Source organism: Hymenobacter properus (genome assembly GCF_015694735.1).
GTDB lineage: Bacteria > Bacteroidota > Bacteroidia > Cytophagales > Hymenobacteraceae > Hymenobacter > Hymenobacter properus.
In genome coordinates this window covers 168,075-224,116 of record NZ_JADQDP010000001.1, presented here as the reverse complement: position 1 = coordinate 224,116, position 56,042 = coordinate 168,075, and the positions used below count along the sequence as shown (strand labels likewise).

Genomic DNA, 56,042 nt, shown 5'->3' with positions numbered 1-56,042 from the left:
GCAGTTTTTGAGGCTTTTTTGCGTTCAGGCCAATCAGGATTTACCAGCGCTAATACCTAGACTTACTAATGAATTTCTGTCGCGTACTTTCTATCTCTATCCAACCTTAACTGGGGTTGAGCATACTCAACCCTTCCAGGACTTGGGGAGTCTGACCTTACACCCCAAGTCCTGTTTATACCGCTTGTCCAAAAAAGTAGCAACTGCGACGTGTTGCATCGGGCCATGCGGTTGCCCATCTGTTGTAACTCAACCGAATTCAAAGAACACGGTCGTACCACCCGCTGCTTTGATGTAATTCAGGTGGCGTTTGAGGTTGCGAAGGTCCTGGCCGAAGTTGTTACCGATGTAACCATCGCCGGTATCAGTCAGAAAATTGCCGAAATAGGGTTCATAGTCGCCGGACGTAAAGCCTTCATTTTTGAGCAAGCTGGGCAGATTATCGACGGGGGCGAGTCGGTTGAGCAAACCCTCTACCGTCGCAAGTACTCGGTCCAGGTTGCCCGCTGCCCGGGCTTTATCTTCCGCGGCTTCCTCCAAGATGCTTTGCCTTTCCGCTTCGTCTTCCGCGATTCTCAGTTTAAATTCCAAGTGTTCCTCACTGGGGTAGGCAGTCATTTCATAAAACGGGCTGATATCTATCCCCGTCAGTCGGCCAATCTGGTTGAGCTCCGGGTCATCCATATCCTGGCGGCCAATCAGATTGCAAAACGTCCGGCTGAGGCTGTGCTGATAAAACAGGTCCTCATCGGTTGCCTCCGCCTCCTGAATAGCTTGGTTATCTGTACTCAAGTTAATGTCTAGGCCCATAAGATAGGTAGTTAATAAGATGTTGGGGAAGCCAACAAATAAAACAAAAAGCCCCGACTTACGCCGGGGCTTTTTCGTTCACTGGGCAGTAGGTTCGCAGGAGACGAATCTTCTTTACCTTCTTGGCGTCGGGGATGTCGGCGTCGGCTGGTGTCTTTACCAACTGTCGTAGTGTTTCTGCTTTTTTCGCTAGCGGAGCTGTTTGCGTTGCGCAGGATGTTTTACGGTCATGCAATGGCACCTACGCGCTATGCATAATCACATAGAGCGAGCCCACCGAGATAACCACCCACAGCACCACGCCCAACACAAACGGCCGCGCGCCCACGGCCCGCAACGCCGCCATCGAGAGGCCGGCGCCGATGAAAAAGAGCGTGACCGTGAGGCCGATTTTGGCCAGGTGCGTCATCAGCGGGGCCAGGGGCCGGATGGCGGGCACAAAGGCATTGAGCAGCATGGCTGCTATGAAGCCCAGGATGAAATAAGGAATTTTCACCTTCACGCCCGGCTGCTTGAACGCCAGAGCCGTGCCCAGCGACACCGGGATAATCCAAAGGGCGCGGGCCAGCTTCACAGTGGTGGCCACTTGCAGGGCCTGCGTGCCGTAGGCGGCCCCGGCGCCCACCACCGAGCTGGTGTCGTGGATGGCAATGGCGCACCACAGGCCGAACTGGTTTTGGCTGAGGGCCAGGGCGTGGCCGATGGGCGGGAAGGCAAACAGGGCCAGGGCGTTGAGCACGAACACCGTGCCCAGCGCCACCGACATTTCTTCGTCGCGGGCGCGCAGCACGGGTCCCACGGCCGCAATGGCCGAGCCCCCGCAGATGGCGGTGCCGCACGAAATGAGGTGCACCAGGTTGCGCCCCAATCCCAGCCACTTGCCCACCGCGTAGCCCAGCACCAGCGTGCCCAGCAGTGAGGCCACCGTGAACAAAATACCCTCCCGGCCGGCCTGCAGCGCCGCGTGCGCGTTCATGCCGAAGCCCAGCCCAATAACCGAGTATTGCAGCAGCTTGGGCGTGAGGCGCTTGGTTTGGGCGCCGAACGGATTGCCCACCGTTTGGGCCAGCGCCAAGCCCAGGGCCAACGCAAGCGGTGGCGACGCCCAGGGCGTGAGGCAAAACGCTAGCACCAGGGCAAACACCACCTGGCTCAGCCGGAATTCGCGTCCGAACGCCCGGCGCGGCGTGTGCAGACCCCGCCAAAAGCCGGCTGGGCCAGCGGCCGTAGCCGGGGCTTCGAATGCGACGTGAGTAGGCTGGGTAGTTGGTGCGGGGGTAGTGGTGGCTGGACGCATAAGGGCCGTAATAATTCCTATTCAAAGGTACGGCCAGGCCAAAGCCTGAGGTTATGCAGAATTGTTATACCAAATAACCGATGGTAATACTAGATACTTGATAGAACATCTCATGTACAGTCATGCCGAGCGCAGCCGAGGCATCTCGCGTGCACTAGTGACTCAATCGATTAAATTACTGCTGCACGCGAGATGCCTCGGCTGCACTCGGCATGACGTCCCTTATTAGATTCCCAAAGATTCCCCAAATACCAACTACCCTACCGCACTAGCATGGGCCTGCACGAACGACAGGAACCGCTGCGCCGCCCGCAGCAAGGGCTGCCCCTGTGCCCACACCGCATCGAAGTTGCGCGGGAGGTGCAGGCCCTCGATGGGCACGATTTCGAGGGTGCCAGACGCCAGCTCGCGGGCCAGCGCCCGGCGCGAGACGAAGCCCAGGGCCTCGGGTGCCGCCTCGAGGTAGGCTTTGATGGCTTCAGTGTTGTCGAAGTAGAAGGCCACGCGCAGGCTGCCCAGGTTCACTTTCAGCTCGCGCAGGGCGTATTCCAGCACTTCCAGCGTGCCGGAGCCGCGCTCGCGCAGCACCAACGGGTGGGCCAACGCTTCTGCCAGGGGCAGCGGCGCGGGGAGGGGGCCGTGGGCAGTGGCGCGGCGCACGGCCACCAGTTCGTCGGGGAGCAATAGCTCGTAGTGCAGGTCGCGAGAGCGGGACCGGCCTTCCACCATGCCCAGGTCGAGGTCGCCGCGCAGCAGGGCCTGGGCAATGTGCTCCGAGTTGGCATTGAGCAGGGTGAGCTGCACTTTGGGGTGAGCGGCTTGGAAGGCGGGCAGCAGGCCGGGCAGTACGTATTGGCTGAGGGTGGTGCTGGCGCCCAGGCGCAGGCGGCCGGCGGCTTCGTCGGGGTGGTGCAGGGCCTGCAACTGGTCGGAGAGCTGCTGGGCCGAAGCGGCTACGGTTTCGGCGTGGGCAAGCAGCAGGTGGCCGGCCTCGGTGAGGGCCACGCGGCTGCCGCGGCGCTCCAGCAGCCGCAGACCGTGGGTGCGCTCCAGCTCGTGGATGTGCTTGGTGACGGCCGGCTGGGTGACGAACAGCTCCTGGGCCGCTTTGGTGAAACTGAGGTGCCGGGCCACGGCCTGGAATACCCGCAGGCGAAAATCAGACATGGGCGCAAGGTAGCAGGCCGCTTTTGCATGCAACCGGGAGCCATGCCCGCAGCGCCACCAGGCAATTGCGCGTATGCATCGGCTGAGTCCGGCGGCTGCCATGATGGACGGGCCCAATGTTTTTGCACCTTTGCATCCACACCTTTCGCGCTGATGACCTTTTTCCCTTTGTTTCGTTCCACTGGGCTGGCCCTGGCGGCCGGCCTCGCTTCTCTTGCCATCCTTTCCGTTGCCGGCTGCGCAAAACCGGCCGCCAAAAGTATGAGCCGTGACTACCTCGTTTACTTCGGCACCAATGTGAGCGGCGAGCAGGAAAACTCGATTTTCCTCTACCGCCTCACCACCGCCACCGGCCTGCTCACGCCCGTGAGTGCCCACCGCGGCGGAGCCAGCCCCACCTACCTCACCATGCCCGCCGGACGGCGCAATCTGTACGCGGTGAGCGAGACGCAGACCTTTCAGGGTGCCAAGAGCGGGGGCGTGAGCGCCTTCGCCGTCGACCAGCACACCGGCGGCCTCACCCTGCTCAACCAGCAGCCGTCTACCGGCGCCTCGCCCTGCTACATTAGCCTCGACCGCTCCGAGAAAGCTGCCCTGGTGGCCAACTACGTGGGCGGCAACGTGGCTATGCTGCCCATTGCGCCCAACGGCCAACTCTCTGCCCCCAGCGCCACTGACCAGCACCAGGGCTCCGGCCCGCACAAAAACCAAACCACCGCCCACGCCCACTGCATCCTCCCCGACCCGGCCAACACCTTCGCCTTCGCCGTGGACCTGGGTACCGACCAGGTGGTGGCCTACCGCCTCGGCGCCGCCAAGGGCGAGCTGACCCGACTGCCCGAGCCCGCCTTCGTGGCCAAGCCCGGCGCCGGCCCACGCCACCTGGTTTTTCACCCCAACGGCCGGCAGGCCTATTTGATTAACGAGCTGAATTCGACCCTGACGGCGCTGGCCTACGACGCCTCGTCCGGTAAGTTCAAGGAACTGCAAACGGTATCGACGCTGCCAAAAGGCTTCACCGGCGAGAACTCCTGCGCCGACGTGCACGTGTCGCCCGACGGCTTGTTTCTCTACGCCTCCAACCGCGGCCACAACAGCATTGCCGCCTTTGCCATCGATACCAACAACGGCACACTGGCGCCCATACAGCACATGAGCACGCAAGGCAAAACGCCGCGCAACTTCGCCCTCACGCCCTCGGGCCGCCTGCTGCTGGTGGCCAACCAGAACTCCAACAACGTGGTGACCTTCCGCGTGGACGGGCAAAACGGCCTGCTTGCCCCCACCGGCCAAATCATTGAGGTACCCTCGCCGATGTTTGTGCAAATTGTAGAGGACTTTACTCGCTAGGACAGGCCCGTAAGCCCGTCATGCCGAGCGCAGCCGAGGCATCTCGCGTGCAATAGTAAATCAATCGATAGGTTTACTATAGCACGCGAGATGCCTCGGCTGCGCTCAGCATGACGGGCTTTTGACCACTCACCGCCGAGCTTACGCAGGCAACGCTCTGCGCGCAACATCGTAAGCGGGCCTGCCTGGCCCCTTCCCACCGCCCGGCCCCACGCCTCCCGCCATGCCCGACGCCCCCGAACCCGCCCGCGAGCTGCAGTTTCCGCTCTACGTGAAGGCCCCGCTGATACTGTTGGGCCTGGCCCTGGCCGTGTTCACCATTCACATTGCCAGCGAAATCATCTTTCCGCTGTTTTTCGCGGCCATCTTCGCCATCATGCTGCACCCGGTGGAGCAGTGGCTGCTGCGGCACCGGGTGCCTAAGCTGCTGGCCATCACCCTCACGGTGGTGCTGGGCGTGACGGCCCTGCTGGGTCTGCTCTACTTCATCTATCTGGAAGCTTCGCAGCTGTCCAGCCAGATGCCGCTGTTCAAGAAAAAGTTTGCCCAAACCACGGCCGAGGTGCACCAGTGGCTGCAGTCGCGCTTCGGCGTGAGCGATGAGAAGCTGCGCGGCTACCTGAGCGAGTTGGGCAACCGGGCATCGGCGCTGCTGGGCGGTACGCTCTCGGCGGTGTCGGGGCTGCTGGTGGTGGCCACGCTCATTCCGGTTTACATCTTTCTGCTGTTTCTGTACCAGCGGCGGCTGGTCGATTTTCTGACCCAAGTGTTCTCGAGCCGCCGGCAGGATACGCGGGTGAACGAGGTGCTGCATGAAAGCAAAGCCACCATTCAAAGCTACATGGTGGGTCTGCTCATCGAGGCTAGTATCGTGGCCACGCTCAACACCACCGGGCTGCTCATCATCGGGGTGCCCTATGCGCTGCTGCTGGGCGTGCTGGGCGCGCTACTCAACTTCATTCCCTATATCGGCGGGCTCATTGCCATTGCTTTGCCCATGCTCATGGCCTTCGTCACGAAGCCCGGCTACGGCCACGCCATCGCGGTGCTGGGGGCCTACATGGTGATTCAGTTCATCGACAACCACTACCTCATCCCGCGCATTGTGGCCTCCAAAATCAAGGTTAATGCCCTGGTGGCCATCGTGGGGGTGCTGGTGGGCAACGCCATTGGCGGCATTGCGGGCATGTTTCTGGCGCTACCGGTCATCGCCATTCTCAAAATCGTGTTCGACCGCATTCCATCCCTTAAGCCCTGGGGCATGCTGCTGGGCGACGAGGAAACCCCGCGCGGCCGCAAAGTCAACCCACCATCAAAAGCCACCGAAGCTTCGGAAAAGGTGTTGCCTTCGGCTGAGTAAGCCCTTCATATCTGTCATCCTGAGCGCAGCGAAGGACCTTCTCACGTTGGAAAATTTAGACGTGGGAAGGTCCTTCGCTGCGCTCAGGATGACAGATATGAAGGGCGCTTTGGTAGGCCTAAATTCCAGCTTATAGCACCACGCTTCGCAGCCAGCTTTCCGCATCCTCGACCGTGGAGAAACGCTGAAACACAAACCCGTTTGGCGCGGCCGACACCACCGATTGGGTGGAAAGACGGTGCAGCGGGTCGGCGCCTTCCACGATGGCGCAGTGGCGCGTGCGGGCCTGACTCATGGCTCGTGGAATCCAGGTTTCGGTGAGCCAGCTTTGGGCCGCGGCGGGAAGCGGGGCCCGCTGGCCGTGGTCGGAGAGGATTTTGCGGGCGCCGGAGGTCAGCAGCAAGGCCAGCACCTGCTCATAGAAAGCCTTGATGACGTCCAAGGCGGTGCGGTCGGGGCCCCAGGCGAGGCGCACGTAGCCAGAGGGGTGGTGAAACACCTTGCCGGCCGCATTTTGAAAAAAGAGTGATTCTTGAGCCCGAGGCAGCGAATTCATGTAAATAATTGGTAGAAAAGCCCAACAGGCGCTGCAGGAGCCAATAATATTATTGCCAAAATTACAACCAGTTAAGGAAATGTCGTTTTTTATTTTCAACCAATCCGAAGCAACTCCGTAAAGCACAACACTCAAGCCCTATACCTGGCAATTAGCGGCAGCAGGCTCATTATCTTATTTATTATCAATTATTTGTCTGCTATTTCATTAACAGATGCGCTTATATTTTGAAAACCCCGTCGGGCGCTTGCTCGAACACCCCGACGGCTATGCCTTGGTGCAGTATGCGCCGGGGGTGCGCGACCTTCCCACGTTTCAGGCCTTTCTCACCCACACCAGCCAGCTGCTGCGGCGCCACGGCTGGCACAAAATGCTGGCCGACCAGCGCCAGATGGCCCCCTTCACCGATGAAGAACGTAACTGGATTCGGGAATTCTGGCTGGCCCGCAGTGAAGACGAGGGTTACGAATTATTCGGGGCCATCCTCATCCCTTCCGATGTGTTTGCCCAGCTTTCGCTCAACCTAGTGATGAGCGACTCGCAGCAGTCGGCCCTCACCTACCGCATGTTCGACAACGAACCCGATGCCGTGGCCTGGCTGCAGCAGCAGGGCTAGCCTTTTTTCAATCAAGAGTTAATTCGACGACCACGGCGGTGCTCCCGCCCTGGTCGTCGTCGGTTACGAGCAGCAGCTCCCAGTGCCGTTGGCCCACGGACCGGCGCACCGCCAGGCCTTCCACTTTGCCGCGGTATGGGCGGCCGTCGGCCCAGGCCAGCCGCGAAAACGTGGCTTTTTGCGTTTGCAGATTAACCAATCCGACGAAGGAACCCAGCACCGCCCCGTCGAGCACGGCATCGGCGGTGTCTTCAACCGAAGCCGTCACGAATAGCAAGCTGTCCACAAATGTGGCGCCAGAGAAACCGGCCGGACGACCGTCGATTTCGGGCAAGGCAAACGTGGTGGTTTGCACGGCCGGCGCCGCGCCTTGCCCCTGCATGAAGGCCAGCGTGCCCGCCAGCGGCAGCCGGAATAGCAGCGCTGCATCGGCCCGGCCCACCGTGCGCTGAAACAGCAGCAACTCGGTTTCGGAGGTGGCGGCCGCTTCCAGGTTGAGGACGGCGCCGGTGGGCAAATGGAGCCGCAGCAGCTCGTAGAGCGGGGCTAAGTTCAGGGTTTCGGGCACGGGTGCGGCGGGCGCGGTGGGCACAAACCAGCCCCGGGCGCGGGTGGGCAGGCTGCCCGAGCCGAGCAGCAGCAGGCCGGGGCGGCCGTCGGGCCAGGTGAGGGCGGCCATGCATTCCAGGTCCGGCTTGTCGGCCTTGGGCAGGCGGCCGGTGCCGAAGGCAGTGGTTTCGAATAGCGGCACGCGTCCGGTGACGGCCAGCGTGTGGGCGTCGAGCTGGTAGAGCAGCGGCGCGTCGTCGCCGATGACATAGGCCGTGGGGCCAATGATTTCGACGCCCGAGGCCGATGGCAGGGCGGGCAGGGCAACTTCGGAAAGCAGGGTGGCAGTCATGCGGATGGGTGGATTCGTGGATGAGTGGTTTGGTGTATGCCACCCTCGTAATGCCGCGTTGGCCCCGGCGATATACGGAACAACGCTCCGGGACAAGTAACAACTCGCTGCGGCAACTATCTTGCTGCCGCGCTTCCCCGGCCCTTCTTGCTCATGCTTCCCTACTCTCCCGGTCTGCACATTCTGGCTACGTTTACCGCCCCGCCCCCGACCCTGCGCGATGCCGAAGCCTGCCGCGCCTTTTTCGATGACCAAATCCAAGCTTTCGCCCTCGAAAAAGTGGGCGAGGCCTACCACAGCTTTCCGGCCGACGAAAACGGGGCGGGTGGTTTCACGGCCGTGCTGGCCCTGACGGAGTCGCACCTGAGCATTCACACCTGGCCCGAACATGGGCTGGCCACGTTCGACGTGTTTTTGTCGAACTTCCGGCGCGACAACGCCGCTACGGTGCGCGGCATCTACGCGGCCACGCTGGCGTTTTTCGACGGCACCGAGCAACACAAAACCGAAGTCCGCCGATGAGCGAAACCGCTACTACCCGGCCCGCATCGGCCCAGTTGGACTGCCCCGCTTGCGGCAGCAGCATCACCTACTACGACGTGGAAGGCAGCGAATTCTACGTTTGCCCCACCTGCCACACCTACTTTCAGTGGACGGGCGAGGAAAAGCCGAAGCTGTTTGGCAAGTACGACCAGGCGCCGCGCTCCGGCACGGCGCCTCCCCTGGGGGCGGTGGGCACGCTCTTCGGGCGCACGTTCCGGGTGGTGGGCGTGGTGTCGCGCCGCGAGGCCAACCACGCACAATTCAGCTGGCGCGAGTATCAGCTGTTTGAAGCCGCCACCGGGCAGTATGCGCAACTGGCCGAGTTCGACGGGCACTGGACATTTATTTGGGCAGCCAACGCCCGCGACGCCGACCGCGACGAGTTCGTGCTGGCCGATTTCAAGGTATTCAACAAGTACCAGTCGCGCGTGAACTGGGCGCTGGGCGAGTTCGACTGGGACATTGAGCTCGACAGCAACCTCAACGTCACCGAGCACATCAAGCCGCCCTACCTGCTGGTGCAGGAGCGGCGCGGCACCAAAAGCGAATGGTACCGGGGCCGGCACGTGGCGCCTGCCGAGGTAGCCGCGGCCTTCGGCCTGAGCCGGAGCGCGCTGCCGTCGCAATCGGGCACGGGCATGGTGGAGCCGGGCCCGGGCAGCACCAGCGCGGCGGCCTTGTGGAGCCTGACGGGTGTTGTGCTGGCCGCGCTGCTGCTGGTACAGCTGGTGCTGGTGGCGCGCACCGGAAAGCCGCTCCTCAACCAAACCATTCAGGTGGAGGCCGACACCACGGCCTCGGCCCCGCCCGGCACGGGCCGGGTGCTGGTGTCGCCCTCGTTCACGCTCGACCACCAGACCGCCGTGGAGGTGGACCTCACCACCAGCCTCAGCAACCAGTGGCTGGAGTTGCCCGTGAGCCTGGTGAACGAGCAAACCGGTCAGGGCTTCGAGTTCACCAAAAACATCGAGTTTTATAGCGGCGTGGACGGCGGCGAAGGTTGGTCCGAAGGCAGCCGCGATGCCGACGCCGTGCTCTCGCGGGTGCCGGCCGGCCGCTACCACCTCAACTTCTACCCCTTCACCGAAAAGGGCATGACGCCCGAAATCAGGGTGCAGGTGTGGGCCGACCCGCCGCTGCCGTCGAACTTTTTCGTGGTGGCGGGGCTGGTACTGCTGCTGCCCATGCTGCAGGCGCTGCGCCAGCACTGGCACGAGCGCCGCCGCTGGGAAAACAGCGACTACAACCCCTACGCCACTGAATAACTGCCGCCCGTTATGCTTGCCAATCTATTCCGTTTCCTGCGTCCCGTGGCCTTCTACGCGGTGCTGCTCCTCCTGCCCCTGGGCTGGTTTGCCTGGGGCACGCTCACGGGCACGCGCCTGCTCGGCGACGACAACGAGAGCACCGAAACCCTCGGCGCCAGCGGCGGCGGGGGCGGCGGCCGCAGCAGCGTTGGTCACGCCCGCTTTTACCACAAGTAATTTTTCCTGCTCATGGAGTACCTCAACCCCAAGGCTTTCACGGCCTCCATCGTTTACTCACTGCTGGGCATCGCCATTCTGGTGCTTAGCTTCTACGTATTCAACAAGCTGACCCCGGGCACCTTGCGCAAGGAAATCATCGAGGACCACAACACCTCGCTGGCCATTCTGGGCGCGGCGTTTATGCTGGCCGTGGCCCTCATCATAAGCGCCGCCATTCATGGTTGAAACCAACGTGGAACCGGCGGTACCGCCCGTGGCCCGGCGGGCGCAGTCGCCGGGGCTGCTGCTGGTGGCGGTGGCCGTCATTGCCACCTGCGGGCTGATTTATGAGCTGATTGCGGGCACCCTGGCGTCGTACCTGCTGGGCGACTCGGTGACGCAGTTCTCGACCATTATCGGGGCCTACCTCTTTGCCATGGGCATCGGCTCGTGGCTATCGAAATTCCTCGACGGCGCGCTGCTGCGCTGGTTTATCCGGCTCGAAATTCTGGTGGGCATCGTGGGCGGGTGCATGGCGCCGCTGCTGTTTGTGTCGTTCGAGTACGTGGCCTCGTTTCGGCTGCTGCTGTATGCGCTGGTGGGCCTCACGGGCGTGCTGGTGGGGCTCGAAATCCCGCTGCTGATGCGCATTCTGGAAAACCGCTACCAGTTCAAGGACCTGGTGGCGCGGGTGTTTGCCGTCGACTACGTGGGCGCGCTGCTGGCCTCGCTCATCTTCCCGCTGGTGCTGGTGCCGCAGCTCGGCCTCATTCGCACCTCCCTCCTTTTTGGCGCCCTCAACCTGGCCGTGGCCGCCGTGGTGCTGGCGCGCTTCCCCGAAACGCGGCCCTACCGGCGGCGCTTCGCGGTGGGCATCGGCGCGGCACTGCTGGGACTGGCGGTGCTGTTTGGCTTTGCCAACCGGCTGCTGGCCTACACCGAAACGCTGGCGTTTCAGGACCAGGTTATCTACTCCAAATCGACGCCTTACCAGCGCATAGTTCTCACCCGCAACCCACGCGAGCTGCGCCTTTTTCTGAATGGCAACCTGCAGTTCAGCTCGGCCGACGAGTACCGCTACCATGAGGCGCTGGTGCACCCGCTTATGCAGGCGCTGCCCCAGGCCCGCCGCGTGCTGGTGATGGGCGGCGGCGATGGCCTGGCAGTGCGCGAGCTGCTAAAATACCCTCGCATAGAAAGCATTAAGCTGGTTGACCTCGACCAGGGCATGACGTCAATTTTCCGGCATAATGAATTGCTATTGGCCCTCAACAAGGGTTCGCTGAACAATCCCAAAGTGCAGGTCATCAACGCCGACGCCTACCAGTGGGTGCGCCAGGACTCCGGCCGCTACGATGCCGTTATCGTTGACTTTCCCGACCCCGGCAACTACTCAATCGGCAAGTTATATTCAGCCGCGTTCTACACGGCGCTGGTTAAGCGGCTGGCTCCGGGGGGGCGCATGGTGGTGCAAAGCACCTCGCCCTACCTGGCCCGGCAGTCGTTCTGGTGCGTAGCGCACACACTGGCAGCCGTGGGCCTGCACACGGTACCTTACCACCTCTACGTGCCTTCCTTCGGCGAGTGGGGCTACGTGCTGGCCGGCCCCGACGCCCACTGGCGCGGCGATGCCGGGCCGCTGCCCGCGGGCCTTCGCTACATCACCCCCGGCACCATTCACGACATGCTACGCTTCCCACCCGACATGAGCGAGGTGCCCACCGAGGTGAACCAGCTAAATAACCAGGCGCTGGTGCGGTATTTCGAGGAAGACTGGGGGCCGTACGTGCATTGATGGCAGAAGTCGCCTGTCAACCTGAGCATTTTGCGCATCGAGCAGAGACGAAGGACCTTCTCATGTCGGCATTCATTCGCTTAAACGCAACAAGGCCCTTCGTTCTGCCCAAGACGACAGACGATTGATTTAATGCTGCACGCAAGATGCCTCGATAACGCACAGCATAGCATTACCTCGTTTCCCTACTCCCCCGTCCCCTTCTTCCCACCTCCCCCTCATGCCCAACCGTCGCACCTTTCTGGCCCAAGGCGGCGCGGCCCTTACGGGGGCACTGCTGCTCCCGGCCCTGCCCGGCTGCGCGCCTACCAACCCACTTGCCCACATCAAAGGCCAGATGGTAGGCCAGGACGCCGCCACCGGCCACTTGCTGCGCGACCCCACCCGCATTCCCCCACCCACCGAAACCCTCGAAACGGAGGTGCTAATCATTGGCGGGGGCGTGGCCGGCCTTTCGGCCCGGCGCTGGCTGCACCGCCACGGCCTGCGCGATACGCTGCTGGTGGAAATGGCCGCAGAAACCGGGGGCAACGCCGCTGCGGGCCAAAATGCGGCATCGGCCTACCCATGGGGCGCCCACTACCTGCCCGTGCCCGACGTGCGCAACGTGGAACTGCTGGGTTTTCTGCAGGAATGCGGCGCGCTTACCGGCTATGCTCCCAATGGCCTGCCCATCTACAGCGACTACCACCTCTGCCACGACCCCGACGAGCGCCTGAGCATTGACGGCCACTGGCAGGACGGGCTGGTGCCCAATCTTAACCTTTCAGCTGCCGAGGAGGCGCAGTTTGCACGTTTTTTTAAGCTGATTGACAACCTGAAAGCGGCCAAAGGCCGCGACGGGCGCGATGCCTTTTGCATTCCACTCGACCATGCCTCGGCCGACCCGGAATACCGGCAGCTCGACCAGCTTTCCTTTGCCGACTACCTCACCCGCGAAGGCTTCACGGCCGCGCCGCTGCGCTGGTACCTGGACTACGCCTGCCGCGACGACTACGGCGCGTTGGCGGCGCAGGTATCGGCTTGGGCGGGACTGCACTACTTCGCCAGCCGCAAGGGCCGCGCCTACAACGCCACTGGCAGCGACGTGCTGACCTGGCCCGAAGGCAACCAATTCCTGACCGAAAACCTGCGCCGCCAAGCCGCGGGCCCCATCCAAAGCCGCACTCTGGCCTACGACCTCCGCGAAACCGCTAGCGGCGTGGAGGTGCTCACCTACAACGCGGCCACCCGGCTAAGCAGCCGCGTGCGGGCCCGGCGCGTGCTGCTGGCCACGCCCCTGCACATCGCCCACCGCCTGCTGGCCCAGGTGCCCGGCCATGCCCTGCCTCCGCACAATGCCCTGCACCACGCCCCCTGGCTTATCGCCAACCTCACCGTGGAAGGCCTGCCACAGGGCCCCGGCCGACCGCTGAGCTGGGACAACGTGCGCTACGGCAGCGCCTCGCTGGGCTACATCAACGCCGCGCAGCAGTCGCTGCAGCAGGAAAACGGCGCGCCCAAGGTCATTACTCTGTACTGGCCCCTCACCGACGAAGCCCCCGGGCCCGCCCGCCGCCGCGCCTACCAAACGCCCTACGCCGAGTGGCTGCCCCGCGTGGTGGCCGAGCTCGAAACTTACCACCCCGGCGTGACGCCCTACATTCAGCAAGCCGACCTCTGGGTGTGGGGCCACGGCATGGTGGCGCCCACCCCCGGCCTTGTGTGGGGCGCAGCGCGGCAGGCGGCAATGCAGCCCGTGCGCGACCGTATTTTCTTCGCTCACACTGATTTGAGCGGCATTTCTATTTTTGAGGAAGGCTTTTATCAGGGCATCCGGGCGGCGCGGGAAATGCTGGGCGTGTTTCAAGCTGACAACCCTCTGTCAACCTGAGCGCAGCGACGGACATTATCACCGACGAACGAAAATCGTTCTCTCTTGATAAGGTCCTTCGCTGCGCTCAGGATGACACATAATGATACTCCACACCCGCCCATGCCCCAACCCTGGATTCGTTCGGCCCGCTACGACGGGCTGCTGATTCTGGCGCCGCCCTTTCTGGCGCTGGCGGCGGTGCTGGCCCTGCCCGCCCCCTACCGCAGCACGGCCCAGATGCCGCTGCTGGCCTGGGTGGCCCTGGTAGTGCTCATCGATGTGGCCCACGTGTACGGAACCCTGTTCCAAACCTATTTCGACCCGCTGAAGCGGCGACAGCGGCGCACGCTGCTGTGGGTAGTGCCGGTGGCCTGCTACACGACAGGCGTTGCCTTGCATAGCCTAGGCGGGCTGGTGTTTTGGCGGGTGCTGGCTTATCTGGCGGTGTTTCATTTCATCCGCCAGCAATACGGCTTTTTGCGGATTTATAGCCGGCACGAGTTGCGCGCCAGCGGCGACTGGCTGGCCTCTGCCCTGGTTTATTACGCCACCCTCTACCCGCTGCTGTACTGGCATCTATCACCGGGGCGCAACTTCAACTGGTTTATCGACGGCGAATTTGTGCAGTTCAACTGGCCCTTGGGCCGGCTGTTGGCCACCATCCTTTACGTGGCTCTCCTTGCCGCCTACGCCAGCCACGAATTCTTAAAGTGGCGCCGCACCCGCACCTTCAACCTGCCGCGCAACCTGCTGCTGGGCGGCACGCTGGTGTCGTGGTACGCCGGCATTGTGTGGTTCAACGGCGACCTGGCTTTCACGCTGCTCAACGTGGTTTCGCACGGCATACCCTACCTGGCATTGGTCTGGAACGGGGGCGCTACGTCGAGCCAGGCGCCCACACCTCCCCGGCGCGGGGCCTGGGCCGGCCGCTATGGGCTGGCGGTGTTTCTGGGGGCCGTGGTACTGTTTGCTTTCCTCGAAGAAGGGCTTTGGGATGGGCTGGTGTGGCGCGAGCACGGCACGGTGTTCGGCTGGTTTCAGCGGCTGCCGGCTGTGGCCAGCCCGGTGCTGCTCATGTGGCTGGTGCCGCTGCTGGCACTGCCCCAATCGACTCACTACGTGCTCGACGGCTTTATCTGGCGCCGGCCGAAGTAGCCTGGACGATGCAAATCCGAACAGGGAACGGAGCGAGCATGCTTGCCTGTGCGTTTATAATGCTGCGGGTCCGGTCCTTTCACTTGCCCAACTCGCAGAGCCGGGGTTACTTCACAATTACCAGCTCCACACGGCGGTTGAGGCGGCGGGTTTCTTCGCGGTCGTTGCTGTACTTGGGCTTCGAGCCGCCGAAGCCGACGGTAGTGATGCGGTTTTCAGCCACACCCCGGCCCACGAGGTAGCGCTTCACCTCGGCCACCCGGTCTTCGGAGAGCTGCTGGTTTTTGTCGGCCGGCGGCTCGTTGGAAGTGTGGCCCTCCAAGCGGATTTCGGTGCCGGGGCTGGCCTGCAGGGCAATGGCCAGGCGGTTGAGTTCGGCATAGGCCGTGCCCAGCAGCGTGGCTTTGCCCTGGGCAAACAGGATGCTGGGCAGGTCGATTTTGGCGCCTACGGCGGCGGGCAGCAGCAGCAGGTCGCGCCGGGGCGAACCGGCTATCACCACCGTGTCGCCCACCGTCAGGAAGCCGCCGCCGGTGGCCGTGAGGTAGTAGCGGCCCGGCAGCAGCGACAGCTGGTAGCCGCCAGTATTGTCGGAGCGGCCGGTGGCGTTGTACTGCGCGCCGGCGGCATTGGCCAGGAGGTTGGCTTTCACGGTGGCGCCGGGCACTGGCTGCTTGGTGCGGGCGTCGAGCACGCGCCCGCTCAGGAAGGCCCGGGCGTTGGGGTCGAAGGCGGCCACGGCGGGCGCGGCCGGCAGCGAGTCGGCGGGGGTGGCGCGGCCGGTGCGCATCAGGTCGCTGGGAACGTTGGGGGCGGGCGATGATGAGTAGTAAGCCGTTTTGCCGTCAGCGGTGAGAGTCAGGTAGGCATTGAAGCCAGGACCGTTCAGGGCCGGGCCCAGGTTGCGGGGCTCGCTCCACTGGGTCCAGCTGTCGTCGAGCCGGGTGCTGACAAAAATATCGGCCGAGCCGTAGCCCATGTGGCCATAGGAAGCGAAATACAGGGTTTTGCCATCGGGGGTGAGCCAGGGCGCGAAGTCGAAACCCGGCGAGTTAAGCACCGGGCCCAGGCTGGTAGGCTCGCCAAAGCCGCCCTTCCCATCGGGCCGGCTCAGGTACAAATCGTTGCCGCCTTCGGAATCGCCACGCTCCAGCGAGAGCAACAGAATTTGGCCGTCGTTACTCACAAAGTAGCCCGCCCCCGGCACCGCCGTGTAAAAATTGCTGATGGCCACGGCCGCCGGCTTCACACCCTTAGCAGAGCCGCTGGCCGCTGCTACGCTGCTCACCTTGCTCACGCTTTCGTCCCGAAACCCGTTGGCATCGTAGGTGCCACGCACAAACAAGGTGCGGCCGTCGGGGCCGGTAGCGGCCACCACTTCGTTGTTCTGGGCAGTATTAATACCGTCGAGGCGCGTGGGGGCGCCCCAGGTTTTGCCTTGGTCTGCGCTCTGGCTCACCCAGGCATCGCCCGAGTCGGTGTTGCCTTCGGTGTTGCCGGCAAACTTGGTGCGGGCGAAGTAAAGCGTATGGCCGTCGGGGCTCAGCACGGGGTGCAGCTCGTTGCCGGGCGAGTTCAGGCCGGCCAGGGGCTGCGGCGCCCCGAAGGGCGACGGCCCTTCCAGCACGTTCAGCCGCAGCCGAAACAGGCGCCACTGCTGGCTGGCCCGGCCATTGCCTTTCTGCATCACCACTGGCGTACCGTTGAATTTGTCGGACGCTGCCAGGGCCGCCACCCGGCTTTCGCTGCGGTTTTCGAGCTGGAAGCTGCCGGCCGGGCCGGCCGGCACCAGCCGCCACTGCTGCTGCTCGCCGCCCTGGTAGGGGCGCTGCACCAAGGGCAGGTTTTCGCCGGGCTTGTCGGCCGTGAGGCACAGGCTGCTGTTGCGCGACTCGATGCGGAAGTACTCGCTGCCCTGCCGGATGGGCACAAAGCGCCACTGCTGGCTATTGGCGTGGGTGAACTCCCACTGCACGGCTGCCGCGCCGCTGCTGGTGCTGGCACTGGCAATGTCGAGGCAGCGCCCGCTGCCGCGGTCAATCAGGCCGTAGTACGCCCGTTCATCGGGCACGAAAGAAGTTTGGGCGTGGGCAAAAACAGGGAGTAGCAGAATCAGCGTCAGCAGTCGAAACATCAGCGGGGGCGCGAAAAGGCGCGCGTGGGTGCATAACGCAAAGGAACGCCGAAATGATGGGAAAGGTGGAGTGGTGGGTTGGTGGAGGGAAGGGAATAGGCTGTCATCCTGAGCATTCTGCGAAAGCAGGGACGAAGGACCTTCTCACCGTTGCGCCGATTTGATAATGTGCTGCCGTATCTACCCAGGCGTTAGAAAGCTTTCGCTTTTGCTTTCGCAGAATGCTTATGATGACAGCCCCCCAACCCACATTCACGCCAGCAGCTTGTGCTTGATGGCGTACTGAATCAGCCCCACCACCGACTTACAGCTTGTTTTGGTAAGGATGTTTTTGCGGTGCGTTTCCACGGTGCGCTCCGAGATAAACAGCGCGGCGGCGATATCCTGATTTGACTTTTCTTCGGCCACCAGGCGCAAAACTTCCCTTTCGCGGGTGGTGAGCTCGGCCACGGGCTGGGCACCGCCGCGGCGCTGGGCGGGCACGTCGAGGTGCTGCAGCAGCGTCTGGCCCACTTCCTGGCTGAAGTGGGTGCGGCCAGCCGCCACGTTGGCGATGGCGGCACTGAGTTCGGCCTTGGTGGCGTTTTTGAGCAGGTAGCCGGCGCCGCCCGCGTCTAGCACTTCCATCACGGAGGCGTGGTCGTGAAACATGCTGAGTGCCAGCACCCGCACCGCGGGAAAACCCGCCCGGATGTGCCGCGTCAGCTCCACACCGCTCATCTGGGGCATGTTTAAATCGACAAGGGCCACGCTGATTTCGGGGTGCTCGTGCAGGCAGCGCAGCGCCAGAAAGCCCGAGTTGGCCTGGGCCACCACGCGCACCGACGCATCAGTTTTCAGCAAGGTTTTGATTCCCTCAATCACCATCTGGTGGTCATCTACCAGCAGCACAGAAGTACGGGACGGGGCGGCAGGCTCGTAGCTCATGGTCAGAAGTTTTTGCAGAAGCGTAAGTCAGGTTTCGGTAGAGCAAATCCAACCTACGGTTAAATATACAGATTCAAACATACTCAAGCCGAAACGCGGTTTGCAACAATTCAAGCCGGGAATTTTACCATTCAGGCTTCCATGGGCACTTCCAGCGTCACGGTAGTGCCCCGGCCGGGGGCGGCGTCGAAGTCGGCCCGGCCGCCCAGGTAGGCCATGCGGCTCTCGATGTTTTTGAGGCCGATGCCCGCCTCCGCGCCCAGCGCGGCAGGGTCGAAGCCCACGCCGTTGTCCTCCACCATCACCGTCAGCTCCTCGGCGCTACGAATGATTTGCAAGGTTATTTCCGTGGCGCGGGCGTGCTTCAAAATGTTCTGCACCAGCTCCTGAATGACACGAAACAGCACGTTTTCCACCGTGGCCGGAATGCGGCCACCCTGGTCGAGGCCCACCACCTCGAGCTGCACCTTGAGGCGGCCGTCGGGGGCAATCTTGTTCAGGAAGTCGCGCACGGCCTGGGCCAAGCCGCGCTTGATGAGGGCATTGGGCAGCAGGTTGTGCGAGATGCTGCGCACCTCGCGAAAGCTTTCGTCCACCCCATCCAACGCGTTCTGGAACATGGCTTGCTGGCCGGTGGTGTGCAGCTGCAGCTCGTCGCCCAGCGCGTGCAGGTTCATTTTGGCGGCCGTCAGCAGCTGGCCCACGCCGTCGTGCAGGTCGGAGCCAATGCGGCGGCGCTCGGTTTCTTCGGCCTCCAGCACGGCCTGGGCGCGCTGCTGCTGCAGGGCTTGGCGCTCCTCGGCAAATTCTACCTCCCGCCGCAGGCGGCGCCGGGCCACCCACGAGTAAGCCAGCCCGGCCAGCAGCAGCGCCACCAGCGCACCGGCCCACAGCAGCGTGGTGCGCCGCCGGATGATTTGCTGCTGCTCGCGCAGACGGGCCGCCTGCAGGCGGTTTTGGGCGTCCTTCTTCTCGGTGTCGTACTTGGTTTGAAGCTCGGCTACCTGCTGGGTGCTTTCCTGCTGAAAAATTGAGTCGTTGAGCAACTGAAAGCGTTTCTGCCACTGCAAGGCTTTGGCCGGTTGATTTTCAGCTTCATAAAGCGACGCAAAACCATTGTACACCACCCGCACTATGGGCAGCGCGTGCAGGCGCCGGGCCAGCTGCAGGGCGTGGCGGTAGGCATCTTCGGCCTCGGCGGTGCGGTGCAACAGGGCCAGGGCATCGCCCAGGTTCAGCCACGATTCGGCCTGGCCCTGCTCGTTGCCCTCGGCCTGGTCGATGGCCAGGGTCTGGCGGTAGTAGCGGTAGGCTTCGGGGCCATTTTTCTGCCGCAGGGCCAAGCCGCCGAGGTTGTAGAGTGCCAGCACGGCCACGCTGGAATCGCCCAAGGCACGGGCCTTTTGCAGCGAGGTGCGGAAGTCGGCGCGGGCGGCGGCCAGCTGGTTTTGCTCCATCAGGGCGGTGCCGCTGTTGTTATAGGCAATGGCCAGCGGCTTGGCGGCGCGGGCATCGCCGGCCTGCACGGCCTGGCTCAGCAGGGCCTGGGCGCGGCGGGCGTACTGCAGGCTTTGGGCGAGTTGCTGCAGGTTTTTGTTGGTGGTGGCCAGGGCCAGGCAGGCGCTGCCTTGGCCCAGCAAGTCGTGGCGCTGCTCGGCCAAGCGCAGCGCGGGCATGAGGTTTTTAGCCGCCGTGGCAAAGTCGCCCTCCGCATTGGCAAGCCGCCCCAGAAGCAGCAGAGCTGCCTGTTGCTGGGCGGGGCGGCCGGGTCCGCGCCGGGCCTCCTGCAAGGCCAGCGTGGCCAGGCGCCGGGCTTCAATAGGCTCGGTGGTGCGCAGGGCGTTGGCATCGGCCAGCAGCAGGCGCAGCCGGGCGGTATCAGGGCCCTGGGCGCGGCGCTGGTTCAGGCTGTCAACCAGCGGAGAGGCGGCGGGTGGGGCTTGCGCGGCGGCACTCGCGGCCAGTACGCCCGTGCAAAACCCCAGCTGCAACACCAATCGAAAGGCCCGGTACATACATCGCATCTTGACTGCCGTTAAAAGGTCTGATTTGCCAAAAATATCAGCGCCACTAAGTAAAGCAATTCTGCAATACTTAGCGGCGCTTATTTTTATGATTATCAGGAAGGACTGGCGGCAACAGCTTAGCCCCGATTACAACCCATACTTGCTGCGGAATTTCTTGGCCAGGTAGGTTTGCTTGCTGTCGAGCGAGATGTTGCGGCCGTCGATGAAGGCGTGGGTCACGGCGTTGGTGCGCATGTCGAGCAGGTCGCCCTGGCTGAGCACGAAGGTGGCGCTCTTGCCCGTTTCCAGCGAGCCGTAGTCTTTGTCAATGCCCATAATCTGGGCCGGCGTGAGCGTTACGGCCGTGAGGGCCTGCTCCTTGCTGAGGCCGAAGCTGGCCGCCGTACCGGCAATGAACGCCAGGTTGCGCGAGCCCGCCGTTTCCATCTGGCCCTGGTAGTCGAGGCAAAAGCGCACACCGGCGGCCTGCAGCTGAGCGGGCAGCTTGTAGGGCTGGTCGTAGTCGTCGGCGTCGCGCCGGGGCAGAGCGTGAATACGCGACACCACCACGCTCACGTCGTTCTGCTTCAGAAAATCAAGCACCATCCAGGCGTCGCGGGCGCCCACCACGGCCACCTTCTGCGCCCCCAGGCGCTTGGCAAAGCGCACGGCTTCGATCATTTCCTTGCCGTAGTCGGCGTGCAGGTACAAGGTTTTGGAGCCGTCGAAAATGCCGGCCAGCGACGAAAGGCGCAGGTTTTCCTTGCGGCCGGCGGGCAGCTGGCGGTAGGCGCTGGCTTCGCTCAACAGCTGTTCCAGGTCGCGCAGCTGGGCTTCGCGGGCTTTCTGGCGCTTTTCGAGGGCGGTGGCTTCTTCGTTGGGATTGGTGCGGAATATCATCGCGGGCCAGGTCAGGTGCTGGCCGTCGTCGGCGCGCACCACGGCGTCCTGCCAGTTCCAGGCGTCGAGCTGCACCACGCTGCTCTGGCCGGCCAGCAGGCCGCCGCGGGGCGTGGGCTGGGCCAGCAGCACGCCGTTGGTACGCACGGTGGGCAGGATGTCGGAGTCGGTGTTGTAGGCAATGAGGGCGCGTACGTTGGGGTTCAGCGTGCCCACTTCCTCCTCGTCCACCGTGGCCCGGATGGACTCCACTTCTGTCAGGCCCAGCGTGGTGTTGGGCAAAATCAGGCCCGGGTACAGCTGCTGGCCGGCGGCGTCAATGGTTTCGTAGCCGCTCCGGTCCTGGGTGAAGCCGGCGGCCGGACCGGCGTAGGTCAGGCGGCCTTTGTCGAAGGCCACGGCGGCGTTGGGCACCACCGTGCCGTTGCCCACGTGCAGGGTAGCGCCGGTGATGAGCACGGGCTTGGTTTGGGCCGGGGCGGGCACGGGCACCTGGGCCAAAGCGGCGGTGGCGGTGCTGGCTAAAGCGAGGGTGAGAATGAAGCGCATGGGTTCGTTAGTCAGCAAGTTCTTTTTCTTGGCCCAGGGTGTCGCAGTGCCACAGGCCTTGGGCCTTAGTGGAGGCTGCCTGCGTGGGCGCGCCGCTTTTCTTGGCGGCCAGCATGGCCTGCACCAGGCGCTGCCGCTCCTTTTGAATGTCGGCCCGCAGCGCGGCATCGGCGCTGAGGCTGAACAGCTCGCGGCCGTCCACGAAGGTGTATTCGGGGCGGGCGTACACGCTCAGCGGGTGGTCGGTCCAGAGCACTACGTCGGCGTCCTTGCCTTCCTTGAGCGAACCCATGCGGGCGTCAAGGTGCAGCATCTTGGCCGGGTTGATGGTGATGAGGCGCAGGGCTTCTTCCTCGGTCAGGCCGCCGTACTTCACGGTTTTGGCGGCTTCCTGGTTGAGGCGGCGGCTCATTTCGGCGTCGTCGGAGTTGATGGCCACGTTCAGGCCGGCCCGCGTCATGATGGCCGCGTTGTACGGAATGGCGTCCTTCACCTCGTTCTTATAAGCCCACCAGTCCGAGAACGTGCTGGCGTTCACGCCGTGGGCCTTCATCTTGTCGGCCACCTTGTAGCCTTCCAGGATGTGGGTGAAGGTATTCACCTGGAAGCCCATGCGGTCGGCCACGCCCATTAGCATGTTGATTTCGCTTTGCACGTAGCTGTGGCAGGTGATGAAGCGCTGCCGGTTCAGGATTTCGACCAGCGCCTCCAGCTCCAGGTCGCGGCGCGGAGCCTCGCCCTGCTGTTGCTTGCTCTTGCTCAACTTGTTCCAGGCGCTCCACTCCTGCTCATATTCTTTGGCACGGGTGAAGGCGTCCACGAACACCTGCTCGGTGCCCATGCGCGTTTGCGGGAAGCGCAGCACGTTCTGTTCGCCCCAGTTGCTTTGCTTCACGTTCTCGCCCAGCGCAAACTTGATGAAGCCCGGCGCGCCGGCAATCTTCATCTCGTCGGGCGTGCCGCCCCAGCGCAGCTTCACCAGCGCCGACTGCCCGCCGATGGGGTTGGCCGAGCCGTGCAGCAGCTGCGCGGCCACCACGCCGCCCGCCAGGTCGCGGTAGATGCCGACATCCTCGTTATCAACGACATCACCAATCCGCACCTCGCTGGTCACGGCCTGGGTGCCCTCGTTCACGCCGCCCGCAATGGCCAGGTGCGAGTGCTCGTCAATGATGCCCGGCGTCAGGTGCTTGCCCGTGCCATCAATGCTGCGGGCGCCCTTGGGCAGCGGCAGGTTCTTGCCGATGCGGGCGATGCGGCCGTTTTCGAGCAGCACGTCGGTGTTTTCGAGCTTGCCGGCGGCCTCGCTGGTCCACACCGTGGCGTTGCGGATGAGCGTGGGCGCCTGGCTGGGCATGGCGGCCCGGCCATAGGCGGCAAAGGGGAAAATGACATTGCCCACCACCGGCGCCGGCTCTGCCTTGGCCGAGTCGCGCCGGGCCGCGCGGGTGGCCTCCTCCTGCCGCACGGCGCGCCACTTTATCGGCAGGCCGTCAGCGGACAAGCCGGCCAGCAAGCCGTCGCCCTGAAACACGCGGCCCTCCTGCGTGTAGTAGCCGCTCAAGCGAGTGTAGCCGGCGTTGGTTCCGGCGGGTTTGGGCTTGGCATCTTCGGCCTTTTTGCCTTTGCCCTTGGCCTTGTCATCGAGATTGAACACGATGGTGGCCAGCTCATTGGTCACGCTGATGGTGCCTTTGATGGTGTCGCCGGCCGTGGACACGATTTTCAGCTCCGGCGCCTCGGGCTTGCCCTGAATGAGCATGGTGACGTCGCCGCCCACCCGAAACTCGTCTTTCAGAATCTTCTCCGTCGAAGTCAGGTTGAGTTTGTACACGCCGCGGTAGTCGGCCGGCACAGTGCTGAGCTGGTACCGCTCGCCCTGCACCCAGTTGTCGAGCAGCACGTTGTCGTCGGCCAGGAAGCGGTTTGAGCACACCAGGAAATTGGCTTCCATGCCCGGGCGCAGCGCCCCGAGGCGGTCCTGGGCCCGCAGCAGGCGGGCGGGCGTTTCGGTGAGGGCGCGCAGGGCGGCAGCTTCGCTCAGGCCGTACTTGGTGGCTTTGCGCAGGTTGGGCAGGAATTTTTTCTTGTCCTTGAGGTCGGCGGCCGTGAGGGCGAAGGGCACGCCGGCCTGGGCCAGGCGGGCGGCGTTGGCCGGGGCCAATTCCCAGTGTTTCAGGTCTTCGAAGGGGATGCGCAGGGCGTCGTACACGTCGGCCACGTCGTAAGCATCGGGGAAGTTGAGCGGCACCACAAAGGCGGCCCCGGTCTTTTTCAGGTCGTCGAGGCGCTGGTACTCGTCGCCGCGCCCCTTGATGATGTACTGCTGGCCGGCCTCGTCGCCCAGCCGGTCGGCGCGCAGGGCCGAGAGCTTGTCGCTCACCTGAAAAATGGCCGGCAGCCCCTTCAGCTGCGTCAGGGCGGCCAGCGAGAGGTTCTGCTCGCGGCGCGGGTTGCGCTGGTTCCAGGCGGCGTCGAGGTAGGTTTGGCGCAGCAGCGCGATGCTGCCCATCAGCGAGCCCGGGTAGTCCTGCGTGCTCGTGCCCTTATCGAACGACAGGCCGGCGGCGGCGCGTTCCAGCAGCAGCACCTCCTGCTCCTTGCGATTAGTATTGAGGCTCACCAACGCCGCCGTGCCGCGCATGATGCCGTCGGCCTGCTGCGTGAGCACCGCCCCAAAGCCCAGCGCCCGGTAAGCCGCGGCCTGGTCCTCGTTCACCTTGAACAATTCGGCCGCGTTCACCTCCGGGTGAATGGCTTGGTTCCAGTCGTAGGCGCCGGTTTTCTGGCTGTCGAACTGCGGCCCGCCGCGCCGGCCCTGCCGGGCGGCAGCCGGGACTTCGGGCACCCCGTAGCTCGTGAACACGTCCACCAGCCCGGGGTAAATGTACTTGCCGCCCAGGTCTTGCACCACGGCGCCGGCCGGGATTTTCACGCTGGCGGCCGGCCCGGCGGCCACCACCTTGCCGTCCCGAATCAGTAGCGTGCCGTCGGCGATGCGCGTCTGGTAATCGGTATAGAGCGTGGCGTGGGTGAAGGCGAACACGCCCGGTCGCTGGTCGTACACGCCGTTGCGGGGAAAGGTGCCGGGCTGGGCCCAGGCCGCCGGCCCGGCCAGTGCCAGCAGCGCCGCCAGCGAGAGCGCCGAAGTAGATATTTTCATGCAGCGGGGAAAAGCAAGCGTTGAGAAATTCGCCGAAAAATGCGGCTTTTATTCTCACCCTTCCGCCAAATGTAGGCCCGGCAGCGGCAGGCTGGCAACGGTTCTGTTTCAATCAGAGTAAGAACCTCTCCAAACCCCTCCTTTCCTTCCACCCTTCTCCCCCATTCCCATGCGCAAAGGCACCAAAGTCAGCTGGAAATACGGCACTGGCACGGCCACCGGCAAGATTGAATCGATGCACAAAGAGCCCATTTCCCGCACCATCAAAGGCGCCGAAATCCACCGCAACGGCTCGGCCGACGACCCCGCCATGGTCATTGTGCAAGACAACGGCGACCGGGTGCTCAAGCTCAAGAGCGAAGTGAAGGCCGCCAGCTAGCGCCGCAGAACGGCGCCACGCTCATCAAATTCGTAGCCATCGGCCACTTTTGGCACACCATTGAGTGAGAAGCGCCGCCGCGTGTTGTGGCCACAGTCGCAGCAGCCACCGCTGGCCTCTGTTCGCAATTCGATGTTGCTTAGGTCGTATCCCCGGTTTGCACGGGGCAGCACAAAACGAAAGTTATAGCCCTCCGGATAAGGTAACTGGGCACTGTTGGGGGCTACCTTCCACGGCAACGTGCGCAGACTGGTGGGCCTCCGGTAAAAATCTAGTCCGCCACGTTCCTGCCGCACGGTATCCAAGGGCTGAGTGAAGCCGAGCGCGGTGTACAGCACCACGTACCCACCACTTATTTCGGCCCGGCGAAAGCCGCCTTGTGTACTGTCAGTGTCGAACAGCACCACGATGTCGTTGGGCGCTGACGTGCAGGGTGCGCAGTTGTAATCTTCGCATTTGTCGCCACAGCCAATTAAGCTGACGCCAAGTAGCGTTGCAAGCGCCGAACCCGTGAGTTTAACAAAATGGCTAAGTGATTTCATGGCTAAGGCGATATCATGAAAGATGTTATAACCCTGACCGCCGGGTTGCACCCAAAGTTGTCGCAAGCTGCACAAAAAATCCCCGCCGTAGAGCACGGCGGGGATTTCTTATTTCAAAGGTTAACCAACTCTACCGATTGCTCGGGTCAGGCTTGATGAAGGCTTCCTCCTCCATTTCGGTGGGCACCACCACCACGCCTTTTTGCAGCATGGAGTTGTTTTTGCCGTAGAGGAAGTACACCACAAAGCCCAGCAGCATCCAGCCCAAGGCCAGCTTCAGCGTGTTCGAGTCGAGGGCCAGAATCATGAGCGTGCAGATGGCCGCGCCCAGGAACGGCACCAGCGGGAAGCTGGCCGACGACAGCGGCGAGCGGAACGGCCGGGGCTGGTCAGGGTCGGAGCGGCGCATAATCCACACGCCCACGCTCACCAGCACGAAGGCCAGCAGCGTGCCGAAGGAGGTCAGGTCGCCGGCCAGCGAGCCAGGCACGAAAGCCGCGAAGGCGCCCACAAACACCAGCAGGGCCAGGTTCGACTTGTAGGGCGTGTTGAACTTGGGGTGCAGGTCGGAGAAGGCTTTGGGCATCAGGCCGTCCTTGGCCATGGAGAAGAACACGCGGCTCTGGCCCATGAGCATCACCAGAATCACCGACGAGAAACCCAGCAGAATGGCCAGCGTCACGGCCGTGCCCAGCCACTCGTAGCCCTTCATGTGGGCCTTGATGGCGTAGGTCACCGAAGCTTCACCGCCCAGGGCCGGGTCGGCAAATTCGCGCCAGTTGGCCACGCCCGTCAGCACGTGGCCGAACAAGATGTAAAGCACCGTGCACACGGCCAGCGAGCCGAGGATGCCAATGGGCATGTCACGCTTGGGGTTCTTGGCTTCCTGCGCGGCCGTGCTCACGGCATCAAAACCGATGAAGGCGAAGAACACAATGGCCGCACCACCCAGCACGCCGCCCCAGCCATGCTTGTTCCACGCTTCGTAAGAGCGTACCACCTCACCGGCGGCATTTTTCACAGGCTCAGCATTCTCCGGAATCAGGTAAGGCGTGTGGTTGGCGGGGTTGATGAACTGCCAGCCCACGGCAATGAATACCAGCACGATGGCCACTTTCAGCACCACCACAATGGCGTTGAACATGGCCGATTCCTGCGTGCCCTTGATGAGCAGCAGCGACAGCATCACGATAACGAAAAGGGCCGGCAGGTTGATGAGGCCGTGCTCCAACGTGCCGTTCACCACGGCGCTTTCGAAGGGCGAGTGGCAGAGGTTGTAGGGTATACTCGTACCAAACACCTGCAAGAGCTTATTCAAATACTCGCTCCAGGCAATGCTGACAGTGGCCGCGCCCAGGGCGTATTCCATAATTAGGGCCCAGCCGATGACCCAGGCCACAAACTCGCCCATGGTGGTGTAGGCATAGGTGTAGGCCGAGCCGGCAATCGGAATCATGGCCGCGAACTCGGCGTAGCACAGGCCGGCGAACACGCAGCCAATGGCGGCCACAATGAAGGCCAGCGTCACGCCCGGCCCGGAGGCCTGCGCGGCGGCGGCGGCGGTGCGCACAAACAGGCCCGCCCCGATGATGGCGCCCACGCCCAGGGCCACGAGGTTGCCGGCGCCCAGCGTGCGCTGCAGCGTCCCGTGCCCGGAAGCATTGGCCTCGCCCAGGAGCACGGCCAACGGTTTTTTGGCGAAAATACTTGGCATGTGTTAGGTGTAAAGAAGGAAGAAGTGTGAAATAAAAAAGTGGTTGAAACGAATGGCTTCGACGCCGTTTGCCCGGCATTTTGCAGGCGGCACCAGCGGCGAGCCCGAAATATAGGCAGCAAAACGCCTTCCTTTGGGTCGGGTGCCTTCCGGCCGCAAACGTCGCCGGTGTTTCGGCGCCGCGCGGCACGGCTTAAACCCGCCCCCGGGCACCGCATCCAAGCCCGTGTATCACTTCCCACGGCTTTTCACCATGAACAAGATACTCGTGCTGCTCGCAGCTACGCTCGCCACTGGCCTTACTGCTGCCGCGCAAGCGCCGGCCAGCCCCACCCCGGCCGCAGACTTGCAAAAGGCGCCCGACCAACAAGTCCAGCGCCGCGTGCAGTACCTCGCCCAACAACTTGGCCTGAGCCCCGACCAGCAGGCCAAGCTGGAGCCCATCCTATTGGCCCAGCGCCAGGACATGCAGGCCCTGCGCACCCGGGTGCAAACCAACGGCCGCCAGCGCGGCATGGGCCAGGAGTTGAAAGCCGCCCAGGCCCGGTACGCCGAGCAAATCCGGGCCGTGCTCACGCCCGAGCAGTTCGTCAAGTTTGAGCAGCTGAGAGATGAGCAGCGCGACAAGCTGCGCGAGCGCCGCGCCAATGGCCAGGGCTTAGGGCAATAATTTGCCTGCTTTATCTGCGAAAAGCGACTGCTTATCGATGAATTGAGGCGGTACCAATTGGCTGGCGGCACTTGGCACACCACTTGCAAATAGCCTGGCAAGCAAACAACGCAACCTGGTAGTTGCTCTTCCCTCTTAAATCACCCTTCACCCCTTCTTCTTTAATTCTCATGAAAAAGACCCTGATGTTGCTCGCGGCCCTCACCTTCACTGCCGCTGGCACCAGCTTCGCCCAAACCGCCCCGGCGGCTACCACCAAAGTAAAAATGCACGGCGGCAAAGGCGGCCACGGCCCCAAAGACCCCGCCAAGATGGCCGACCACAAAGCCGCTAAAATGGCCAAGGAGCTTGGCCTCACCGCCGACCAGGAAGCCAAAGTAGAGCAGCTGATGCTGGCTCGCCAGCAGGAAACCCAGGCTCTGAAAACCAAGTACGCCGCCGACAAAACCGCTGGCCGCGCCGAAATGAAGGCCTCGCACGAGAAGTACCAGGCCCAGCTCAAAGCCATTCTCACGCCCGAGCAATACGCCAAGTTCGACCAAATGAAGGCCGAGCACCGCGGCCACGGCGGCAAAGGCCAGGGCCAAGGCGGCAAAATGAAAATGAAAGCCAAAGCTTAATTAGCTTCTTGCCGAACGAGTTGGAAAATCCCCGGCCCCACTGGCCGGGGATTTTTTGTGTTAAAAAACGGCTATAAAGAAAACCTTGCTTTGGGCGGCTTGCTTATATTTGGCCAAACCACCCGGCTTAAAATCCTCTTCTTATGCCTCCCCTCCCCAGTAGCACGGCCTCGGCCGTGCAAATCCAGCAGTTTTACGACAAGGGCCTGGCCCACGCCAGCTACGCTGTGCGCTGCGGCCGCCAGGTCGCCATCATCGACCCGGGCCGCGACCCCCAGCCCTACTACGACTTCGCCGACGAGCACGAAGCACGCATCGTGGCCGTGATTGAGACGCACCCGCACGCCGACTTCGTGTCGTCGCACCTGGAAATTGCCGAAGAAACCGAGGCCACCATCTACTGTAGCAAGCTGGTAGGCGCCAAGTACCCCCACAAAACCTTCGACGACGGCGACCGCCTCAAGCTGGGCAGCTACGAGCTGCACGCCATCAACACACCCGGCCATTCGCCCGACAGTATCAGTATCCTGCTGATGGACGAGATGGCCCAGAGCCGGGCCGTATTCACCGGCGACACGCTGTTTGTGGGCGACGTGGGCCGGCCCGACCTACGCGAAGATGAAGCCGTGGGCGGCCACAAGCGCGAGGAGCTGGCCGCGCAGATGTACCGCAGTACCCGCAACAAGCTCATGACCCTGCCCGGCGCCACCAAGGTGTATCCGGCGCACGGCCCGGGCAGCCTCTGCGGCAAAACCACCAGCACCGACCTGGACTCGACCATCGCCAAGGAGCTGAAAACCAACTACGCCCTCCAACCCATGTCGGAAGACGAGTTCATCAAAGTACTGCTCGAAGACCAGCCCTTCGTGCCCAAGTACTTTGGGCATGATGTGAAAATCAACAAGGCCGGCGCCCCCAGCTTCGAAGACAGCATTCGGTCCGTGCCGCACCTCAGCAGCACCGCCGCCCTGGAGCCCGGCGTGCTCGTCATCGACACGCGCCCGGCGGCCAAGTTCCGCGCCGGCCACCTCTCCGGTGCCATCAACCTGCAGGACGGCGGCAAGTTTGAAACCTGGCTGGGCTCGGTGGTGGGCCCCAACGAAAAATTTTACCTACTGGCCGACTCCCAAATTGCCCTGGACACGGTGGTGCGCAAAACCGCCAAAATAGGCTACGAAGGCAACATCAAAGGCGCCATGCTGGCTCCGGCGTCCTTGCCCGAAACCGCTCCGGCCGTGGACGTGGCCCAGGTGCGCGAACATCCGGAATCCTTCACCATTGTCGACATCCGCAACCACGCCGAGGCCAAAAACCAGGTCTTCGACAACGCCCTGGTTATTCCGCTGCCCGAGCTGCGCGAGCGCGCCCACGAGATTCCGACCGACAAGCCGGTGCTTATTCACTGCGCGGGCGGCTACCGCTCAGCGGCCGGGGCCAGCATTGTTCAGGCAGCGCTACCCAGCGCGCAGGTGCTCGATTTGGGCGAGGCCATTACGGACTTCCAGAAGGCGGCCGTGCACTAAGCCCCATCAAACACCGACATCAGCGCTTTCCGGTTAGCCTCTCTTTGCTGCTAACTCACTTGCCCCAATGGTTTCATCTGCTTCTTTCAGCATCCACTGCAAGCGCCAGGTGAAGCGAATTTCAGTATGGCTTGTGTGGGCAACCTCTGTTTGTTGTTCCCAACAGAAAAAAGACACAGCATTGACGAATGACCCTTATTCCGAAGCGGTTGCTCTCGCTCCCAGCGATGAATTTGATGTTTCTCTTGTCAAGCTTATCGCCAATCCTGAGAAATATGATGGCAAAACCATTCAAGTTATTGGCTTCCTCAATTTAGAGTTCGAAGGCGATGCCATTTACCTTCATAAGGAGGATTTCGACCAGGGGTTGACCCGTAACGGCTTTTGGGAAAGCTTTTCAGAGAAAATGAAGAAGAAGTCAACGTCTCTAATTTCTCCAAGAAATATGTCATAATGGTCGGCCGTTTTGACATGAAATCACATGGACACATGGGCTAATTCGGAGGGACAATCAGCAACATTACGAGGTTAGATAGTTGGCGCTGATTTCCCAGCATTAGTCAGCCTAAAGCCCCGGCCGTCACATGCCGGGGCTTTTTCATTCCTCGCCACAGGGGTATCTTTGGTATTCACTCTACCCTATGCGCGTCCTCCACACCGCCGACTGGCACCTCGGTCAGCACTTCCTCACCGGCCAGGAACGCACCACTGAGCAGCAGGCTTTTCTCGATTGGCTCCTGCTCACAGTGCAGGCCCAGGCCATTGAAGTCTTGGTCATTGCCGGCGACATCTTCGACACCCAGTCGCCCTCCTACACGGCCCAAGAGCTGTACTACACCTTTTTGGTGAAGATGCAGGCCACCGGCTGCCGCGACATCGTGGTGGTGGGCGGCAACCACGACTCGCCCACCATGCTGAACGCCTCGCGGCAGCTGCTGCGGCGTCTGCGCATCCATGTGGTGGGCGGCGTGCCCGCCGACCCCGCCGAACAGATTCTGCACCTGAATGCGGCCGACGGCCGACCCGGCCTGGTGGTTTGCGCCGTGCCCTTCTTGCGCGACCGCGACATCCGGCTGGCCGTGCCCGGCGAAACCCTGGACGACCGCCAAATCCGCATTCGCCAGAGCATTGCCGAGCACTACGCCGCCCTGGCTGCCCACGAAGCCGTACTGCGCCTGCGCGAGCAGGACGTGCCTGTGCTGGCCACCGGCCACCTTTACGCGGCTGGCGGCGAGGCCCGCGAGGGCGCCGAGCGCGACGTGCACATCGGCGGGCTGGGGCTGGTGGGGGCCGAGCATTTCCCAGCGGCCTTCGACTACGTAGCCCTGGGCCACCTGCATCGCCCGCAGCTGGTGGGCGGGCGGGCGCACATCCGTTACTCGGGCTCGCCGGTGCCGCTGTCCTTCACAGAGGCCAACGACAAGCAGCAGGTGCTGCTGCTGGAGTTTGCGGGCGCGGGCGCACCAGTTATCACGAGCATTCCGGTGCCGGTGACGCGGCGCTTGCAGCGCTTCCACGGCACGCTGGAGGAAGTGGAGGCCGACATTTTGGCTTACGATAACGCGGCTTTTCAGCACGTGGCCTGGGCCGATGTGCTGGTGCGCTCCGATGAAACGCCCGCCGAGGTGCAGCGCCGGGTGCAGGCCGTGCTGCAATTGCAAAAACAGCATGTCATTGCCCCCAAGGGGGTACGGCACCAGCGTGCCACCGAGGCCCCAGACCTGGCCGAAGCTGCCATTCCGCTGGCCTTGCTGCATGAGCTGACAGTGGACGAAGTATTTGGCCGGCGGGTGGCCGGCCTACCTCCTGAGCGGGCGGCGGCCCTCACGGCCACGTTTCGGGAGCTGCGGCAGCTGCTGGGCGAATCCGACCCGCAGGCCTGGGGCGGCGAGGCATCTTAGAAAACATCTCCCGTAACAAAACTCACCCAAGCGTAATGAAGCAGCTCGCGTGCAGAAATAATCTATTCGTTTAGATAACTGCTGCGCTTGAGAGGCCTCGACTACGCTCGTCATAATGTTACGTTAGCTTAATTCTTCCCGGCCCGCTTTCTCACCAGTAGCCACAAGCCGCCGAGCACCAGTGCCCCCACTCCTGCTGCGACAGCTACCACCGAAACTGGCATGTGCATAATCTTAGCGGGCCGACCGGCAATAGCTGCGTCGCGGAAATTCTGTCCGGCAGTAGCAGCCAGAATCAGGCGGACGGTTTCGGCGGGCTGGTCCCACTGCGGAAAATGGCCGCAGTTTTCAAACCAATACAGGCGCGCATCGGGGAATTTTTTGAGGGCCCGCGGAGCCTGGCGCGGAAAGCACACCCGGTCCTGCCGCCCCCACCCAATAACCAACGGCGCGCTGATGCTGCCACCGGGCGCCCCCTGCTGCACCTCGCCATAAGCCAAATTGTAGAGCAATTCATCGAACGAAGGTGCATGAGCAAAGCTGCGCATTTCGTCGAGGGCCACGTGGGCGGGCAGCCGCCACGGGTGGGCCGAGAATTGGGCAAATAGCGCCGTGCGCGTCGCGGAATTGCCGGTCAGGAAGGGCATGGCCGGCTGCAGGGCTCGCACCAACTGCGTGGAGATGGCCACACTATCGTAGAACACTGGAACCTCCCAGCCCTGCCAGAAGCCACCGGGGTCGAGCGATACCACGGCCCCCAGCACGCCGCCCCGCCGGGCCAGTTCCAACACCAGGCGGGCGCCCATTGAGCTGCCCACGGCGTCGATGCCGAGCAGGTGGTGGTCGCGCAGAAAGTCGGTCACGGCATCGGCCAAAGTGGAGATGCTGACGGGGCCCACCAGCGGCGGCGTGTTGCCAAAGCCCGGCAAATCGACAGCTATAACTTCGCGCTCGGCCGCCAGGTCTTCGATAATGGTTTGCCAGGAGCGCCAGCTGCCGCCAATGCCGTGCAGGAGCAGCAGCGGCCGGCCCGCGCCGCGCCGAATGTAATTCATAGTCATGAGCTTGGTTGAAGGGAATTGAGCCCGGCTACCTATCTGCTTCTTGCTGCCCCGGGCGGCGCCTTCCGAAACACAACGTCCGTGCGCGGGACAGAGTTGTATCTGGGCAGTGAGGGCAGCGCGGCTTGTCGGGAACCCAAACCCAGCGGGCTGCCTTTTCTAGGCCGATGCTGCCGCGGGCTGCCGTACCTTCGGGAAGTATTTTGGGAGAAGTATTCGCATGAAAATTATTAGCGTCCGATTCGCTAACCTCAACTCGCTGCCGGGTCCGTTTCTAATACGTTTCGACGAGACACCCCTGGCCGATACGGGGCTATTTGCCATCACGGGCCCCACCGGGGCGGGTAAAAGCACGCTACTTGATGCCATTGCGGTAGGCCTCTACGGCCGGGTGCCTCGCCACGACCGCCAGGTGGGCGAGATGGTGAGCCGCCACGCTAAGGACGCCTTTTCGGAAGTAGAGTTTGAAGTGCACGAAACCAACGCCGACACCGGCGCCGTGGACCGCGTGCGCTACCGCTCGCGCTGGGAGGTGAAGCGCAAAGTGCGCGGCGAGGACAAAGGCGCCCTCAACCCCGACGCCATGACGCTGGTGCTCAGCCCGTCCAACGTGGCTGTGGTGAGCGGCAAAGAAGCCGTACCGAAGCGTGTAAGCGAGGTATCGGGGCTCGATTTCGGCCAGTTTGAGCAGGCTATTTTGCTGAGCCAGGGCAAGTTTGCACGCTTTCTGCATGCGCCCGAAAAGGAGCGCAGCGCCCTGCTTGAAAAGATGACCAACGTGGGCATCTACTCGCGGCTGAGCGTAGCGGCTTTTGAGAAAGCGAAAGAGGAAGAATTGAAAACCAAGCTCCTGCGCGCCAAGCTGGACGCCACCCGGCTGCTGAGCGAAGACGAGCGCACCGAGTTAGAACGCCAGCTTGACGTGCTGCACCGGCAGGCCGAGCAGCACTACGAGGAGCAGCAGGAGCTAAACATCTGCCTGACCTGGCGCACCATCCTCGACCAGCTCGACCGCCAATTAGCCGACGCCGCCCGCGAGGCCGAGCGCCTGCGCCTCGACGACGAGCAGCTGCAACCCGAATTTGCCCGCCTTGAGGGCCACCTGCGCGCTGCCGCCGTCGACAAGCCCCTGGAACTGGCCGAGGCTGCCGAGAAAGAGGTAGCTAGCGACGAAAAGCAGCTGAAGGAGCTGGCCGAAGCCCTACCCCAGCTGACCACTGCCGCCGAAACCGCTGCCACCGCCCATGCCGCTGCCACCGCCGCCCATGCCGCTGCGCTGGCTGAAGAAGACCGCCTGCGCCCGCTGCTCAGCCAGGCTCAGCAGCAGGACGCGGCCATTGCCGCCGCGCGGCACCAGCTGCAGCTGCAGCGCGACGCCCACGCGCAGCAGCAACTCGAATACCAGCAAGCAGCTGAGGACCTGAAGCGCGCAGCCCTGGAAATTGAGACGCTGCAGGGCCAAAACGAAGCGCTGGACCGTTGGCTTATTGAGCACAGCGCCGAGATTGACCTGAAAAACCAGGTACTGGCCCTGGACCGCGAAATCATTGACCTGCAGGGCGCGCAAAAGGAAACGGCCCGCATAGCTGCTAGTCAGGCCGAGTTGCTCAAAACCCAGGACCAGACCAGCGCCGACTTGCGCCGACAACAGGCCCTCGAAGCCGAGGCCAAAGCGCGCAAAAAGTCTATTGAGGACGAAGGCAAACCTTGCCGCACCGAGCGCGACGCCCTGCTGCTGGGCACAACGGCCGCGGTTCTGGCCCAGCGCGCCGACGACCTCACCGCGCAGCAACATGCCTTGCAGCAACTCCTGCCAAAAGCCGAAGCCGCCCACGAGCACCAGAGCCGTGCTAATGCCCTTGCCACGCAAATAGAGGAGGAAGCCCCGGCCCTAACCACGGCCGAAACCGCCGCCTCCCACCTCGAAACACGACGGGCCGACGGCCAGCGCCTGCTCGACAGCTACCGCCGCGAGCTGCGTGCCCAGCAAGCCCTGGCCGACCTCAACCAGCACCGCCAACACCTGCAGCCGGGCGAGCCCTGCCCTTTGTGCGGAGCACTGGAACATGCCTTCGCCGCCGATTTCGCGGCAGAAGCCGACGAGCAAGAGCAGCGCGTGTCGCAACAGCAATTGGCTCTGTCCCAGCTGGAAGAGGACTTGCGCCTCGCCACCACGGTCCTGGCCCGCCGCCAGACCGAGCAGCAGCAACGTTACAAGCTGCGGAAGGAGGCTCTTGCCGCCGCCGATGCGGCCAGCCAACAGGCCATTGCCCTGGCAGCCACCTGCACCCCTCCTCCTGCCGAGCCCACGAATCCGGCGGCTGTGTGCGCCCTGTTGGCTACCACCACCCATGAACAAGCCGCAGCCGTGGCCGCCCGCCGCCGCGTGGCGGAGTTGGATGAGCAGCTGACGAAGCTGCGGGAGCAATACCTCAAAGAAGGCGAAGCAGCCGCGACAGCCGAACGCGAGATTCCACGGCTGCTGGAGCGGCAGGAAGCTACTGCCGCCGACCTGGCCAAGCTGGCCGAGGAGCTGTTGCATTGGGAAGACCAGACCGATATTTTTCAAGGTACCATCCGCGACCTCCTGGCGCCCCACCGCCTGCAGCTGCCTGCCCGGCCGCCATACGACGGCATTTTGGTTACGCTGCGGGAGCGGGCCGAGCACTACGAGGCACAAGTGGCGGCGCTCAATGAGCTGGGCAAAGCCCTGCTGGGCAAAACCAGCCAACACCAAGCCCACTCCGAAAGCTTGGCCCAGCAGGCCAAACAGTTGGACGCGACGGAAGCAACGCTCGCCGCTGCGCAGCTCGCCATTGACCAGCAACTAGCCGCCCGCCAGGCCCAGTACGCCGGCCACGACCCCGCCGCCGAAGCCGAGCAGCTGCGTCTTGCCACTCAGCGTCTGGCCGAAGCGGCTGTGCGCGCCCAGGCCCAACTGGCCGAACAGCAGAAAACGTTGGAAATCCAGCAAAACCGCCAGCTCGACTTGAATGCGCAGCTGACCGTGCACCGCGCCGCCCACGCCCAGCGCCAAACGGAGCTCAGCGCCGCCCTGGCCGTTGCTGGCCTGGCCACGGCTGCCGAGGCGCGCGCCCTGCTCCTGCCCGCCGCCGAAGCAGAACGCCTCACCCAGCGCCGCCAGGACCACCGCACCGCTCAGGCCGCCGCCGCCCGCCGCCTTTCCGACCTCACGGCCGAGCTTCACCACCACGCCGAAGCCGGTCTCACGCCCCACACCGCTGCCGAACTCACCGCCCAGCTCCAGGCGCTGTCGGCGGCCGATGATATTTTGCAGCAGCAGCTCGGGGCCGTGGGCAACCAACTCCGGCAAGACGATGACGCGCGTGAGCGGCTGGCCGCCGGCCAGCACGAGCTGACCCTGCGCCAGCAGGAAGAGCAGCGCTGGCAGGATTTGAGTGAACAGATTGGTTCGGCACGGGGCGACAAGTTTAGCCAATTTGCCCAGGGCCTCACGCTCACGCACCTAGCCCGGCTGGCCAATTTGCGCCTGCGCCAGCTCACGGGCCGCTACACCATCCTGAAAACGCCCAATCGCAACCTGGAGCTGCAAATCATCGACCACGACCAGGCCGATACGGTGCGCCCCATGGCCTCGCTCTCGGGCGGCGAAAGCTTTTTAGTGAGCCTGGCGCTGGCGCTGGGCCTGAGCGAGCTGGCTGGCCACAAGGCCCGCATCGAGTCGTTGTTTATCGACGAAGGGTTCGGCACGCTCGACCCCGACGCTCTGAACACGGCGCTGGACGCGCTGGAGCGCCTGCAGCACTCAGGCAAAATGATTGGTGTTATTTCCCACGTGTCGGACCTCAAAGACCGGATTGGAACTCAGATTCGGGTGCGGCCCGGCGCGGGCGGCAACAGCACCGTGTACCTAGTGGGCGTGCGAGGCGACGAGACCAGCTGCGCTACGCCTTGATTATCAGTGCCGCCCGCGCCGGTTGGTGATGCACTCCACGCGTTGCTTGCGAATCCAACTCAGGTAGGTTTGCAGGCCTTCGGCGGCGCGCAGGGCCTCCACGGTAGGGTACTGGCGGGCCAGCTCGCGGTTGGTGAGGAAGCGGTGCACGCTGCTGTGGCAGGGCTGGCACAGGTCGACGGTGGGACCGTAGCGGCCCCCTTCCTCGCGCGGCACCAGGTGGTGGCGCGAGGTGGCCTGCACTGTGCGCTCGCAAAGGCCGCACTGGGGCTGGGCGCGGGCCATGCTGGCTGCGGGAGGGCCGGGGCCGAGGCGGGCGCGTCGTCTTGCCATAAATTGAAATAAACCGATTTTTGAGGGCTTCTTTTCCTTTCCCGTGCAACAACGCCGGTTAGCGGCAAGTTGCGGATTTGTTTTCAGGGCGTTAACTTGGCCGGCATTGGTGTGCGTGTTCGGTTTGCTGACCGTTCATTTTCAATTTGTCCTTTTCCGCCCTCTTCTTCTCATGACAACACCTGTACATCCTGCCCAATCTTCTAAACGCCTGCTGCGCGCGGGCCGGCTTCTGGGGTCCTTGGTGGCTTGTTGGCTGCTGAGCGCCTCCGCCGCCCACGCCCAAACGTGGATGGTGAGCACCACCGCCCAAATCAAGTTGGGCATTCTCGACAAATACGGGCAGCTCGGCCCTTACACGGCTACTTTTGTGGTGCACAGCGAGAAAACCGGCAAAGACTATTTCCTGGTGAAGCAGCTGGCCAAAAACCAAACCGGCATCGACGTGCTTTTTCCCACCGACCCGGCCGACCCCGACTACTTCAAAACCGATAGCGGCGAGGCCGCCAACGCCACCCCCGGCCGCTACACCTGGGAATGCCGCGTGAAAGGCGTGAAAGCCGTGAGCGGCCGCTTCGTGTTCCCGGAAGTGGCCAATGACGTGACCGTCATCACCAAATAGTGCTGCCGCGCGGCAAGCCCGCATTTTTCGAAAGCCCGGCCGCCCGCCGGGCTTTTTGCGTTTAAGCCACGTTCCTTCCTGTTTTGCACTTCTTATTTCTTGAAATCATGCCCCGCAAGTCCTTTTCCGAGCTCATCAATAGCCCCGGTATGCCGGTTTTGGTTGATTTTTATGCCACCTGGTGCGGCCCCTGCAAAACCATGGCACCCATCCTGGAGCAAGTAGCGGCCCAGCACGGCGGCAAGCTGCGCGTCATCAAAATCGACGTGGATAAAAACCAGGCCGTGGCCCAGCAATACCGCGTGCAAAGCATTCCCACGCTCATTCTCTTCCACCAAGGGCAGCCGGTGTGGCGGCAGGCCGGCGTGGTGCCCGCTGCCCAAATTACGCAGGTGCTGCAACCCTACGTGGGTAAAAGTGCGTCGGTGACGCAGTAGCGAAGCCCTCGGGCAAACTATCTGCCCAACCCCGGCGTTGGGGGGTGGCTACCTTTGCGCTACCCTCTTGGCTCCTCTATGGCATTTAGTTATTCTGCGCGTTATCTGTTCCTTATCCTTTTGCTTAGTTGGGCCGGGCCGCAAAGGGCTTGGGCTCAGCAAGAAACCCGGTTCACTCTTAGCGGCACTGTGCGCAGCGCCCGGGGCGAGGCCCTGCCCGGCGCCAGTGTGGCGGTGCCAGCCCTCGGCACAGGCACCGCGGCCGATTCGCTGGGCCACTTCCGTTTGAGTTTGCCGGCGGGCCGCCACCAGCTGGTCATTGCCTTCATTGGCTACCTGCAGCAAACCCGCGACCTCAACCTGACCCGCAACCAGCGCCTGAGCTTTGTACTCGATGAAAGCGGCAACGAGCTGGGCGAAGTGGTGGTGGAAGGCGCGGCCACCCTGCAGGAAAAACTGAAAACCACCCAAATGGGCGTCGAGCACCTCAGCATCCGCGAGGCTAAGCTGCTGCCCGCGCTGTTTGGCGAGGTCGACATTCTGAAAACCCTGCAGCTCAAGCCCGGCGTGCAAAGCGGCGGCGAGGGCACCAGCGGCCTGTTCGTGCGCGGCGGCTCTTCCGACCAAAACCTGGTGCTGCTCGATAATGCACTGGTGTACAACCCCAACCACTTGTTCGGGCTGTTTTCGGTGTTCAACTCCGACGCGGTGCAGAGCGTCGACCTGTACAAATCGGGCTTTCCGGCGCAGTTTGGCGGGCGCTTGTCGTCTGTGGTGGATGTGAAGCTGCGCGAAGGCGACCGGCAGCACTACGTGGCCACGGGTGGCATTGGGCTCATTTCGTCGCGGCTTACGTATGAGGGCCCCATCAACAAGGGTAAGGGCTCGTTTATCGTGAGCGGGCGGCGCACGTACTTCGACATTTTCACGCGGGCGCTCAACAAGGCCAACGAAGGGAAGGAGGACTATAGCCCCATTCCCGACTACTATTTCTATGACATGAACGCCAAGGCCAACTACACCTTGGGCGAGAAGGACCATCTGTTTCTGACCGGCTACCTGGGGCGCGACATTTTCGGCTTCAGCAGCACGGGCGGCTTCAATTTCAATTTCAACTGGGGCAACACCATCGGCACGCTGCGCTGGAACCACGTGTTTTCGTCTAAGCTGTTTGTGAATACATCCGTGGCGGTGTCCGATTACCAGTACAACCTCAGCAACAAGCTCGACACCTTCACCTTCGGCCTGGGCTCTAACATCCGCGATTACACGGCCCGAAGCGACTTTGAATACGCGCCCACCGACCGGCACCAGCTCAAGGCCGGCGCGCTGCTCACCCAGCACCGCTTCGGCGTGGGCCGCCTCGATGCCAACTCCGGCGACGGCCGCATCAACTTCGGCTCCGATGTGAACTACTACGGCCTGGAGGGCGCGCTCTACGCCTCCGACAGCTACAAGGCGTCCGACAAGCTGCAGCTCGAAGGCGGCCTGCGCCTCACCGGCTTCCGCAGCGGCGCCGACCAGTACGGCGGCGTGGAGCCTCGCGCGGCCGCCCGCTACGCCCTCAACGAGCGCACGTCCTTCAAGGTGAACTACGCCCTGATGTACCAGTACGTGCACTTGGTGACGAACTCGGGCGCCACCCTGCCCACTGACATCTGGTACCCTTCGCGCCTGTCGGTGATGCCGCAGAAATCGCAGCAGGTGAGCACCGGGGCCAGCTTCCTGCTGGGCAATGGCAAGTACCTGCTCACCGATGAGGTGTATTACAAGTGGGGCCGCAACCAGGTCGATTTTCGCGACGGCGCCCAGCTGTTTGTGAACCCGGAGCTGGACGCGGAGTTTATATTCGGCAAAAGCTGGAGCTATGGCAACGAGATTTACCTGGAAAAGAAAACCGGCAAAACCACCGGCTGGATAGGCTACACGCTGGCTTGGAGCTGGCGCAACTTCCAGCCCCAGCGCGGCACCACGGGCGTCAACAACGGCGAGGATTTCCACCCGAACTACGACCGCCGCCACAACCTGACGGTGGTAGTGCTGCATCAGCTCAACCCGCGCATCAATCTCACGGCCAGCTTTGTATATACCTCTGGCAACCTCACCACATTGCCCTTGGGCCGCTTTGGCCTGCAGGATATTCCCGGCTCCAGCGTGGGCCTCGACCCGCGCCCCGTGCCCATTTACCCGAACCGCAACTCCTACCAGCTCATCCCTTACCACCGCCTCGACCTGGGCGTGGTGTACAAAATTGGCTCCCGGCTCAACCAGGACCTCACCCTGAGCATCTACAACGCCTACAATCGCCGCAATGCCTACTTTGTGTTCTTCGACACGGTGAAGGACAAGGGCACCGGCCGCACCACCGGTTTCCAGGCCCGGCAGGTGTCGCTGTTTCCGGTTATTCCCTCGCTGACTTACAACTTCCGGTTTTAATAGAATATCGTCATGCCGAGCGCAGCCGAGGCATCTCGCCGCGGAAAACTAATCACTTCGGCACGCGAGATGCCTCGGCTGCGCTCGGCATGACGGGCTAATATTCTCATCTTATGGCTTACTTCTTAAAACCCACCGCTCTGCTCCTTGCCATACTGGCCCTGGCCGGCTGCGGCAAGCTGCAAAACGACATCAATGTGCCGCTGCCCGCTTACTCGGCTGAGCTGGTGGTGGAGTGCTACCTGGAGCCGGGCAAGGTGCCCAGCCTGGCCGTATCGACCACAGTACCCTACCTCAGCTCGGTGCTGCCCCAGATTCCAACCGATGTGACCGTGACGCTAACCATGCCCGACGGCACGGCGGTGCCCCTGCCCTTTCAACCCAACTACCAGGCGCTGATAGACACGGTATCGGGCGTGAAATTTCACTCGCACATCGGGCGCACGCCGCTGGTGGCCCGGCCTGGCGATGTATTCAAAATTGACGTGGTTGATACCAAGGGCCGGCACGTGACGGGCACCACCACCATGCTGGCGCCCATTCCCATCGATTCGGTGAACTACAAGTTCAACGACAAAACCGGCTCCGAGCGCAAAGCCTACTTCCTCACCAATTTCCGCGACCCCATCAGCCTCGACGACTGCTACCGCCTGCAGCTGCACAAGGGCAACCCCGCAAAAGGCGCCCTGCTCAAAAGCCCGGAAGTGGACATGTCGGTTGAAGACCGGCTGCTGAACGGGCAGCAATTCGTGCTCGGCACCAGCTACCGCTTCAACGCCGGCGACACCGTGACGGCCACCCTCTACCACATCGACCGTTCTTTCTACCGCTTCCGCCAGTCGACGCGCGACGCCCGCAACGCCAACGGCAACCCCTTTGCCCAGCCCTCGGCCATCTACAGCAATGTGCAGGGCGGCGTGGGCATCTTCGCCGTGCTGAGCAGCACCACGGCAACCAAGGTAGTACGTTGAAAATAAAGATGGTGAAATATCGGACCGAAAGCAACGTTACATCCGCTGCACGCATCATAGGTTCAGATTCCACCTTTCAACCACTACCCTCATGTTTACATTTCGACTGCGTAATTGGCTGGCATTGTCCGTCTTTGCCGCCTCGGCCCTCGGCAGCTGCAGCAAAAAGGATGACTCAAAACCTGTAGCGGCCAGCGCTACCACTCAGCAGCTGGCCACCAACGGCAGCTGGCGCCTGGATGAAATCACGCAAAACAGCCAGGTGAGCAGCAGCGGCGCCGGCATCAAAGACCGGTACAGCCTCAAGTTTCGCTCCGACGGCACCTACACCCAAAACTTGCTGGCCGACAATACCACTTACAACGGCACCTGGATGCTGATGAGCAACAACACCGTGCTCCATTTCGTGGACCACAAAGGGGCCAACTCGGAATACACCATTTCCAGTGTTTCGGGCAATTCGCTGCGCTACCGCTTCACCAACAAAAGCAACCAAACCGAAGAGCTGGGCTTTTCGGCGCAGCCCTAGCTCCTCATTAAGTACACCCATAAAAAAGCCCTTGCTGCGTGCAAGGGCTTTTTTTATGGTATTTGACGGCTGCAAAGGCGGTTTAGAGTTCCGCTACTACCGCTTTAATTAGCGCCGTGAGGCGAGGCTCGGCGGCGGCGGCGGCAGCGAAGATGTCGGCCAGCACCACGGGCTTGAGGTGGCCGGGCGCGCACAAGTCGGTAATGACCGACACAGCCAGCACCGGCAGGTTTAGCTGGCGGGCGGCAATGACCTCTGGCACGGTGCTCATGCCCACGGCATCGGCCCCTATGAGACGCAGGTAGCGGTATTCAGCCGGAGTTTCGAGCATGGGGCCGGGCACGCTCACGTACACGCCGCGGCGGGTGGTGCCGGCCTGGCCCAGGGCCGAGGCCGCGGCTTCGGCGCGGCGGAGCAGGTCGGCGTCGTAGGGCGCAAACATGTCGGGGAAGCGCGGCCCCAGTTCGTCGAGGTTGGGGCCGATAAGCGGGTTGGTGGGCTGCAGGTTGATGTGGTCATCAATCAGCATCAAATCAGCCAGATTAAAATCCGGATTCAGCCCGCCTGCCGCATTGCTCACCAGCAGCCGGCTGATGCCCAGCAGCTTGAGCACCCGCACCGGCATGGCCACCTGCTGCATGGTGTAGCCCTCGTAGTAGTGGAAGCGGCCTTGCAGCACAGCCACTTTTTTGCCACCCATGCGGCCCAGCAACAAGCGCCCGGCGTGGCTTTCCACGGTGCTGAGCGGGAAGTGCGGGATATCGGCGTAGTTAATTTCGTATTCTACTTCAACCTCTTTGGCCAGCGCCCCCAGCCCGGTGCCAAGGATGATGCCGGTTTCGGGCTGGAAGTATTGGGAGCTTTCTTTGATGTAGGCGGCGGCTTCTTTGAGTTGGTCGAGCATGAAGAGTTTGTTTGTGGCAAATTGCTAAACGCCTGTCATCTGGAGCGCCGCGCTTGCCCCTGTCACGTCAGCTTTACAGCGTGACAAGGTCCTGCGCTACGCTCCGGATGACAGGCGTTTGCGTTATAAACTATTGAATATCCAGTGTGTACGGCAGGCGGGCCTGCACGCCGCGCATCTGCATGAGTTGCTGGTACTGCGCATAGGCCGGGTAGAGTGGGCCAAGCTCGGATTTGAGGGCACGGGTTTTGGCCTCGTCGTCATCGCCGACGCCGAAGCGGTCGAGCAGGCTTTCGAGGCTAGATTTCTGGCGGGGCAGGCGCTGCACGCGGTAGTCGTCGGCCTTGAGGTGGGCGCGGGCGGCGGCAATATTGAGGGCGTCCTGGTAGTCGCCCAGCACGTCCACGAGGCCGTTGCCTTTGGCTTCGAGGCCGCTCCACACGCGGCCCGAGGCCAGGCGGCGCAGGCGCTCCACGGGCATGTGGCGGCCCTGGGCGGCCTTGCTGGTGAAGTCGGCGTAGATGCGGTTTACTTCCGCTTGCAGGGTGCGCTTTTCAAACTCCGACAGCGGGCGGGTGATGGTTGGCAGGTCGGAGAATTTACCGGTGGTGACGCGGTCTACCGTAATGCCGAGCTTGTCGGCCAGCAGCGGCTGAATGTTGGGCAGCACCCCAAACACACCAATGGAGCCCGTAATGGTGTTCGGGTGGGCCACGATGGTGTCGCAGGCCATGGCGATGTAGTAGCCACCCGAGGCCGCCACGTCGCTCATGCTGGCGATGATGGGTTTTACCTTCTTGGTGAGCAGCACTTCGCGGTAGATGATGTCGGAGGCCAGCGAGGAGCCGCCGGGCGAGTTAATGCGCAGAACCACGGCTTTCACCTTATCGTCGAGGCGGGCCTTGCGAATGGCTTCGGCAAACTTGGTGCTGCCGATGTTGTCGTCGGAGCCACGGCCGGTCACGATGTCGCCTTCGGCGTAAATGACGGCAATGCGGTTGCCGCTGGTTTTGCCTTCTTTTTCGTCGGCATTCTTGTCATCGGTGTAGTCGCTCAAACTCACCAGGTTGGGCTTTTTGTCTTTGGCCAGGCCTAGCTTGCCGCGCATGTAGTCCTGCACCTCGTCAAAATAGCCGAGCTTGGTCACCATCTTGAGACGCAGGGCGTCGTCGGCGTTGTGCACCAGCATCGAATCCGAAATCACCTTGAGGCGCTCGGGCGCAATGCCGCGTGACTTGGCCACTTGGCCCACCATGTAGCCGTTGATGGAGTTCAGGAACGACACGGTTTGGTAGCGGGCCGAATCGGAGAAGTTCTCGCGAAAAAAAGGCTCCACGGCGCTCTTGAACGAGCCCACCCGGAAGATGTAGGGCTGAATGCCGGCCTTGTCGAAGAGGCGCTTGTAGAACATTACCTCCGAGCTCAGGCCGTTGAATTCGAGCGTGCCCTGCGGGTTGAGGTAGATTTCGTTGGCCACCGAGGCCAGGTAAAAGCTCTTCTCGGAGGCGATTTCGTGGTAGGCCACCACAAACTTGCCGCTCTTCTTGAAGTCAACCAGCGCGTCGCGCACTTCCTCCAGCGAGGCCATGCCCCCCTGCACCAGGCCCAGGTTCAGCAAGATGCCTTTGATGTCACTGTCGCCCTTGGCGCGGCGGATGGCAGCTTTCAGGTTGACAAGGCCCGTGGAGGAGTTGCTGCCGCCGATGCTGAATTTATCTTCGCGGCCGCGCTCGGTCAGCGGCTCATTCAGCTTGAGCTCCAGCACCGAGTTGGCGGCCACCTCCTTCTTGTCGCCGGCGCTGGCCGCTGCCCCGATGATGCCCGCCAAAATCAGGAAGCCGATGAAACTGAACGCGGCCAGCCCCACGATGGTGGCCAGCACGAATTTAAAGAATTGACGCATAGGACCGCAGATTTAACGGGTTTTAGCAGATTAAAACGAATTCTGGAGTCGGCCGCAAGCGAATGCGCGAGCCTTCCAAACGAGCCGGCAAGTTACACGCCTCTGTATCGTTTGGTGGTAGGAACCATTACAGACACACGGCCGCCCCGAGGCTGCTTGCCCCGGCGCCCGGCCGGGGCTACTGTTGCTTACCTACACCCAGCAGGTAGCCAACCGAGAACTCGAAGCCCCGGTTGTGCAACCCGCCCAATTTCAGGGCCTCGCGCAGCTTTTGGTCGTCGGGGTTGTTGTTGATGTCGCTGAACCCATAGTTGAGACGGGCACTGGCCACCAAGCCGTTGGGCAAATCAATGCCAAGCCCACCGCACACCGCAAAATTCAATGGGTAATAATCGGCCAGCACGTCGCGGTCGGTACTCACGGCCGCGCCGCTGCTGCTGGTGCCTATTTGCCCCACTTCCCGGGCCGAAACAATGCAGCCCACCTGGGGGCCCACCTGCAGATTGACCATCTTGCCCAGGTACACCTTCACCATCACAGGTAGGTTGATGCTGTTGAAATTGATTTTGTAGTCGGCGCTGGAGCTGTTGGGTTTCAGGCCGCTGCCCGTGCCCTGTTGCACAAACAGCAATTCGGGCTGGATGGCAATGGCCTTTTCGCGCCGAATGCGCAGCATGAGTCCGCCGCTAAAGCCGGCTTTGTAGAAAGTACTGCGGTTCAGCTGCCCGTCGAGCACCGACAGGGCCACGCCGGCCTTGGGCCCAATGTGCACCCCGAGGCCCAGGTCTTGGCCCAGCGCCTGCCCGCTGGTCAAAAGCGCAACCGATAGAAAAGCAGTAGTAAAGGTTAGTTGCATGCAAAAAAAGTGAAACGGGTGAATCCGGCCCAAGATACTCACCAGCTTATAGCCGATGCGCTCCGGCGCAACACCCGCCACTTTGCGCCCAGCTAATACCCGTACTTCTCGCCCCACCAGCCGCGCAGGCGCTCCTGAATCTTGGCCTCGCTGGGGTTTAGCCCGGGGTCGTAGAAGCGCTTGCCGCTCAGCGCCTCGGGCAGAAATTCCTGCTCCTCGAAGTTGCCCTCGCCGTTGTGCGAGTAGGCGTATTCCTTGCCGTAGCCGAGCTGCTTCATCAGGCGCGTGGGAGCGTTGCGCAACGGCACGGGCACGGGGTGCACGCCGTGGGCCTTCACCTCGGCCTGCGCCGCCCGAATGGCCAGGTACGAGGCATTGCTTTTCACCGACGTAGCCAGGTAGATGACGGTTTGGGCCAGAATCAAGTCCGACTCGGGCAGGCCGATGACCGTGCAGGCCTGGAAGCAGCTCGTGGCCAGCATCAGGGCGTTGGGGTTGGCATTGCCGATGTCCTCGCTGGCCAGGATGAGCATGCGGCGGGCAATGAACTTCACGTCCTCGCCGCCTTCCAGCATCACGGCCAGGTAGTAGAGCGCGGCGTTGGGGTCGGAGCCGCGAATGCTCTTGATGAAAGCCGAAATGACGTCGTAGTGCATCTCGCCGCCCTTGTCGTACTTGGCCAGCGGGCGCTGGGCCACTTGCTGCACCACGGCATCGGTGATTTCAACGACGCCTTTTTTGGTGGGCGGCGTGCTCTGCACCACAATTTCCAGCAGGTTGAGCAGCTTGCGGGCGTCGCCGCCGCTCAGGGCCAGCAGGGCGCGGTCTTCCTTCAGGCTCACCTTCTTCTGCTGCATGGCCGCGTCTTCACTCAGGGCTTTGTCTACCAGCCCGCGCAGGGTTTCCGCACTCAGGGCCTCAAGCATGTACACCTGGCAGCGCGAGAGCAAGGCCGGGATGACCTCGAAGGACGGATTCTCCGTCGTGGCCCCAATCAGCGTGACGGTGCCGTGCTCCACGGCGCCCAGCAGCGCGTCCTGCTGCGCCTTGCTGAAGCGGTGGATTTCGTCAATAAAGAGCACCGTGCCGCGCTGCCGCTTGGCTTTCTCGATTACGTCGCGCACGTCCTTTACGCCCGCGTTAATAGCGCTCAGGGCTACGAAGGGCTGCTTCAGCTCGCTGGCCAGCAGGTAGGCCAGGGTGGTTTTGCCCACGCCGGGCGGGCCCCACAAAATGAGGCTGGGCAGCCGGCCGGCGTTGAGGTAGCGGCGCAGCACGCCCTCGGGCCCTATCAGATGCTGCTGGCCGGCGTAGTCGGCCAGGCGGCGGGGGCGCTGGCGCTCGGCCAGGGGCGCATCGGGCCCGGGCGCGGGCGACGGGGTGAAGGCGGTGGGTTCGTCGTCGGGAAATAAAGAAGCCATGGGGAGCGAAGTAGGGCGAACTTTGTGGCGCGCTTCCCCTGAACGATTCTGGCACGAACCAGTTCTGCCAGTGCGGAACCACGCACCACAAAGTTCGCGAGACTGCGACCTACTCCTCCTCCTTTATGCGCAATTCCTTCCGCGTGCACGCGGCCCTGTTCTTCGTCGCCCTTATCTACGCCGCCAACTATTCGCTGTCCAAAGATGTGATGCCGAAATACATGGGGCCGTTTGGCATCGTCACGCTGCGCATTATCGGCGCCGCCTTGTTCTTCGCCCTCATCAAATACTTTGTGGCGCCGCAAGACAAAATCACCGGCCGGGCCGACAACCTGCGTTCTGTGGCCTGCGGCGTGCTGGGCATCGGCCTCAATCAGCTCCTCTTCTTTTCGGGTCTGAACCTGACCTCGCCCATCAGTGCCTCACTGCTCCAAACCATCGCGCCCATTGTCGTCGTCATTGCCTCGGCCATTCTGCTCAAGGAAAAAATCACGCTGCCGCGGGTGCTGGGCATTGCCGTGGGCATGGCGGGCGCGGGCATGCTCATCCTGGGTCGGCACACGCAGTCGGCCGCAGCGCCCAACCCCACCCTGGGCAACCTGTATATCCTGGCCAATGCCACCGTATTCGGCCTCTACCTGGTACTCTCGGCCCCGCTCATGCGCAAGTACCACGCCTTCACGGTGCTGGCGCGGGTGTTTCTGGTGGGTGCGTTCATTGCGGTGCCGTTTGGCTGGCGCAATGCTTTGGAGGCTGATTATGCCCATTTTCCGCTGGTCATCTGGCTTGAAATCGGTTACATGATAGTGTTTCTCACCATTCTGGCTTATTTGCTGAATAACTGGGCTTTGAAATACGCCTCGCCGGCCCTGCTGGGCGTCTATATCTACCCACAGCCGGTACTGGCAGTGCTCATTGCCGTGGCCTTGGGCAAAGACCACCTCACCTGGGGCAAGGCCGGGCAGGCGGCGCTCATTTTTCTGGGCGTGTGGCTGGTGAGCCAGAAGCCCAAAGCGGCGCCCATACCAGCAGTGGAGGCAGCACCAAACTAAATTCAGATACACAGTACCGCATGGCCTGCGGCCAGGCCGGTTCACAGGGCTTTCATGCAGGGTTCGGACCTTTGTGGCACATCTGGCGGTTTTGTTCGTACTCAACTGCTCCACACTCACTCCTTTCCCTATGAAACATTCGCCGCTGGCGCAGGCCGCCATTCCCATTGCCCCTTCCCTCGATTCTACCCTTGCCGAAGACGGCGTGCGGCCCCGGCTAGCGCCTGACAAGCAGCGCCTGGTGCGCATTTCGGCCCTGGCCGTGCTGGTAGCCGTCACCATCAGCCTCGTGGCCCGGCTGCTGGTGTATCTGATTAACCTGGTCACCAACTTGGTATTCCACGGCGAATTTGCGCTGGAATACCACACCCCGGCTGACAACCACCTCGGCCTTTGGGTGGTGCTGATGCCCGCGCTGGGCGGCCTGGTCGTGAGCCTGATGGCCCTGTACGGGTCCAAAGCCATACGCGGCCACGGCATCCCCGAGGCCATGGAACAGATTCTGACCAACCAGAGCCGCATCAAGCCCTCCATCATGTACCTCAAGCCGCTGTCGGCGGCCATTTCCATCGGCACGGGCGGTCCGTTCGGTGCCGAGGGGCCCATTATTGCTACGGGCGGCGCGCTGGGCTCCACGCTGGGGCAGCTCATCAGCATCACCCACCACGAGCGCAAAGTGCTGCTGGCGGCGGGCGCAACGGCGGGCATGTCGGCCATTTTTGGCACGCCCATCGCGGCGGTGTTTCTGGCCATTGAGCTGCTGCTGTTTGAGTTTTCGCCCCGCTCGCTACTTCCGGTCGCACTGGCTTGCATCACGGGCGCGGCGGGGCACCACCTGCTGTTCGAGCAGGGCGCCACGTTCCCGATGCCTGCGCTGCTGGCGCCCAGCAATGGCGCGCTGGCCACCTACAGCGCCATTGGCCTGCTGGTAGGGCTGGCCTCGGTGGGCACCACCAAGCTGGTGTACTTTATTGAGGATTCCTTCGAAAAGCTGCCTTTTCACTGGGGCTGGTGGCCTGCCCTGGGTGGGCTGGCTGTTGGGGGCATTGGCTACTTCGCGCCGCGCACGTTGGGCGTGGGCTACGAAAACATCACCACCATTTTATCCGGCAACGCGCCACTGAACCTGCTGCTGGCGCTGTGCTTCCTGAAGTTTGCTTCGTGGGCCATTTCGCTGGGCAGCGGTACGTCGGGCGGCACACTGGCGCCGCTGCTCACCATTGGGGGGGCACTGGGTGCGCTGCTGGGCGTGGCCATTAAGCACTTTTTTCCCGCGTCGGACATCGTGTTGCCGCTGGCGGCGCTGGTGGGCATGGCTGCCATGTTTGCGGGCGCGTCGCGGGCGCTGCTCACTTCCATCGTGTTTGCGGTGGAAGCCACGGGCCAGGCGCAGGCGCTGCTGCCGCTGCTGGGGGCCTGCACGGGCGCCTACCTGGTGTCGTTTCTGCTGATGGGCAATACCATCATGACCGAGAAAATTGCCCGCCGTGGCGTAAAAACACCCGTCGACTACGAGCCCGACCTGCTGGACAAGGTGAACGTGGGCCGTGTGCTGCAAAACGGCATGACGGCCATCAGCACCGACAACACCATTGGCGAAGTGCGCGCATGGACCGAGCGCGAAGCCGAGCGCAGCAGCCCGCACCTCGTCGTCATCCACCCCGATGGCGCCTTCGCTGGCATTGTGAGCACCGTGGCCCTGGCCGGCTGGCACGCCGACGACTCCGCGCCCATCAGCGCCCTCCTGCAGCCCCGCACCGCCGCCGTGCAAGCCACCGACACTCTGCGCACCGCCGTGGAGCGCATGGCCCGCGAAAACGTAGACGTGCTGCCCGTGCTCATCCCCGGCCGCCGGGCTGAGGTGGGCGGTATCATCTCCTACCGCGACATCCTGCTGGCCTACAAAAACCGCCTCGAAGACGACACCAAGGCCGCGCCCCACATCCTGCTCAAGCGCAAAAGCCTGCGCGTGCTGCTGCGCGGGCAGGCGTTGTTTCAGAAGCAGAAATCGGAGATTGAGTAAGCTGCTTGAAATTAGCTAATAGATTAAAAAGCCTCCCGCACCTTGCGGGAGGCTTTTTAATTATCTTGGTTAATCAGAATCACCACCAGCGTCACCATTGTGGCTTAGTTTTCCGGCTTGCTCTCGGCAATGAGCCGCATGAGAGCCATAAGCGCGTTGTCGGCCTGTTGGCAGTTTTATGCAAAAAGCGCATAATACCTGTGATTCAATAGTAATGCAGCCCTTGAAAACTGGCTTGGAGTTCAAGCTAGCCAGTATTTAAGGACATTTGATTTTTAAGTCTAGTGGGTAAGGATTACTCACCCGTTGAATGTGAGTTTATGCTGTAATTCTTCAACTATGGCGATGATAAAAGCACGAATTTTAGAAACTATAGTTCAAGATTTCCACTCACCTGTCGTCGCAGGTTTGAATTATGTTGGTAAAGCCAGTCAACTCATTATTTACTATTGCAGCAATGGGAATGAGGAAGTGGATTATGAAATCATATTCGACAGCCCTCGCGGATTTAAGCTTCTTGACGAGGGAGATATGCATGATTACTGGGAGTCGGAAATAATCAGAAACAATTGGCTGTTTGAAATAGAAAGCGGCGGCTGGCTTGATAGAGCCGATGCGTCTGGAGGTTTTATCTCCAAAGCCCTTGGATTTCGCGAGTTTTTAATCTCCGGTATTGATGATTGCGTGTCTGTTATCAGCAATACCGACCCGGTGATTAGTAAAACTGCCCTCTCATCTTTATGAAAAAGAAAAGCCCGCCGAAATATTTCCGGCGGGCTTTTTCAATGTATCAATCACTTTACAAGTGAATCACCTCGCCGTAGGCGGCAGCGGCGGCCTCCATAATGGCCTCGCTCATGGTGGGGTGCGGGTGCACCGCCTTGATAATTTCCATGCCGGTGGTTTCGAGCTTGCGCGCTACCACGACTTCGGCAATCATCTCGGTCACGTTCATGCCAATCATGTGGGCGCCGAGCCACTCGCCGTATTTCTTGTCGAAAATCACCTTCACGAAGCCGTCTTTGGCGCCGGCAGCGCTGGCTTTGCCCGAGGCCGAGAAGGGGAACTTGCCCACCAACACGTCGTAGCCTTTTTCCTTGGCTTCAGCTTCGGTGTAGCCCACGCTGGCAATTTCGGGCGAGGCGTAGGTGCAGCCGGGGATGTTCTGGTAGTTGAGCGGCTCGGGGTGGTGGCCGGCGATTTTCTCGACGCAGATAATGCCTTCGGCCGAGGCCACGTGGGCAAGCGCGGGGCCGGGCACGATGTCGCCGATGGCGTAGATGCCGGGCACGTTGGTCTGGTAGTAGTCGTCCACAATCACGCGGCCGCGCTCCACTTTGATGCCCAGCTCTTCAATGCCAATGTTTTCGAGGTTCGTCACCACGCCGGCGGCACTCAGCACCACGTCGCAGTCAATCTGCTGCTCGCCCTTGGCGGTCTTGATGGTCACTTTGCAACCTGCGCCGCTGGTGTCCACCTTGGTTACTTCGGCGCTGGTGAGCACGTTCACGCCGATTTTGCGGAACGACTTCTCCATCTGGCGCGACACTTCCTCGTCTTCCACCGGCACGATGCGGGGCAGGTACTCCACCACCGTCACTTCCGAGCCCATGGTGCGGTAGAAGTAGGCAAACTCGACGCCGATGGCGCCCGAGCCCACCACCACGAGGCGCTTGGGCAGCTGCTCCATGGCCATGGCCTTGCGGTAGCCGATGATTTTCTGGTTGTCGATGGGCAGAGCGGGCAGCTCGCGGGCGCGGGCGCCGGTGGCCAGGATGATGCTCTTGGCTTCCACCGTTTCTTTGCTGCCGTCGGCCTTGGTCACTTCCACCTTGCCGGGGGCCAGCACTTTGCCGGTGCCCATGATGGCTTCAATCTTGTTCTTTTTGAACAGGAAGTTGATGCCCTTACTCATGCCCTCGGCCACGCCGCGGCTGCGCTTGATGACGGCGCCAAAGTCGTAGCCAACCCCGTCGGCCTTGAGGCCGTACTCGGCGGCATGGTTGAGGTATTCGAACACCTGCGCGCTCTTGAGCAGCGCTTTGGTGGGAATGCAGCCCCAGTTGAGGCAGATGCCGCCCAGCGACTCGCGCTCAATCACACCCACTTTCAACCCCAACTGCGACGCCCGAATGGCGGCCACGTACCCCCCGGGGCCGCTGCCGACCACCACCAAATCAAATTGCAATGCCATAAAATGCTCGGAAAGAAAAAAGTACATCGGGCCCGGCTGGGGGGCCCATCCCAATTAGCGGGGCAAAGATAGCCGCACTCCCCCATCGCCCCGCATGCTGGCTGCGCAGTCTATATATTGCCTGCGCTATTTTGGCCCGATGCGTGCTAGTAGCCAATCTTGTTTCACTTCCGTATAAGCCCCCGGTTGTGGCCACACCGCGCCGCGCCTCACTTCTCTGACCTTATGAAATTACCTCTTCGCCTGCCACTGGCGGCTTTTGGGCTGCTGGGTTTTCTCTCAAACTGCGCTACCACCGTCACGGAAAAAGAAAAACCGTCGGTGACGAGCATGCCCGTTGCCGCCGCTCGCCCCGACTCGACCGGTGCCGCCGCTACCGCCACCGACGCCCGTGTGGCCACCCCGGCCGCTGAGCCCGGCACTGCCTCCGCCACAGCCCCTGCCACAGCCGGTTCGGCCGACCTTCCCGCCGAAATGGCGGGTGCCCCGGCCACCGCGGCCCCCAATACCCCCAGCGCCGAAGTCGCATCGGCCACTCGCGCCAAGGAAAAGAAAATGACGGCCGCGGACTACCGTCAAATGCTGGAATCGGCCGATTCGCGCCTGAAAACCAGCCCGCGCGACCCTGCCGCCCTCTTGCAGCGGGCCAAGGCCAAGAGCTACCTCAAGCAGTACAAAGAAGCCATTCCGGATTACACCGCCGCCATCAAATACCAGCGCAACAACCCCGATGCTTACTACAACCGGGGCGTAAACCGTCTGATGATGAAGCAGTATAAAGCGGCCGCCACCGACTTTTCGGGCGCCCTCAAGTACCGGCCCGATGACAAGGAGTCGTTCTTCGGCCGCGGCGTGGCTAAGATGCAGATGTACCAGTACAAGCCCGCCGTGGTCGATTTCACCCGCGCCATCCAGCTCGATTCGGCCTACGCCGACGCTTGGGAGTACCGCGGCATCAGCTACTCGTCGTTCGACAAGCTGTCCGAAGCCCGCCGCGACCTGGAGCGCGCCGCCAAGCTCAACCCTGATGCCGAGAAAAGCCTGAAGCGTTACGTGGGCAACGACGGCCGCGAGCCCATTAAGGCCGCGCCGGTGGCCAAGCCCGGCACCGGCTACCACCCCCGCCCGGGCTACCACAAGCCGGCCACCACCACGCCGACGACTCCTCCGGCTCAGTAGACTTATTTGTAGCCTGCTGCTTTCGTCCTAGCACGTCATGCTGAGCGCAGCCGAAGCATCTCTACCGCAATGGTAAATAATTACTGCTGCGGTAGAGATGCTTCGGCTGCGCTCCCCATGACGTGTTTTTGTTTATTCCGCGCCTTTTTTATTTCCCACCGAAAAACAGCTTAAAATAAAAGCTCGGCTTGCGTAGCTGCTCGCGCAAATCCAAATCCATAAACATCATGGAGAGCGTGGCGGCCAGCGTGGGGTTGTTAACGGCGCGGTTGGCCACGATGTTGAATAGGCTGGGGAAGTTCAGCAGCCGCTGCATTACGCGGCTCAGGCGCAGCTCCTGGCCGAGGCGGTTGTAGACGGCTTTGTCGTAGTTTTTGAGGAATTCGGGGCTGAAGTCCTGCTTTGTCACGGCTTCGATGGCCCAGGTAGCGGCGTGGCGCCCACTCACCATTGCGTGCGAAATGCCCTCACCCGAAAACGGGTCGATGAGGGAGCCGGCGTCGCCGAGCAAAAAGTAACCCGGCCCTGATAACGCGCGCCGTTTCGAGCCCAGCGGCAGGCCGAAGCCCTTCACCGAACCAAGCCGGGTGGCGTTGGCAAAGCGTGGTGCCAGTTCCGGGTGCGTCGTCAGCATCTCATCAAGGCGCTGGCGCAGGTTTACCTTTTTATCGGCCACCGTTTTGGAGAGCATGCCCACGCCCACGTTGGCCTGGCCGTTGGGCAGCGGGAACACCCAGAGGTAGCCGGGTAGGAAATCCTTGATGAAATGCAGCTCGATGAAATTATCGGGGCTCAGGCCGGCCACGCCGTCGTAGTAGGTGCGCAGGCCGGCGCAGTGGTGGTCGGGCTCCAGGGCGTGGCCGGCCACTTTGCGGGCAAACTCCGATTGGGCTCCGTTGGCCACGAGCAGCAGGCGGCACGTGGCTATTTCCTGGCCGGCCTTGTCGAATAATTGCCATCCTTCGGGCGTACGCTCGGTGCGGGCCACGTCTACGTTTTCGCGGAAGTCAATTTCCGGGCGCTGGCGCACTTCTTCCACCAGGAAATTATCGAAGTCGATGCGTTTGGCCACGTGCCCGGCGGTAGCGTCCTGGGTTTTGTCGAACTTGGGCTTGAAGGGGATGCTGAGCTTGCGGCCGTTGGGCGCGATGAAGTCGATGCCCCAACTTGGAATTTGGATGGGCGAGGCGGCCAGCTTGGCGTGCAGGCCGGGTTCGATGCGCTTCAACTCGTTGATGACCTTGCCGCTGAGGGCGTCGCCGCAGGTCTTGTCGCGCGGGAAGGCGGCGCGGTCCAGCAGCAGGCAGCGCTGGCCGGCGTTGGCCAGGTGCAGGGCGGCGGTGGCCCCGCCGGGGCCCGCGCCCAGAATGCAGATGTCGTAATGGGGCATAATCTGCGGCGAAGTTAGGCCGGTGACGCGCGAACGTGGCGCGGGCTTTTAATCCTCGAATCCGTCGTCACGGTCTCCTTAGCCTGTCAATTCAATTCGCGAACTGAAAGTCCGCGCTACTTACCTTCGCCCCATGACCAACACACTCACCGGAAAAGTGGCCCTCGTGACGGGCGCTTCCAAAGGAATTGGCCGCGCCATCGCGGCGCATTTTGCCCAGCTCGGCGCTGATGTCGCCTTCACTTATCTCTCCTCCGTCGAGAAAGGCCAGGCCCTCGAAACCGAACTCTCGGCCGCCGGCACCAAGGTGAAAGGCTACCGTTCTGACGCCTCCGACTACACCCAAGCCGAGCAGCTGATTGATGCCGTGGTGGCCGATTTTGGCAAGCTCGACATTCTCGTCAACAACGCCGGCATCACTCAGGACGGCCTGCTCATGCGCATGAGCGAGCAGCAGTGGGACCAGGTGCTGCAAGTCAACCTCAAATCGGTGTTCAACCTCACCAAGGCCGCCACCAAGCCCATGATGCGCGCCAAGAGCGGCTCCATCATCAACATGACCAGCGTTGTGGGCCTCAAAGGCAACGCCGGGCAGGCCAACTACGCCGCCAGCAAGGCCGGTATCATCGGCTTCACCAAATCGGTGGCCCTGGAGCTGGGCTCGCGCAACATCCGCTGCAACGCCATCGCGCCCGGCTTCATTGAAACCGAAATGACCGACGCCCTCGACCCCAAGCAGGTGGATGAGTGGCGCAAGGCCATCCCGCTCAAGCGCGGCGGCCGGCCCGAGGACGTGGCGAAGGCCACGGCCTTCCTGGCCTCCGACGACTCGGCCTACATCACTGGCCAGGTGCTGCAGGTGGATGGGGGGATGCTGACGTAGGAAAGCTTCTTC

At 62.5% G+C, this 56,042-nt stretch carries 48 protein-coding genes (1 of these 48 only partly in view); 27 read left to right on the top strand and 21 right to left on the bottom strand.

Annotated features, from left to right (window positions below; translation table 11 throughout):
* Window positions 1-249 precede the first annotated feature (249 nt).
* The 3 genes from I2I01_RS01030 to I2I01_RS01020 all read right to left on the bottom strand — a co-directional run bounded on the left by I2I01_RS01030 (window position 250) and on the right by I2I01_RS01020 (window position 3,274).
* Window positions 250-810, bottom strand: coding sequence for a hypothetical protein (locus tag I2I01_RS01030; protein ID WP_196284568.1), 561 nt, complete (start codon window positions 808-810; stop codon window positions 250-252).
* Window positions 811-1,051: 241 nt separating this feature from the next.
* Window positions 1,052-2,107 carry a YeiH family protein gene (locus I2I01_RS01025; RefSeq protein WP_196284567.1) on the bottom strand — a complete coding sequence of 352 codons (1,056 nt, stop codon included), beginning with the start codon at window positions 2,105-2,107 and terminating at the stop codon, window positions 1,052-1,054.
* Window positions 2,108-2,362: 255 nt separating this feature from the next.
* On the bottom strand, window positions 2,363-3,274 hold the full coding sequence (locus tag I2I01_RS01020) for a LysR substrate-binding domain-containing protein (RefSeq protein WP_196284566.1): 912 nt from the start codon (window positions 3,272-3,274) through the stop codon (window positions 2,363-2,365).
* Window positions 3,275-3,442: 168 nt separating this feature from the next.
* On the opposite strand from I2I01_RS01020, the gene I2I01_RS01015 reads away from it, so the two are divergent.
* A complete protein-coding gene (locus I2I01_RS01015) occupies window positions 3,443-4,624 on the top strand; it encodes a lactonase family protein (protein WP_196284565.1) in 1,182 nt (393 codons plus the stop codon).
* A gap of 223 nt (window positions 4,625-4,847) precedes the next feature.
* Window positions 4,848-5,984, top strand: a complete 1,137-nt coding sequence (locus I2I01_RS01010; RefSeq protein ID WP_196284564.1) for an AI-2E family transporter — start codon at window positions 4,848-4,850, stop codon at window positions 5,982-5,984.
* Between the two features lie 130 nt (window positions 5,985-6,114).
* On the opposite strand, the gene I2I01_RS01005 is transcribed toward I2I01_RS01010, so the two are convergent.
* On the bottom strand, window positions 6,115-6,540 hold the full coding sequence (locus I2I01_RS01005; protein WP_196284563.1) for a hypothetical protein: 426 nt from the start codon (window positions 6,538-6,540) through the stop codon (window positions 6,115-6,117).
* Between the two features lie 214 nt (window positions 6,541-6,754).
* Between I2I01_RS01005 and I2I01_RS01000 the strand changes: the two genes are divergently transcribed.
* A complete protein-coding gene (locus tag I2I01_RS01000) occupies window positions 6,755-7,156 on the top strand; it encodes a hypothetical protein (protein ID WP_196284562.1) in 402 nt (133 codons plus the stop codon).
* A 7-nt stretch (window positions 7,157-7,163) separates the two neighbouring features.
* Here the strand turns inward: I2I01_RS01000 and I2I01_RS00995 are convergent, their stop codons facing one another.
* Entirely contained in the window at window positions 7,164-8,057 is an 894-nt protein-coding gene (locus I2I01_RS00995; protein ID WP_196284561.1) for a DUF6929 family protein, read from the bottom strand.
* Window positions 8,058-8,210: 153 nt separating this feature from the next.
* Between I2I01_RS00995 and I2I01_RS00990 the strand changes: the two genes are divergently transcribed.
* The 7 genes from I2I01_RS00990 (at window position 8,211) to I2I01_RS00960 (ending at window position 14,871) form a co-directional block, all read left to right on the top strand.
* Window positions 8,211-8,579, top strand: coding sequence for an S-adenosylmethionine decarboxylase family protein (locus I2I01_RS00990; RefSeq protein WP_196284560.1), 369 nt, complete (start codon window positions 8,211-8,213; stop codon window positions 8,577-8,579).
* Window positions 8,576-9,865 carry a DUF4178 domain-containing protein gene (locus tag I2I01_RS00985; protein ID WP_196284559.1) on the top strand — a complete coding sequence of 430 codons (1,290 nt, stop codon included), beginning with the start codon at window positions 8,576-8,578 and terminating at the stop codon, window positions 9,863-9,865. The genes I2I01_RS00990 and I2I01_RS00985 overlap by 4 nt, the downstream gene beginning before the upstream one ends.
* Before the next feature lie 12 nt (window positions 9,866-9,877).
* On the top strand, window positions 9,878-10,084 hold the full coding sequence (locus tag I2I01_RS00980) for a hypothetical protein (RefSeq protein ID WP_196284558.1): 207 nt from the start codon (window positions 9,878-9,880) through the stop codon (window positions 10,082-10,084).
* 12 nt (window positions 10,085-10,096) lie between these two features.
* A complete protein-coding gene (locus I2I01_RS00975) occupies window positions 10,097-10,312 on the top strand; it encodes a DUF350 domain-containing protein (RefSeq protein WP_196284557.1) in 216 nt (71 codons plus the stop codon).
* A complete protein-coding gene (locus I2I01_RS00970; protein WP_196284556.1) occupies window positions 10,305-11,861 on the top strand; it encodes a polyamine aminopropyltransferase in 1,557 nt (518 codons plus the stop codon). Before I2I01_RS00975 ends, I2I01_RS00970 begins: the two co-directional genes overlap by 8 nt.
* A gap of 220 nt (window positions 11,862-12,081) precedes the next feature.
* A complete protein-coding gene (locus I2I01_RS00965) occupies window positions 12,082-13,734 on the top strand; it encodes an NAD(P)-binding protein (protein WP_196284555.1) in 1,653 nt (550 codons plus the stop codon).
* Between the two features lie 102 nt (window positions 13,735-13,836).
* Complete coding sequence (locus I2I01_RS00960) at window positions 13,837-14,871, top strand: hypothetical protein (protein ID WP_196284554.1); 1,035 nt, start codon at window positions 13,837-13,839, stop codon at window positions 14,869-14,871.
* Window positions 14,872-14,977: 106 nt separating this feature from the next.
* Here the strand turns inward: I2I01_RS00960 and I2I01_RS00955 are convergent, their stop codons facing one another.
* The 5 genes from I2I01_RS00955 to I2I01_RS00935 all read right to left on the bottom strand — a co-directional run bounded on the left by I2I01_RS00955 (window position 14,978) and on the right by I2I01_RS00935 (window position 24,550).
* Entirely contained in the window at window positions 14,978-17,005 is a 2,028-nt protein-coding gene (locus I2I01_RS00955; RefSeq protein ID WP_196284553.1) for an RICIN domain-containing protein, read from the bottom strand.
* Between the two features lie 252 nt (window positions 17,006-17,257).
* Entirely contained in the window at window positions 17,258-17,932 is a 675-nt protein-coding gene (locus tag I2I01_RS00950; protein WP_196284552.1) for a response regulator, read from the bottom strand.
* Window positions 17,933-18,063: 131 nt separating this feature from the next.
* Window positions 18,064-19,947, bottom strand: coding sequence for a tetratricopeptide repeat-containing sensor histidine kinase (locus I2I01_RS00945; RefSeq protein WP_196284551.1), 1,884 nt, complete (start codon window positions 19,945-19,947; stop codon window positions 18,064-18,066).
* Between the two features lie 138 nt (window positions 19,948-20,085).
* Entirely contained in the window at window positions 20,086-21,387 is a 1,302-nt protein-coding gene (locus tag I2I01_RS00940) for an amidohydrolase family protein (protein ID WP_196284550.1), read from the bottom strand.
* Between the two features lie 7 nt (window positions 21,388-21,394).
* The gene (locus I2I01_RS00935) at window positions 21,395-24,550 is read right to left on the bottom strand and encodes an amidohydrolase family protein (RefSeq protein WP_196284549.1); all 3,156 of its coding nucleotides are present in this window, start codon (window positions 24,548-24,550) and stop codon (window positions 21,395-21,397) included.
* A 169-nt stretch (window positions 24,551-24,719) separates the two neighbouring features.
* On the opposite strand from I2I01_RS00935, the gene I2I01_RS00930 reads away from it, so the two are divergent.
* Window positions 24,720-24,929, top strand: a complete 210-nt coding sequence (locus I2I01_RS00930) for a hypervirulence associated TUDOR domain-containing protein (protein WP_196284548.1) — start codon at window positions 24,720-24,722, stop codon at window positions 24,927-24,929.
* On the opposite strand, the gene I2I01_RS00925 is transcribed toward I2I01_RS00930, so the two are convergent.
* Both I2I01_RS00925 and I2I01_RS00920 read right to left on the bottom strand, forming a co-directional pair.
* Entirely contained in the window at window positions 24,926-25,471 is a 546-nt protein-coding gene (locus I2I01_RS00925) for a hypothetical protein (protein ID WP_196284547.1), read from the bottom strand. The genes I2I01_RS00930 and I2I01_RS00925 overlap by 4 nt on opposite strands.
* A gap of 130 nt (window positions 25,472-25,601) precedes the next feature.
* Window positions 25,602-27,185, bottom strand: a complete 1,584-nt coding sequence (locus I2I01_RS00920) for an amino acid permease (protein WP_196284546.1) — start codon at window positions 27,183-27,185, stop codon at window positions 25,602-25,604.
* A gap of 253 nt (window positions 27,186-27,438) precedes the next feature.
* Here I2I01_RS00920 and I2I01_RS00915 point away from each other — a divergent pair, with 253 nt between their 5' ends.
* The 5 genes from I2I01_RS00915 to sbcD all read left to right on the top strand — a co-directional run bounded on the left by I2I01_RS00915 (window position 27,439) and on the right by sbcD (window position 31,899).
* Window positions 27,439-27,855, top strand: a complete 417-nt coding sequence (locus I2I01_RS00915) for a hypothetical protein (protein WP_196284545.1) — start codon at window positions 27,439-27,441, stop codon at window positions 27,853-27,855.
* Between the two features lie 170 nt (window positions 27,856-28,025).
* Window positions 28,026-28,475 carry an LTXXQ domain protein gene (locus I2I01_RS00910; protein ID WP_196284544.1) on the top strand — a complete coding sequence of 150 codons (450 nt, stop codon included), beginning with the start codon at window positions 28,026-28,028 and terminating at the stop codon, window positions 28,473-28,475.
* Window positions 28,476-28,618: 143 nt separating this feature from the next.
* Window positions 28,619-29,998 (top strand): MBL fold metallo-hydrolase, encoded by a 1,380-nt coding sequence (locus tag I2I01_RS00905; RefSeq protein WP_211537750.1) that lies wholly within the window; start codon window positions 28,619-28,621, stop codon window positions 29,996-29,998.
* Window positions 29,999-30,065: 67 nt separating this feature from the next.
* Complete coding sequence (locus I2I01_RS00900) at window positions 30,066-30,452, top strand: hypothetical protein (protein ID WP_196284543.1); 387 nt, start codon at window positions 30,066-30,068, stop codon at window positions 30,450-30,452.
* A gap of 187 nt (window positions 30,453-30,639) precedes the next feature.
* Window positions 30,640-31,899: an exonuclease subunit SbcD gene (sbcD, locus tag I2I01_RS00895; RefSeq protein WP_196284542.1), complete on the top strand. Its 1,260-nt coding sequence runs from the start codon at window positions 30,640-30,642 to the stop codon at window positions 31,897-31,899.
* 128 nt (window positions 31,900-32,027) lie between these two features.
* On the opposite strand, the gene I2I01_RS00890 is transcribed toward sbcD, so the two are convergent.
* On the bottom strand, window positions 32,028-32,960 hold the full coding sequence (locus I2I01_RS00890) for an alpha/beta fold hydrolase (RefSeq protein ID WP_196284541.1): 933 nt from the start codon (window positions 32,958-32,960) through the stop codon (window positions 32,028-32,030).
* A gap of 220 nt (window positions 32,961-33,180) precedes the next feature.
* Between I2I01_RS00890 and I2I01_RS00885 the strand changes: the two genes are divergently transcribed.
* Window positions 33,181-36,897, top strand: a complete 3,717-nt coding sequence (locus I2I01_RS00885) for an SbcC/MukB-like Walker B domain-containing protein (protein ID WP_196284540.1) — start codon at window positions 33,181-33,183, stop codon at window positions 36,895-36,897.
* Window positions 36,898-36,900: 3 nt separating this feature from the next.
* Here the strand turns inward: I2I01_RS00885 and I2I01_RS00880 are convergent, their stop codons facing one another.
* Window positions 36,901-37,230 (bottom strand): restriction endonuclease, encoded by a 330-nt coding sequence (locus I2I01_RS00880; protein ID WP_211537749.1) that lies wholly within the window; start codon window positions 37,228-37,230, stop codon window positions 36,901-36,903.
* 172 nt (window positions 37,231-37,402) lie between these two features.
* On the opposite strand from I2I01_RS00880, the gene I2I01_RS00875 reads away from it, so the two are divergent.
* The 5 genes from I2I01_RS00875 to I2I01_RS00855 all read left to right on the top strand — a co-directional run bounded on the left by I2I01_RS00875 (window position 37,403) and on the right by I2I01_RS00855 (window position 42,225).
* Entirely contained in the window at window positions 37,403-37,852 is a 450-nt protein-coding gene (locus tag I2I01_RS00875; RefSeq protein ID WP_196284539.1) for a hypothetical protein, read from the top strand.
* A gap of 107 nt (window positions 37,853-37,959) precedes the next feature.
* On the top strand, window positions 37,960-38,289 hold the full coding sequence (trxA, locus tag I2I01_RS00870; RefSeq protein ID WP_196284538.1) for a thioredoxin: 330 nt from the start codon (window positions 37,960-37,962) through the stop codon (window positions 38,287-38,289).
* Window positions 38,290-38,367: 78 nt separating this feature from the next.
* Window positions 38,368-40,725 (top strand): TonB-dependent receptor, encoded by a 2,358-nt coding sequence (locus I2I01_RS00865; protein WP_196284537.1) that lies wholly within the window; start codon window positions 38,368-38,370, stop codon window positions 40,723-40,725.
* 113 nt (window positions 40,726-40,838) lie between these two features.
* Window positions 40,839-41,696, top strand: a complete 858-nt coding sequence (locus I2I01_RS00860) for a DUF4249 domain-containing protein (protein ID WP_196284536.1) — start codon at window positions 40,839-40,841, stop codon at window positions 41,694-41,696.
* A 91-nt stretch (window positions 41,697-41,787) separates the two neighbouring features.
* Window positions 41,788-42,225 carry a lipocalin-like domain-containing protein gene (locus I2I01_RS00855; protein ID WP_196284535.1) on the top strand — a complete coding sequence of 146 codons (438 nt, stop codon included), beginning with the start codon at window positions 41,788-41,790 and terminating at the stop codon, window positions 42,223-42,225.
* Window positions 42,226-42,307: 82 nt separating this feature from the next.
* Here I2I01_RS00855 and I2I01_RS00850 read toward each other — a convergent pair whose 3' ends face one another.
* From I2I01_RS00850 to I2I01_RS00835, 4 genes are all read right to left on the bottom strand, one after another.
* Window positions 42,308-43,129: a purine-nucleoside phosphorylase gene (locus I2I01_RS00850; protein ID WP_196284534.1), complete on the bottom strand. Its 822-nt coding sequence runs from the start codon at window positions 43,127-43,129 to the stop codon at window positions 42,308-42,310.
* 130 nt (window positions 43,130-43,259) lie between these two features.
* Window positions 43,260-45,032 carry a signal peptide peptidase SppA gene (gene sppA / locus I2I01_RS00845; RefSeq protein WP_196284533.1) on the bottom strand — a complete coding sequence of 591 codons (1,773 nt, stop codon included), beginning with the start codon at window positions 45,030-45,032 and terminating at the stop codon, window positions 43,260-43,262.
* Between the two features lie 178 nt (window positions 45,033-45,210).
* Window positions 45,211-45,888, bottom strand: coding sequence for a porin family protein (locus tag I2I01_RS00840; protein WP_196284532.1), 678 nt, complete (start codon window positions 45,886-45,888; stop codon window positions 45,211-45,213).
* Window positions 45,889-45,980: 92 nt separating this feature from the next.
* Window positions 45,981-47,309, bottom strand: a complete 1,329-nt coding sequence (locus tag I2I01_RS00835) for a replication-associated recombination protein A (RefSeq protein ID WP_196284531.1) — start codon at window positions 47,307-47,309, stop codon at window positions 45,981-45,983.
* 125 nt (window positions 47,310-47,434) lie between these two features.
* Here I2I01_RS00835 and I2I01_RS00830 point away from each other — a divergent pair, with 125 nt between their 5' ends.
* The 3 genes from I2I01_RS00830 (at window position 47,435) to I2I01_RS00820 (ending at window position 51,128) form a co-directional block, all read left to right on the top strand.
* Entirely contained in the window at window positions 47,435-48,361 is a 927-nt protein-coding gene (locus tag I2I01_RS00830) for a DMT family transporter (protein ID WP_196284530.1), read from the top strand.
* A 130-nt stretch (window positions 48,362-48,491) separates the two neighbouring features.
* Entirely contained in the window at window positions 48,492-50,384 is a 1,893-nt protein-coding gene (locus tag I2I01_RS00825) for a chloride channel protein (protein ID WP_196284529.1), read from the top strand.
* Between the two features lie 339 nt (window positions 50,385-50,723).
* On the top strand, window positions 50,724-51,128 hold the full coding sequence (locus tag I2I01_RS00820) for a hypothetical protein (protein ID WP_196284528.1): 405 nt from the start codon (window positions 50,724-50,726) through the stop codon (window positions 51,126-51,128).
* Window positions 51,129-51,183: 55 nt separating this feature from the next.
* Here the strand turns inward: I2I01_RS00820 and lpdA are convergent, their stop codons facing one another.
* On the bottom strand, window positions 51,184-52,578 hold the full coding sequence (gene lpdA / locus I2I01_RS00815) for a dihydrolipoyl dehydrogenase (RefSeq protein WP_196284527.1): 1,395 nt from the start codon (window positions 52,576-52,578) through the stop codon (window positions 51,184-51,186).
* Window positions 52,579-52,803: 225 nt separating this feature from the next.
* Between lpdA and I2I01_RS00810 the strand changes: the two genes are divergently transcribed.
* The gene (locus tag I2I01_RS00810; RefSeq protein ID WP_196284526.1) at window positions 52,804-53,757 is read left to right on the top strand and encodes a tetratricopeptide repeat protein; all 954 of its coding nucleotides are present in this window, start codon (window positions 52,804-52,806) and stop codon (window positions 53,755-53,757) included.
* A gap of 148 nt (window positions 53,758-53,905) precedes the next feature.
* Here I2I01_RS00810 and I2I01_RS00805 read toward each other — a convergent pair whose 3' ends face one another.
* Entirely contained in the window at window positions 53,906-55,147 is a 1,242-nt protein-coding gene (locus I2I01_RS00805) for an NAD(P)/FAD-dependent oxidoreductase (RefSeq protein WP_196284525.1), read from the bottom strand.
* 133 nt (window positions 55,148-55,280) lie between these two features.
* Between I2I01_RS00805 and fabG the strand changes: the two genes are divergently transcribed.
* Window positions 55,281-56,030 carry a 3-oxoacyl-[acyl-carrier-protein] reductase gene (gene fabG, locus I2I01_RS00800; RefSeq protein WP_196284524.1) on the top strand — a complete coding sequence of 250 codons (750 nt, stop codon included), beginning with the start codon at window positions 55,281-55,283 and terminating at the stop codon, window positions 56,028-56,030.
* A gap of 11 nt (window positions 56,031-56,041) precedes the next feature.
* Here fabG and I2I01_RS00795 read toward each other — a convergent pair whose 3' ends face one another.
* Window position 56,042, bottom strand: a 1-nt sliver of a protein-coding gene (locus I2I01_RS00795) for a hypothetical protein (RefSeq protein WP_196284523.1). 530 nt of this gene lie beyond the right edge of the window; just 1 of its 531 coding nucleotides falls inside the window; its start codon lies off the right edge, out of view; its stop codon straddles the right edge of the window (only 1 of its three bases is visible, at window position 56,042).

What these genes read in the sequence shown, in the direction of transcription:
- I2I01_RS00805 (WP_196284525.1), bottom strand. Translation starts at nt 55,147, where the DNA reads ATGCCCCATTACGACATCTGCATTCTGGGCGCGGGCCCCGGCGGGGCC.
- I2I01_RS01020 (WP_196284566.1), bottom strand. Translation starts at nt 3,274, where the DNA reads ATGTCTGATTTTCGCCTGCGGGTATTCCAGGCCGTGGCCCGGCACCTC.
- I2I01_RS00910 (WP_196284544.1), top strand. Translation starts at nt 28,026, where the DNA reads ATGAAAAAGACCCTGATGTTGCTCGCGGCCCTCACCTTCACTGCCGCT.
- I2I01_RS00875 (WP_196284539.1), top strand. Translation starts at nt 37,403, where the DNA reads ATGACAACACCTGTACATCCTGCCCAATCTTCTAAACGCCTGCTGCGC.
- I2I01_RS00970 (WP_196284556.1), top strand. Translation starts at nt 10,305, where the DNA reads ATGGTTGAAACCAACGTGGAACCGGCGGTACCGCCCGTGGCCCGGCGG.
- I2I01_RS00880 (WP_211537749.1), bottom strand. Translation starts at nt 37,230, where the DNA reads ATGGCAAGACGACGCGCCCGCCTCGGCCCCGGCCCTCCCGCAGCCAGC.
- I2I01_RS00890 (WP_196284541.1), bottom strand. Translation starts at nt 32,960, where the DNA reads ATGACTATGAATTACATTCGGCGCGGCGCGGGCCGGCCGCTGCTGCTC.
- lpdA (WP_196284527.1), bottom strand. Translation starts at nt 52,578, where the DNA reads ATGGCATTGCAATTTGATTTGGTGGTGGTCGGCAGCGGCCCCGGGGGG.
- I2I01_RS00920 (WP_196284546.1), bottom strand. Translation starts at nt 27,185, where the DNA reads ATGCCAAGTATTTTCGCCAAAAAACCGTTGGCCGTGCTCCTGGGCGAG.
- I2I01_RS00905 (WP_211537750.1), top strand. Translation starts at nt 28,619, where the DNA reads ATGCCTCCCCTCCCCAGTAGCACGGCCTCGGCCGTGCAAATCCAGCAG.
- trxA (WP_196284538.1), top strand. Translation starts at nt 37,960, where the DNA reads ATGCCCCGCAAGTCCTTTTCCGAGCTCATCAATAGCCCCGGTATGCCG.
- fabG (WP_196284524.1), top strand. Translation starts at nt 55,281, where the DNA reads ATGACCAACACACTCACCGGAAAAGTGGCCCTCGTGACGGGCGCTTCC.
- I2I01_RS00825 (WP_196284529.1), top strand. Translation starts at nt 48,492, where the DNA reads ATGAAACATTCGCCGCTGGCGCAGGCCGCCATTCCCATTGCCCCTTCC.
- I2I01_RS01030 (WP_196284568.1), bottom strand. Translation starts at nt 810, where the DNA reads ATGGGCCTAGACATTAACTTGAGTACAGATAACCAAGCTATTCAGGAG.
- I2I01_RS00960 (WP_196284554.1), top strand. Translation starts at nt 13,837, where the DNA reads ATGCCCCAACCCTGGATTCGTTCGGCCCGCTACGACGGGCTGCTGATT.
- I2I01_RS01025 (WP_196284567.1), bottom strand. Translation starts at nt 2,107, where the DNA reads ATGCGTCCAGCCACCACTACCCCCGCACCAACTACCCAGCCTACTCAC.
- I2I01_RS00830 (WP_196284530.1), top strand. Translation starts at nt 47,435, where the DNA reads ATGCGCAATTCCTTCCGCGTGCACGCGGCCCTGTTCTTCGTCGCCCTT.
- I2I01_RS00955 (WP_196284553.1), bottom strand. Translation starts at nt 17,005, where the DNA reads ATGTTTCGACTGCTGACGCTGATTCTGCTACTCCCTGTTTTTGCCCAC.
- I2I01_RS00840 (WP_196284532.1), bottom strand. Translation starts at nt 45,888, where the DNA reads ATGCAACTAACCTTTACTACTGCTTTTCTATCGGTTGCGCTTTTGACC.
- I2I01_RS00980 (WP_196284558.1), top strand. Translation starts at nt 9,878, where the DNA reads ATGCTTGCCAATCTATTCCGTTTCCTGCGTCCCGTGGCCTTCTACGCG.
- I2I01_RS00925 (WP_196284547.1), bottom strand. Translation starts at nt 25,471, where the DNA reads ATGAAATCACTTAGCCATTTTGTTAAACTCACGGGTTCGGCGCTTGCA.
- I2I01_RS01005 (WP_196284563.1), bottom strand. Translation starts at nt 6,540, where the DNA reads ATGAATTCGCTGCCTCGGGCTCAAGAATCACTCTTTTTTCAAAATGCG.
- I2I01_RS00885 (WP_196284540.1), top strand. Translation starts at nt 33,181, where the DNA reads ATGAAAATTATTAGCGTCCGATTCGCTAACCTCAACTCGCTGCCGGGT.
- I2I01_RS00835 (WP_196284531.1), bottom strand. Translation starts at nt 47,309, where the DNA reads ATGGCTTCTTTATTTCCCGACGACGAACCCACCGCCTTCACCCCGTCG.
- I2I01_RS00935 (WP_196284549.1), bottom strand. Translation starts at nt 24,550, where the DNA reads ATGAAAATATCTACTTCGGCGCTCTCGCTGGCGGCGCTGCTGGCACTG.
- I2I01_RS00855 (WP_196284535.1), top strand. Translation starts at nt 41,788, where the DNA reads ATGTTTACATTTCGACTGCGTAATTGGCTGGCATTGTCCGTCTTTGCC.
- I2I01_RS00975 (WP_196284557.1), top strand. Translation starts at nt 10,097, where the DNA reads ATGGAGTACCTCAACCCCAAGGCTTTCACGGCCTCCATCGTTTACTCA.
- I2I01_RS00940 (WP_196284550.1), bottom strand. Translation starts at nt 21,387, where the DNA reads ATGCGCTTCATTCTCACCCTCGCTTTAGCCAGCACCGCCACCGCCGCT.
- sppA (WP_196284533.1), bottom strand. Translation starts at nt 45,032, where the DNA reads ATGCGTCAATTCTTTAAATTCGTGCTGGCCACCATCGTGGGGCTGGCC.
- I2I01_RS00860 (WP_196284536.1), top strand. Translation starts at nt 40,839, where the DNA reads ATGGCTTACTTCTTAAAACCCACCGCTCTGCTCCTTGCCATACTGGCC.
- I2I01_RS00995 (WP_196284561.1), bottom strand. Translation starts at nt 8,057, where the DNA reads ATGACTGCCACCCTGCTTTCCGAAGTTGCCCTGCCCGCCCTGCCATCG.
- sbcD (WP_196284542.1), top strand. Translation starts at nt 30,640, where the DNA reads ATGCGCGTCCTCCACACCGCCGACTGGCACCTCGGTCAGCACTTCCTC.
- I2I01_RS00985 (WP_196284559.1), top strand. Translation starts at nt 8,576, where the DNA reads ATGAGCGAAACCGCTACTACCCGGCCCGCATCGGCCCAGTTGGACTGC.
- I2I01_RS01010 (WP_196284564.1), top strand. Translation starts at nt 4,848, where the DNA reads ATGCCCGACGCCCCCGAACCCGCCCGCGAGCTGCAGTTTCCGCTCTAC.
- I2I01_RS00965 (WP_196284555.1), top strand. Translation starts at nt 12,082, where the DNA reads ATGCCCAACCGTCGCACCTTTCTGGCCCAAGGCGGCGCGGCCCTTACG.
- I2I01_RS00900 (WP_196284543.1), top strand. Translation starts at nt 30,066, where the DNA reads ATGGTTTCATCTGCTTCTTTCAGCATCCACTGCAAGCGCCAGGTGAAG.
- I2I01_RS00990 (WP_196284560.1), top strand. Translation starts at nt 8,211, where the DNA reads ATGCTTCCCTACTCTCCCGGTCTGCACATTCTGGCTACGTTTACCGCC.
- I2I01_RS00945 (WP_196284551.1), bottom strand. Translation starts at nt 19,947, where the DNA reads ATGTACCGGGCCTTTCGATTGGTGTTGCAGCTGGGGTTTTGCACGGGC.
- I2I01_RS00865 (WP_196284537.1), top strand. Translation starts at nt 38,368, where the DNA reads ATGGCATTTAGTTATTCTGCGCGTTATCTGTTCCTTATCCTTTTGCTT.
- I2I01_RS00850 (WP_196284534.1), bottom strand. Translation starts at nt 43,129, where the DNA reads ATGCTCGACCAACTCAAAGAAGCCGCCGCCTACATCAAAGAAAGCTCC.
- I2I01_RS00930 (WP_196284548.1), top strand. Translation starts at nt 24,720, where the DNA reads ATGCGCAAAGGCACCAAAGTCAGCTGGAAATACGGCACTGGCACGGCC.
- I2I01_RS00915 (WP_196284545.1), top strand. Translation starts at nt 27,439, where the DNA reads ATGAACAAGATACTCGTGCTGCTCGCAGCTACGCTCGCCACTGGCCTT.
- I2I01_RS00810 (WP_196284526.1), top strand. Translation starts at nt 52,804, where the DNA reads ATGAAATTACCTCTTCGCCTGCCACTGGCGGCTTTTGGGCTGCTGGGT.
- I2I01_RS00950 (WP_196284552.1), bottom strand. Translation starts at nt 17,932, where the DNA reads ATGAGCTACGAGCCTGCCGCCCCGTCCCGTACTTCTGTGCTGCTGGTA.
- I2I01_RS00820 (WP_196284528.1), top strand. Translation starts at nt 50,724, where the DNA reads ATGGCGATGATAAAAGCACGAATTTTAGAAACTATAGTTCAAGATTTC.
- I2I01_RS01000 (WP_196284562.1), top strand. Translation starts at nt 6,755, where the DNA reads ATGCGCTTATATTTTGAAAACCCCGTCGGGCGCTTGCTCGAACACCCC.